This is a genomic window from Corynebacterium sp. Marseille-P4611 (assembly GCF_916618765.1).
GTDB classification, from domain to species: domain Bacteria; phylum Actinomycetota; class Actinomycetes; order Mycobacteriales; family Mycobacteriaceae; genus Corynebacterium; species Corynebacterium marquesiae.
In genome coordinates, this window is record NZ_CAKAKD010000001.1 from 906,954 (window position 1) to 964,624 (window position 57,671).

Genomic DNA, 57,671 nt, shown 5'->3' on the forward strand with positions numbered 1-57,671 from the left:
AGTTCGTGGAATACGGTGACCTTAACCTGCTCTGCTAATTCTTCCTCGCTGCCGGACCAGCGCTGCAGCGTGTTCCGGTAAATGAAGATCGCATCGGGCAGGAAACCGGTGTGATCGAAGGTGCGGTGCGGCAGTGCGACGCCTTCGTAGAGCCCTAGCAGCATAGGGTTATCGGGATTTTCATCTTCAACCAAGATGACGAGGTTGCGCATGCGGCGCACGAATTCCTCGGGGACTTGATCCAGCGCCTCGTTGACCATCTCATCGAAGCGCTCTTCTGATACCTCGACCATTAGGGTGCTGGGGCCGGTGCGGGGGCGGCAGACTCGGGTGCCGGACTATTGTCTTTGTCCTCACGCAGTGGATTGCGCTCAGGGCGTTCCTCTGGCGGTTGACCGTCGATAGTCAGCGCCTGGCGACCACCGGTAGCGGAACCGGTGATGGCAGAGAAACCGCCGCCTTCGCGGGCATGCACAAGGGAGCAATTGACGGATTTGGTGCCGCCATTCCACGAGGCCTCGGTGATAGAGCCCCAGAATGGTTGCAGCGTGGACTGGTAGAGCTGCTCCTCGCCGCCAAGGTAGTCCTCAGTAGCGGCGGTACACGTATCGGACAGGAACTTGTCCATATCCTTGCCGTCCGGGTAGCCGTCAGGGAACTGCTTGCCCACATCGATGACGGAAACGGTCTCCATTTGGTGGGGCTTCGCGCAGTCGACGACGTGCGGAACTTGCTTGTCATCGATGGCCAAGCACTCGCCCGGCTTGGCGAGGTTTGCCTGCTCGGAGGCCTCGACGTTGCCGGTAGTAAGCTGTGGTACGCCGTGATCATCGGTGGTTTGCAGGCCACACAGCAAGGTGCGGTCGCCGCGATCCCAGGCGGACTGCGGCGGCAGAATGGACGCCACATCGTACTTACCATTCGGATCCCACTTCCCGTGCAGATAGCCCACGGTGGCGGATTCGCACAGCTCATCGCGCAATTGGTGTTGGCGGGTAAGCGCTGGGCGGGTGGCATCAGGGCCGAATTCGCTGGTGGGGTAGACGCTCAGGTCTTCGGTCTTGGAAACCTCGAAGCGGTGCTGTTCGGAGCACGGTACTTCCTTGAACCCAGTGGCGGAGCCATCCTGGGCGATGTCCCACGTCAAGCAAGCGCCGGCGGCCGCAGCGGTGAAGGGCTCCGGTTTAGGAGCGGCGGTTTCTGAAGTATCCCCACTATTGTGCTGCTGGGCAGCGGTAGTATCTTCGCCACCCGATTTGTGGGAGCTGATAACGCCATAGATGCCCATGAAAACGGCCGCCGCGATTGCCGCAATCAAGACAATCTGGACGGCCACAGCGGAACGCCACGCAGGTGATTTCTTCATAAGGCCCTTAATCTTACCTGTTAAGCAGGGCGCTGGCTAGATACTGTTCTCCCTAGCCACCCGGGTAGTCAGGCGGTAGCGGTCGGTGCGGTAGACGGAGGAACACCACTCCACCGGCCTATCGCCCGAGCGAGAGTAGCGCACGATGTGCAGCAGTGGGGTGCCCACGGGGACGTCGAGAAGCGGGGCAGTGTCCGCATCGGCTGAAATCGCCGAGACCGTTTGATCCGCATCGGTGATGGGGACGTCAAAGACGGAGTCGAGGATGGCGTAGACCGAATTGTAGGTGTCATTTTCTAGCAGGCTGGGCGCATACGTGGAGTTATACCAGCCGTCATCAATGGAGTAGGGCTCGCCATCGCCCAAGCGCAGGCGGCGCAGATGAATATGTTCGGTTTGGGCAGGCGTATCAAAAAAGAGGGCGGCATCCTCCGGGGCGCTGCTGCGTCCGCTGGTAAGGATTTTGGAGGAGGCAGTGACGTCTTGTGCGCCCATCTCATCCGAGAATGAGGCTAGGTGGAGCCGGGAGACAAGGGGATTGGGCGCTACGAAGGTGCCCTTTCCGCGGACGCGCCGCAGTTTTCCGGCCGCGACAAGATCCCCGATGGCGCGGCGTACCGTGATCCGTGACACGCCATAGGTTTCTTCAAGAAGCCTCTCGCCGGGCAAGATATCGCCGGGTTTGAGGGTCGTGCGGCACAATTCTTCGAGGATATCGTGCAATTGGGTGTGTTTTGGAACGGGACCGTCCGTAATTGTGCGGGCGGGGAGCTGAACGGCGGACATAAAGCCATCATAATTCGCTGGTTATTACCACCGCAAGACGTTGCCAATACGCTAAACTTACATTCGTGATTGATCTCAAGCTACTCCGCGAAAACCCCGACGTTGTCCGTGCTTCCCAGGTGAACCGAGGTGAGGATCCCTCCCTCGTAGACCAGCTCTTGGAAGCTGATGAGCAGCGCCGCACTGCTATCCAAAAGGCCGACGAACTGCGCTCTGAGCAGAAGGCTTTTGGCAAGAAGATTGGCCAAGCCTCCCCAGAGGAGCGTCCGGCACTGCTGGAGGGCTCTAATGAGCTGAAGGCCAAGGTCAAGGAGGCGGAAGAGGCACAATCTGCCGCTGAAGCCAAGGTGGAAGAGCTGCAGTACAAGCTCGATAACGTGGTTGAAGGTGCCCCGGCCGGCGGCGAAGATGACTTCGTAGTGGTAGAAGAAGTAGGCCAGATTCCTGAGTTCGACTTCGAGCCAAAGGATCACCTTGAGTTGGGCGAGTCCCTCGGTCTCATTGACGTCAAGCGCGGCGCTAAGGTAGGCGGCGCTCGTTTCTACTACCTCACGGGCGATGGCGCCTTCCTACAGTTGGGAATGCTGATGCTCGCGGCGCAGAAAGCGCGCGAAGCCGGTTTCAAGCTGATGATCCCGCCAGTTCTGGTTCGCCCAGACATTATGTCCGGCACCGGTTTCTTGGGCCAGCACTCCGATGAGGTTTATTACCTACCGGCCGATGATATGTACCTGGTAGGCACCTCTGAGGTGGCCCTTGCCGGTTACCACAAGGATGAGATCATCGACCTCTCCAATGGCCCGCTGCAGTACGCCGGCTGGTCCTCCTGCTTCCGCCGTGAGGCTGGTTCCCACGGTAAGGACACTCGCGGTATCCTGCGCGTCCACCAATTCGACAAGCTGGAGATGTTTGTCTACTGCAAGCCGGAGGACGCGGAAGAAATGCACCAGCGCCTTTTGTCCATGGAAAAGGACATGCTTGCAGCCATGGAACTGCCCTACCGCACCATCGATATCGCCGGTGGCGACCTCGGTTCTTCGGCGGCCCGCAAGTTCGACAATGAGGCTTGGGTTCCTACCCAAGGCACCTACCGTGAGCTGACCTCCACCTCGAACTGCACCACCTTCCAGGCTCGCCGCCTGTCCACCCGCTACCGCGACGAGAACGGCAAGACCCAGATCGCAGCTACCCTGAACGGCACGCTGGCGACTACCCGCTGGCTCGTTGCCATTCTGGAAAACCACCAGCAGGCTGACGGCTCCGTCGTTGTTCCTGAGGCCCTGCGCCCGTTCGTGGGCAAGGATGTCCTGACCCCGCAGTAAGTCCGCCGTCGTCCTGGAGAGTTATGAACGCTGCGACGAATTTCCTGTACCGCCAGATCACCCACATTGGCAGGGGGGTGACTCTGGCGCAGGGGTTAAAAATGCGCCTTTCGGGGGAAGAAAATATCCCCGAAAAGGGCGGCGCGGTGTTGGTCTGCAACCACACCGGCTACATGGATTTCCTTTTTGGCGCCTTTTTGGCCTATCGCAAGAAGCGTCTCGTACGCTTCCTGGCTAAAGCTGGAATCTTTAAAGCCCCAGTGGCAGGGCCTTTGTTGAAGGCCATGCACCACGTGCCAGTTGACCGTATCGATGGCAGCGCCTCCTTCCGCCAAGCGGTACAGCTGGCCAAGGACGGCGAACTCGTGGGCGTGTTTTCTGAAGGCACAATTTCTCGCAGCTTTGAAATCCGCAGCATGAAAAGTGGCGCCTCCCGCATTGCCTATGAGGCGGGGGTGCCGGTAATCCCACAGGTCATTTTTGGTTCGCAACGCCTGTGGACCAAGGGACACAAAAAGAACCTGGGACGGACCAAGACGCCTGTCTTTATTACCGCCCTCGAACCGTACTATCCCACCGGCGATGCGGAGGCTGATACCGCGGAGATTCGACGCCGTATGCAAGAGGCGTTGGAAGGACTATGGGAGCAGTACGAAGCCGAATTTGGGCCCATGCCTGCCGGTGAATACTGGGTGCCCGCCCGTAAAGGTGGAGGGGCTCCTACCCTTGATGAGGCAGAAGCTCGCGATGCTGAAATGGAGACCGAACGTCACCGCGTACGCCGACTGCGCGACGATCTAGTGGGCCTCAAAGAACGCGTCTCCGTTACTACGGTTGACTTGGTGCGCAACCACATGGCGGCCGCCAAGGGGACGGACGAGGAGGAGCCAAAGAATAAGGCGCGTACCGCCCCGGAGACCTTGGAGTGGATCAAGAACAACCTCAATGCCGTGGTTGAAGAGGCAACCCGCGGCTTGGATGAAGGTCGCGATAAGGTCGCGGATGTCATGGCGCAGCTGAAGTCGGATGTGGCGCAAACCCAAGCGTCCATCGCGGCCAGCAGTAAGGAGATATGGGCCGGTTCCGTAGCAGAGCAGGGCCTGTTGGCGGCAGCTACCCAATCCCGGCTTATCGTCTCGCGCTTGCCGCACCGCATGAAGGCGCAATTCTCTTCCATCCCCCGCGTGGTAGTGGCGCACAGCAGCGCGCTGAATTGGGAAGATGGCGCGCTGACTCCGCGATTGCACAAGGCTTTGGCGGAGATCTACCCGGCGGCCGAAGTCCTGATCGTGATATCACCCGCCGGTGAGGTGGATGTTCCGCAGGCCGTGTGGAGCGTTGTCCTTGATGAGGATGCTGTGCAGCCGCGTCTCGATACCAATGCACTCTCCGCCACTGCCGCGACCGCGGTACAAGGCGTGGAGCGCATCCTCGAGGATCTGCAAGCTAAGCCGGAGGAGGCCCTGGTTTTTGCTAACGAGCCAGGAGATGAGGATTTCCTTGACTGGATGCCGGTGGTGGCTTTGGAAACTGCCCCTATTGAGGTGGTCAAGGGCGCCCAAGCGGTCACATATTCTGCGGAGAAAGCCGGAATGTCCGAAGTGCTTGAAGTGATGGCGCGGTTAGCGCAGAAATAGCGCGGGCTTTGCGTCTGCTTTGCACCCCCGCGAGGGGGTGCTTTTTCTTTTCGGGTGGCTAAGTATTTTAGGAAAAGTTACTGCTTACGGGCCTGAAACCTACGTGTGAGTAACCATCTGTGTAACTGACGCCCGTGACTCCTATCATAGGTTTAAGGAGATAAAATCTCTGCAGTCGCGGTGTGAATCTTTCCACCGAAACCACAATTTAACTGCTCTTAGCTGTGCTTTTGCCATCTCATTCATGGATTTATGGCGCAGGCACATGCAAGCACCAAGGAAGGAGATGCGGTCAGCAATGACCCAGCAAAGCAACCAATCCTTTAACCCCGAATACTTTGAAAATCTATGGAATGGATACGCGGATGAGGACTACGACGTAGTCATCATCGGTGGCGGTTCCGTAGGCGCCGGTGCGGCAGCGGACGCCGCTACCCGTGGCCTCAAGACCGCCGTCATTGAGGCGCGCGACTTCGCCGCAGGTACCTCTTCTCGCTCCTCCAAGATGTTCCACGGTGGCCTGCGCTACCTGGCCATGTTTGACTTCCGCCTAGTGGCGGAGTCCCTCAAGGAGCGCGAGCTGAACATGTCCACCCTGGCACCCCACCTAGTGAAGCCGCTGAAGTTCATCTTCCCGCTGACCCACCACGTATGGGAGCGCGTGATGATGTTCGGTGGCTTTACTCTTTATGACCTCATGGGTGGCGCCAAGAGTGTCCCCATGCAGAAGCACCTGACCCGAAAGGGCGTGCTTAAGGTAACCCCGGGACTGAAAGAAGATGCCATTGTGGGCGGCGTGCGTTACTATGACACCCTAGTTGATGACGCCCGCCACACCATGACCGTCCTGCGCACCGCCGCCGAGTATGGTGCCGATGTTCGCACCAATACCGAGGTCATTGGCTTTGACAAGGACCGCGGTGGCCGCATCGTAGGCGCGAAGGTTCGCGATACCGCTACCGGCCGCGAGACCACCGTGCGCGGCAAGGTCTTTATCAACGCCACCGGCGTGTGGAATGACAAGATTCAAGAGATGGCCGGCGTGGAGGGCAAGTTCACCGTTCACGCCTCGAAGGGCGTGCACATCGTTGTGCCCAAGGATGCGCTTGATGCAGAGGCAGCCCTGTGCTTCGTCACCGAAAAGTCCGTCCTCTTCGTTATCCCATGGGGCGAGTACTGGATCATCGGTACCACCGATACCGATTGGGAAAAGGGTCTCTCCTTGCCGGATCCGGCGCCGACCAAGTCCGATATTGACTACATTCTGGACCAGGTAAACCAGCGCGTACGCCGCCAGATCACCCGCGATGACATCGTGGGTGTCTACTCCGGCCTGCGCCCGCTGCTGTCCGGCAAGTCCGATTCCACCACCAACCTCTCCCGCAACCACGCCGTCGCACGCGTGGCCCCAGGCATGGTCTCTGTCGCCGGCGGTAAGTACACCACGTACCGCGTCATCGGTAAGGACGCCGTGGACCTAGCGGTGAAGGAACTGGGTACCAAGGTCCCGGAGTCCATCACCGAGCAAACTCCGATCCTAGGTGCCGCCGGCTATCACGCCTTGGCCAACCAGGTCCCGTCCTTGGCTCGTCGCTACAACCTGAGCGAGAAGTTCATTGAGCACCTGCTCGGCCGCTATGGCTCTTTGCTGGGCGAGGTCCTAGCGCCAGCTACTGAGGACGCCTCCCTGCTCGAGCCAGTGCCAGGTGCCGAGTCCTACCTGTGGGCCGAGGTCCGCTACGCCGTCACCCACGAGGGTGCATTGCACTTGGAAGACATCCTGTCCCGCCGCCTGCGCATCGCCATCGAGTTCGGCGACCGCGGTGTGAACGCCGCCCCGGCCGTTGCTGATTTTGTAGCACCGCTGCTGGGCTGGAGCGACGCCGACAAGGAGCGCGAGGTATCCCAATTCAAGGCCCACACACAGGCCGAACTTGAAGCAGAAGCTGCGGTAACTGACCGTGAGGCCAATGACATTTTGGTACGCGCAGGATCCGCCCGACCTACCCAAAACGAGGTATAAGTTATGACCGGATTTGATGCATTCCTGTGGGAGTTTATCGGCACTGCGTTGCTGCTCCTTCTAGGTAACGGCGTATGTGCGCTGGTGAACCTGCGCACCTCTGGCGCACGCGGCTCCGACTGGGTCGTTATCGCCCTGGGTTGGGGTATGGGTGTCTTCGTCGGTGCCAGCGTGGCCGATCCCACAGGCGGGCACCTTAACCCCGCCGTCACCGTAATGTTGGCCGTCAATGGCTCGCTCGAGTGGTCTCTGGTGCCGTATTACCTCCTGGGCCAGATCCTCGGCGCTATCCTCGGTGCCATCCTGGCATGGGCTGCCTTCAAGCAGCTTTTCGACGCCAATAATTACGACGACGCCGGAAACGTCACCGGCGCCAATAAGGACACCAACGGTATCTTCTTTACCAAGCCGGCACATCCTAAGAACGGCTGGAATGCGGTGACGGAGTTCATCGCCACCTGCGTGCTGTTGATGTTCATCGCCTTCGGCCCCACCGGCGGCGAGCTTGGCCCAATGAGCTACTTTGCCGTTGCTTTCGTTGTGGTGTCGGTCGGCCTGTCCCTGGGTACCCCTACGGGTTATGCCATCAATCCGGTCCGTGACCTGGGCCCGCGAATTGCTTATGCATTCATCTTGCCCATTCAGGACAAAGGTAGCGCGAACTGGGGCTATGCTTGGGTTCCTATCGTGGCCCCATTGGTCGCGGCCGTAGCCGTTGGCCTGTTGTCCGTTGCGCTCTAATTCCATCTTCGTATAGGAGACTAGACACATGACTAACAAGAAATACGTCGCCGCTATCGACCAGGGAACCACGTCGACGCGCTGCATCATCTTTGACCACAACGGCGAGCAGGCTGCCGTTGGCCAGCTCGAGCACGAGCAGATCTTCCCGGAAAAAGGTTGGGTAGAACACGATCCGGAAGAAATCTGGAGCAATACCCGTCGCGCCGTCGGTGAGGCTCTTGCCAATGGCGACATCACCGTGGAAGACATTGACTCGGTAGGTATCACCAACCAGCGTGAGACCACCGTGGTGTGGGATAAGCACACCGGTAAGCCGGTCTACAACGCCATTGTCTGGCAAGATACCCGTACCACCGCCATCTGTAAGGAACTCTCGGGTGAGGAAGGACCAGAAAAGTGGCGCCGCCGCACCGGTCTGATCATCAACTCCTACCCGGCGGGACCGAAGGTGAAGTGGATCCTCGATAACGTCGAAGGTGCCCGCGAGCGTGCTGAGGCAGGCGACCTGCTCTTCGGCACCATCGATAGCTGGCTGCTGTGGAACCTCACCGGCGGCGCCGAGGGCGATGCCGGCCGCGAAGCGCTGCACGCCACCGACGTCACCAACGCCTCCCGCACCCTGCTTATGGACATCGAAAAGCTGGAGTGGGATGAGGAATTGTGTAAGGAAATGGGCATCCCGATGTCCATGCTGCCGGAGATTCGCCCGTCCCTGGGTGATTTCCGTACCGTGCGTGAGCGCGGTTCGCTTTCCGGTGTGCCTATCCGCGCCATCCTGGGTGACCAGCAGTCTGCGATGTTTGGCCAAGGCTGCTTCCGCGCAGGTTCCGCAAAGAATACCTACGGAACCGGCCTGTTCCTCCTGCTGAACACGGGCACTACCCCAAAGTTCTCTGAGAACGGCCTGCTGACCACCGTCTGCTTCCAGCGCGAGGGCGAGCGCCCCGTGTATGCCCTCGAGGGTTCTGTATCCATGGGCGGTTCCCTGGTGCAGTGGCTGCGCGATAACCTGCAGATCATCCCCAACTCTGCGTCCATCGAAAACCTCGCGCGCGAAGTGAAGGACAACGGCGGCGTTTATATCGTGCCGGCCTTCTCCGGACTCTTCGCTCCGTACTGGCGCCCGGATGCTCGCGGCGTCATCGTGGGCCTGACCCGCTTTGCTAACCGCAAGCACTTGGCTCGCGCCGTGCTCGAATCCACCGCGTACCAGACGCGCGATGTTGCCGACGCTATGGTGGCGGACTCCGGCGTGGAGATTACCGAGCTGCGCGTGGATGGTGGCATGACCATGAATGAACTGCTGATGCAGTTCCAGTCCGATATCCTCGGCGTGGAAGTACACCGCCCGAAGAATATCGAGACCACCGCCACCGGCGCGGCCTTCGCGGCAGGCTTGGACAATGGCTTCTGGGATGACCTGAGCGTTTTGGGTAGCCAGGAAGGAGACATGAAGGTGTTTAAGCCGAAGCGCGAGAAGGAAGAGGTAGAGGCCCTCTACCGTGACTGGAAGCGCGCTATTAAACGTTCCTTGGACTGGGAGGATAATGAGGACGAGGACCTGAACATCTAAGTCCTGACGTAAACTCGCGGGTATGGAGAATTTCCCTGCCCGCGCTCCTCGCCTCATCGCGAGCGATATTGACGGCACCCTGCTGGACCGCAACCACCGTGTCCCGCGTCGCAACCGTGACGCAGTGGCGCGGGCGGTCCAACAGGGTGCCTATTTTGCGCTTTCTACCGGCCGTCCGTTCCGCTGGATTGCCCCGGTGCTGGAGCAGCTGCCCGCGCGGCCGGTATGCGTGACCTCGAACGGCGCTGTGTTGTATGACTCCGCGGAGGATCGGGTGATGTCCGCCCACGAGCTTTCGCCCGCCGCGTTGGCGGAAGTGGTGGATGTGGCCCAGACCGTACTGGGCACCGTGGGCTTTGGCGCGGAGCGGGCTGGGGGCTCGCTTGCCGACGCCGTCGAGGACCTCTTCGTAGTCGAGCGCCACTACTCCGAAAACGCCCTGTTTGAGGGCTTTGGCGTGGTCAGCATGGGTGAGCTAGTGGGGCAGCCGGCGGTGAAGTTCCTCATCCGCAACACGGACTACTCCGCCCCAGAGCTCTATGAGCTCATTGCGCCGCACATCGATCCGGAGCTCGCGCACCTGACCTATTCCATGCAGGAAGGAATCTTGGAGGTTGCCGCGCCCGATGTGACTAAGCGCCGCGGGGTGGAATGGCTGGCGCAGCACACCGGCGTCGCCCAGCAGGAGACGATCGCATTTGGGGATATGCCCAACGATATTGAGATGCTGCGCTGGGCTGGTTGCGGTGTGGCCATGGAAAACGCCCACCCGGAGGTTAAGGCGGCCGCGGATGCGGTCACCGTGGCTAACCACCAGGCGGGCGTCGCAAAGGTGCTAGAGCGCTGGTTCTAGTCGGTGAAGATGTCTACCTTTTCCGTTTCGGTGTTGTAGACAATCTCGCCACCCTGGAACTTCACGCGGATTTCCTTGCCATTCTTTTCCTCGTTGGAGAGAGGCAGGCCGAGCTTGGAGGCATTATCGCCCTCGGACCACTTCTTGGCGATCTCACCCGTCAACGCCTTGGTGCCGGACTCCTTGGAGGAAAGCACCACGCCATTCTGGAAGAGCTGGTAGAGGATTTTGCCGCCATCGGTGGTATCCGGGCCGCCGACTGCTAGACCCAAGACCGGGCCGAAGGCATTGAGCACGGAGGTCCAGGATTCCTTCAAGCCCTCGTTGTTGGAGACTTGGACAACCTTGTTGACAATCTCCGGGATATCCCCGGTGGTCAAATTGCCCGCCACCTTCTGATCGGTATCAGGCTTCTGCAGGCGGTCATTGGCGATGAGCACGCCGAAGACTGCGGCAGCGATTCCAGCGAGGGCGGAGATGGTCGAGACTGGGACCTCGACGTCGCCCAGCGAGGACATGATTTCTTCGCCCGTCTGCTGCGGGGTCTTGGGGGCATTGGGCTTGGGAGACTTTTGCCAGTTCAGATCCGTGCTGTTCTTGCCGGACTTGATGGCGTCCGCCTTGCGCTTGGTGTTCTTACGGATTTCATCCCAATGGCGCGTGGTGTACTGGCCCGGGCAGGCCGTGTAGTGAAAATCATTATGGCCCGCGAACGCCGGCACGGTGGCCATGGTTCCTGCAGGGAACTTGGAGCCGTTGAATCCGCCGGAGTACAAGCTGGCCTTGCCCATTGGATCGATGCCAGAAATAGCGGCCTTCCAGCCAGCAATCTCGGCCACGGAGTTGAGCATCTCGCGGGAAGGCTCAGCCTGCTCGTAGTTGCCAATCGTGGAAATGCCCCAGTTATTGGAGTTGAAGCCACCCACGTGGGCACCTTGTACGGCTTTGTCCAAGCCGCCGTAGCGGCCTTCATAGATGGTACCGAACTTATCTACCAGTACGTTGTAGCCGATATCGCACCAGCCCAGGGTCTGCGCATGGTAGTCGTAGGCACCGCGTACCTGTGCCGCCGCCTGCGCGCGGGTGTAGTTATTGGTACCCGCGGTGTGGTGCAGGGTCATGGCCTTGATGCCATCGTCGTAGGTTGGCTGCTGGCAGCGCTTAGATTCGTCTGCTCCCCAGCCGGCGCGGGTGACTACCTTGGGCATGCCCGCGGTTTCTGCGGTGGGCTCGATGGCTTCGCCTTCTTGGGCGTTGCCGTCGATAAACACGGCGTCGAGATCCGCAACCTGGGTGCGCTCATCGGCCACGGGGGAGATATCGCCGACGTTGTACGCAAGCGGCGCGGGGCGGTTGGCATCAGCGCCCTTGGCGGCCTTGTCCAGGAGGGAGTCTTCCTTCTTGTCGAGGTTGGAACCGGTCACGAGGTCAACGTTGGCCATAGAAACCTGCACATCGTTGGTATCGCCCACGAAGATGAGTTCGGTGCCGTTCTTGCCCTCGGTGTAATTCATTGCATCCATCTGCAGCCATTCGCTCCAGGAACCGTCCTGCTGCTTGGAGCGGACGAAGGAGTTGATATCTCGTTTGCCCTCCCAGGTGACGGCGAACATGTTGAAGGTTTCGTCGCGGTGGAACTGCTTGACCGCGCGGCGGCTTTCGCCGTCGCCCTGAGCGGCTACGGCTGGGTCATCGACGACGATGGATTCGCCGTCACTGAAGCTAGAGGAGGAATTTTTGACCTCAATAGGACCGCCGTTGCCGGAGTCTTGGGTCTTGAGAACTTGCTGTCCGCCGAATGCGGCCGTCACGGCGAGCGCGATGGAGGTGACCGCCGCGATGACGGGGGTGGACCATTTTGACCTGGTGGGTACTAGTCGACGTCGTTGTTGCACTGTTATCTCCCTAGGGTTGTGCAGCTGTAAAAACCGTTGCCAAAAGTTAAGAGTTGATAGTGATGGTACGTTTGTGACTTCTGTGAGATCTGTTGCGACACGCCGATGCGCCGTGTTAGCTGCCGTAGTGCAATAAAGTGGAGACCATGACTTCTTATGACCTCATCGTTGTTGGCTCTGGATTTTTTGGTCTAACGGTTGCCGAGCGCGCCGCTAGCCAGCTGGATAAGAAGGTGCTCATTGTGGAGCGCCGCAACCACCTCGGCGGCAATGCCTACTCCGAGGCCGAACCCACCACCGGAATCGAGGTGCACAAGTACGGCGCGCACCTCTTCCACACCTCTAATAAGCGCGTGTGGGATTACTGCAATAAGTTCACCGATTTCACCGACTACCAGCACCGCGTGTTTGCCATGCACGATGGCACCGCCTACCAATTCCCGATGGGCCTGGGTCTTATCAACCAGTTCTTCGGCCGCTACTACTCCCCGGATGAGGCCCGCCAGCTCATTAAGGATCAGGCCGGCGAATTCTCTCCGGAAGAGGCGCAAAACCTGGAGGAAAAGGCCATCTCACTCATCGGTCGCCCGCTGTATGAGGCCTTCATCCGCGATTACACTGCAAAGCAGTGGCAGACCGATCCGAAGGAGCTGCCGGCCGCGAATATCACCCGCCTGCCGGTGCGCTATACCTTCAATAACCGCTACTTCAACGACACCTATGAGGGCCTGCCGGTCGACGGCTACGCGGCATGGCTAGAAAACATGGCTGACCACGACAATATTGAGGTCCGCCTGGATACCGATTGGTTCGAGGTGCGCGAAGAGCTGCGTGCCGAGTCCCCAGATGCGCCCGTGGTCTACACGGGCCCACTTGACCGCTACTTTGATTTTGCCGAGGGCGAGCTGGGCTGGCGCACCCTCGACTTCGATCTGGAGGTGCTGGATACCGGCGATTTCCAGGGCACGCCGGTGATGAACTACAACGATGCGGACGTGGACTATACCCGCATCCACGAATTCCGCCACTTCCACCCGGAGCGCAAGGATAAGTACCCGAAGGATAAGACGGTCATCATGAAGGAGTATTCGCGCTTCGCCGACAAAGGCGATGAGCCGTACTATCCAATCAATACCCCAGAGGACCGTACCAAGCTGGAGGCCTACCGTAAGCTCGCCGCCCAGGAGTCGAAGGATAATAAGGTTCTCTTCGGCGGCCGCCTGGGCACCTACCAGTACCTCGACATGCACATGGCCATTGCCTCCGCGCTGAGCATGTTCGACAACAAGCTGGCTCCGTTCTGGAACGAGGGTAAGGCGCTTGAGCAGGAGCGCGGCCACTAAGCCGAACTCCGTCAACAGAACACTTAACACTCAACACACCACCCAACACACCACACTATGGGGTGTTGGGTGGTGTGTTGTATGTAGTGTTGTGTAGTGTCGCGCAGACCGGGAAAATATGATTGACCTGCGAAATCATCCCGTATTGTGAGAATTTCGGACAAGGAACGCGCATGAACACTACACAACACCCCACAGTGTGTGTAGTGTTGTGTGTAGTGTTTGAGGGTGTTCAGGAGCGTTGAGCGCTGATAGGGGGTGAGTGATTGTGGTCTGGGACGATGACCAGGCGGAAATCGCCGAGATCATTGGAAGCCTGCGATCTCAGGACACCGATACGCGCGCCGTTGAGGTCAAGGCAGCTGTGGGAGGTTTTCCCAAGAAGCTCGTTCGCTCTATCTCTGCATTTGCTAACGGGACCGGTGGAATCATCATCTTGGGGCTGGATGAAGACAACGGGTTCGTTACGGTACCAGGCTTTGATGCTACTGCCATGGCGGATGCCCTGGCTGGCGCATGCGCAGACCTCGTAACCCCGTCGGTTCGCGCCCAGATCGACATTGTTGAGTGGGAGGGCGCGAGCATTGTCGTTGGCACCATTCCCGAATGTGCTCCTTTTGAGAAGCCTTGCTGGGTCGTTTCCCAGTCGAAGTATCACGGCAGCTATATCCGGGTCCATGATGGGGACCGCGTACTAAAGCCATACGAGATTGACCGGCTGGAGGAAAACAAGACCCAGCCGGAATGGGATCTGGAGCCGGTTCCGGCTGCTGACATCGACGATCTGGATCCTGACATTGTGGCCGAGATCTTGGCCCGCGAGCGCTCCATCCATGAACGCATTTTTGGACGGTTGAGCGATGAAGAGGCGATGTTAGCGCTCCACCTGATTACCCGGAACGACAACGGAAAACTAGTGCCAACTCTGGGCGGGCTCATGGCAGCGGGCACTTACCCGCAACAGTTTTTCCCGCGGCTCAACGTGACCTTTGCAGCATATCCCGGCACCGATAAAGCGGCCGGGTTGGGCAAGCAGCGCTTCCTCGACAACGAAAGTCTGGTGGGGCCCATTCCGGTGCTGGTCGCGGATGCCGTGCGGGCAGTCCGACGCAATATGCGCGTCGGAGGCGTAATCGCGGGAGTCTTCCGTAAGGACTTGCCGGACTATCCTCCGGAGGCCGTGCGTGAGGCAGTCGCTAATGCGCTTATGCACCGTGACTATTCGCCGCAGGCGCGGGGCACGCAGGTACAAGTGAACCTGTATGTCGACCGGCTGGAGATCCTCAACCCCGGTGGTCTTTATGGAACGGTCACCGTTGATCGATTGGGCACTGCGGGTATGTCTAGCGCGCGCAATCAGCATTTGTCTGCGCTGCTGGAGGTGACTCCTGCCGGTGACGGAGATGGGTACGTTGCGGAAAATCGTGGTACCGGATATATCGAGATTCTCGACCAACTGGAACAGCAGCTGCTGCCGCCGCCGGTACCACGGGATTCATTGACCGAATTTGAACTCACCTTTGCGCGGCGAAATCCGACTACCCCGGAGCGCACCGCGGCGTCGGGCGGCGGAACCCGTGGGCGCGTGCTCGACTATCTTCGCGAACACAGGACAGCGTCCAGCCGCGAATTGGCAGGGGCTGCAGGGCTGTCCCTCAACGGAGTGCGCAGGATCATCAACGAACTTGTTGAGGAAGGCGTCATCGTGCGCACTGAGCCGCTGAAGAGCCCGAAGCAGCGCTATCGGCTGCAGGGCTAACCACGGTGTTCAACGTCACCTTGTTCGCGCGCCGCCGCTGAATACCTTGGCGCGAATTTCTCCATCTGTTCAAGCACGAGCTTGATGGCCTCCGGCGCCTTGTCCGGTGGATATTTGTAGTCGCGTAGCAACCTGCGGACCGAGCGGCGTAGTTTCGCGCGTACGTCATCGCGTACTGTCCAGTCGGTCTTTGCATCGCGACGCAGCATGGAAACGAGCTGGCGTGCGATTTCAGCAAGAACTTCGTCGTCCATGAGCTCGGTTGCGGATTCGTTTGTCGACACTGCGTCGAAGAAGGTGAGCTCGTCATTGCCTAGTGGCGGGGTGAATTGTTCACCGCGCTTGCTTTCCTTGACAATCTCCTTGGACAGGCGGATGAGTTCGGCGATGATTTCAGCGGCCGTGAGCTGCTGATTGGTGTACCGATTCATCAGCTCGGTGATCCGCTCGGAGAACTGCTTGGAGCGCAGCTCGTTGTTTCCTGTGGCGGTGCGGGCTTCCTGCTGGAGCTGGCGGCGCAACGCATCGATGAGCAACGAGACCTCAGAGGGGGATTGTTTGTCCTTGAACAGGTCGACGGTGAGATCCTGCAAGTTCGGAATCTCAATCCCGGCCTGGCGGTAGATGTCGATGACACCGGTGGCCTCAGCCGAATCAACGACCAGCTTGCCTAGGGCGTTGCGGATGGAGTCGCTAATCGGCTCGCCATTGGCCACGCGGTCGCCCGCATCGAGCTTGATGAGCCAGTTCTTGACCTCGGAGTAGAACCGCACGCTGTCGCGGTACTCCTCGGCGTCGGGGCTGCCCGAAGCTAGTGCCCAGGCACGCGCGAGCCTTCCAGCCTGACGTTTGAACTCATCAGCGACGGGACGCGCGTTTGGCTTCTCGGGGTCGTAGTTGCCTTCGGTCTTCGGATTGCGCAGGAAGCCCGTGACATCGAGCAAGGCACGGCGAAGGTTGGCGTCATCGATGAAAGCGGTGTTCTTCCATTCGATTCCCACAATGTCGTCGAGACGAGCCAGGAATCCCTTCGCCAGAGTTACTGCCTCCTCAACGTCCTGGCCTGTGACCTTGGTTCCGTCGTCGGAAGGGTTAAGGGTGAACTCCGCAAGAGCTTTTTCCAGGTTCTCCACCAATGGTGCGTAGGCCACGAGGAGACCGTCTTGCTTATCGCGGAACGTGCGGTTGACGCGGGCGAGGGTCTGCATGAGTAGCGCGCTCTTGAGCGAGCGGTCAATGTAGAGCGTGTGCAGGGGCGGCGCATCGAAACCGGTGAGCATCATGGACTGAACGATGGCGATTTCCAGCTCGTCGTCGACGTCCTTGATGCGGTTCTTCACGGCCTTGAGCGCGCTCGGGCGGCGCATATGGACCTTGAGCTCATCCGGATCGGACGGCGCGGCAGAGTAGATGACCTTGATTTTTCCCTTGTCATCGGCATCCGAGTGCCACTCAGGGCGCAGCGCCACGATCTTGGAGTAGAGGCGTGCCGCAATGGAACGTGTGGCGGTCACGATCATGGCTTTGCCCGGTGCACCGATGAATTCCTGCATGTTCTCGCGGCGGTCTTCCCAATGACGGACGAAGTCCGCAGCCAGTTCATCCAAGCGGTCGTCGGAACCATAGATGATCTCCAACGCGGCGACGGAGCGCTGAATCCGGTCGCGCTCCACCTCGTCGAGACCCGTGAGCACTTCCTCAGCGGTGTCATCAATCTCGTCATCGGTAATCCCAGCAATGCGCTTGAGTGGGATGAGGCGCGGTTCGAAATACACGGGAACGACGGCACCGTCCTCGACGGCGCGGTTCATGTCGTAGATGTCGACGTCATCACCGAAGACCTTGCGCGTATCGCGGTCCCATTCCTTGAGCGGGGTGCCGGTAAACGCCAACATGGTGGCATTCGGCAGCGCATTACGCAGGTGCTGTGCGTAACCATCGGCGGCGGTATCGCCAAAGCCATAGTGGGAGCGGTGTGCCTCATCAACGATGACCACAATGTTGCTGCGGTCAGAGAGCAAAGGGTGCTCCTTTTCGCGGAGCTCGCCCTTTCCATTCAAGCCAAACTTCTGGAGCGTGGAGAAGTAGATGCCGCCGGAGGTCTTCTGTGAGAGCAGCTCACGCAACTCAGCACGCGACTCGATATTGCGCGGTGCCTCCGGCAGGATGGTGGACCGGTTGAAGGTCTCGAAGAGCTGCTCATCGAGCTCCGTGCGGTCATTGAGCACAATGACGGTCGGGCTGTGCATCTCGGGCCGACGCATAACCTTGGCGGTGTAGAGCTCCATCTCCATGGACTTGCCCGCACCCGTCGTGTGCCAGATGACGCCAGCGCGCTTGTCGCCGCGCGCCGCCGTGATCGTGGAACCCACAGCCTTGGTCACCGCGAAGTACTGGTGCGGCTTCGCTATGCGCATGACTAGCCCCTCGGCCGTGTCATCGAACGCCGTGAAGTCGCTGTAGAGCTGTCCAAAACGCTCCACATTAAACAGACCATCAAGCAACAGGTCCAGCTGTGTGACCGGCTCGCCGGCCACAACCATGTTGTTGGGGTCTACCGGGCTGCCGTCCTCATTCACATTCCACGGCGCAAAGTGGTTCCACGGAGTAAACGGCGTACCGTACTTCGCGCTGAGGTCATCCGAAGGAATCACAATATTGGCAAAGCGGAAGGCCATGCCGAATTCCTTGACGTACGTCTGCAGCTGGTTGTATGCGCCCTCGACGGAGGTATTCGCGCCCGTCTTCTTCAGCTCAATGAACGCCAGCGGCATGCCGTTGACGTAACAGACCACATCGAATCGACGCTCTCCATCAAGGTTCGCAACGGTGACCTGGTTGAGTGACAAGTAGTCGTTCTTGTGCGGCTGGGAGGACAGGAAATAGATGGTCGGGTTCTGCACGTTGCCCTCGTGGTCGATGTACTCGATACCGCGGTAGCCCTCCACTAGAATCTGGTGAATGCGCCGGTTCTCCGCAATCGCGGACTGTGACTTCGGCGTGATGACCTCACCAATCGCCTGGTCGAGGTACTCCTCCGGTACGCCCGGGTTGAGGTTGCGCACGGCATTGCGCAGACGCCCGCGCAGCACGATGTCATTCCACGTGTCGCGCTCGCCGGAGCCCGGCGCAAAGTCTGGGCCATGCCCAGACACCCACTCCAGGTCAGCCAGGTTGTCCTGGACGATGAGTTCGAGGGATTCTTCGCTCAGCATGAGCTTCTCCTTAGGGGTTGTAGAGGTAGGGGTGCTTAGCTTTCCCACGCCGCCGTGCCCGCAACGTTCGCAACCTCCTCCGCCTCACCGACCGTAATGCGGCCGCTCATGAGGAGAGGAAGGAGCTCGTCGCGGGTGCGGGCGAGTTGTAAATTCTGGATCTCAAGGCTTGTGGCAAGTCTCCAAAGTGAATTTCCGAGTTGATTCGTTTCTTCCGACATCTGGGCGGGGACTTCGACTTCCTGGTCTAAATCGCCACGCTTAATATGCCCCATCGTTGTGGCCTTACCAGCGGCAATCATTTGGAAATATTCGAGCTGAGCATCGATTGCTTGACGGAGAGCCCATAAATCCAGTTGTCCATTGGGAACCACTTTGAAGATGTGTTGATTGACAATTGCCTGGTCAAAGGGCCAACGCTTGGTCATGAGGGTTCCCGACCAAGAAAATAGAAGTTCGCCGGGATCGACGACGTTGTCTGGTGCCGCATCGATGTCGTTGTAGACGGTTCGACTTCCAATTCCGGAATTCATTTCTGCAATGCGGACGACAACTCGGCCTGTTCCAGAGGCTCCCTTCGTAAAAGCGCGACCATTGATAAATGACGCTAATGAGCTTAAGGAAGCAGAGACGTTGCTAAGAGAAAGTTCTTTTTGCCAAAGGGCTCTTAGGATTTCATCGATTTTTGAAATTGACGTTTGGTTTGCGGCAAGCTTATCGTCAAGAGCTCCAAGCAAATGAGCGATTTTTAGCTGTTCTTGCCGGTTTGGCAAACGGACGGTCTCGCGGTCGAGAAACTGTTCGAATTGAAAGTTTGCAATGCCGGTGGATCGGTTTTGGTAATTCCACGTTTGTCCTTTGGCATACATATTCTGGAGCCAGTAATAAACAAAGTGGGGTACCGCTTTTTCTGTGTCAATTACGAGACGTCGGCAGAAGCTAGCAGGAATTAGGGGACTATCTGCATCGTTAACCATCTTTTGCGTAATAAAGATCGTTCTACCGGTTGGGCGAGCCTTTGTACCGCCTGAAACCTCAAGGACAATATCGCCTGGATTCAGAACTCGGTTTGGGATTCTAGAGGATTTTTCGAATCTGATTGGAGCCGAAGAAATATCTTGGAAAGCCGCAGCCGGGAAATCTGCGCCCCGAATGACCGTAACTTCGTTTGTGTCGTCCTGAAGTTCTTCTGCTCCCCAGCCACCGCCGATTGCGAACTTGGTCAGCTCGCGCATGGTCAAGATATTCATTACTTCAACCTCCCCAGCTGTTCGCGGACGACCTGGTCGAGGCGGGCGGCGTCGTCAAGCGCGGCGGTGAGCTCGCCGGTGAGGCGGGCAATCTTCTCGTCGATGGGTTCGTCGTCTTCTTCGGCCTCGGCGAAGCCGACGTAGCGGCCGGGGGTCATGGCGAAGTCGGCGTCGCGGATGTCATCGAGGGACGCGGACTTGCAGAAGCCAGCAATGTCTTCGTAAGCCTCGTCCTTCGGTGCGGAGGTGCGGCCGCGCCACAGGCGGTAGGTATTCGCAATCTTCTGGATGTCGTCGTCGCTGAAGGTGCGCTCAGTGCGGTCAATCATGTGGCCGAGCTCGCGGGCATCAATGAAGAGCACCTGGTTGGTGCGGTCGATGGTGCCCTTGGAGCCAGCCTTCTTGTCCTTGGCGAAGAACCAGACGCAGACCGGAATCTGCGTGCCGCGGAAGAGCTGCGCAGGAAGTGCGATGACGCAGGAAACGATGTCGTCTTCCACCATGGCCTTGCGGATATCGCCTTCACCGGAGGAGTTCGACGTCATCGTGCCATTGGCCATGACGACGCCGGCCTCGCCCTGAGAAGTGAGCTTGGAGATAATGTGCTGCATCCACGCGAAGTTTGCATTGCGCTTGGGCGGAACGCCGTATTTCCAGCGAGTGTCTTCCTCGTTGCGCGACCAATCCTTGATGTTGAACGGTGGGTTGGCCATGACGTAGTCCATCTGCTTGCCTGGATGGATGTCGCGGGCGAAGGTGTCGGCCCAGCGCTCACCGAGGCCAGCAGAGCTAATGGCGTGGATGGCCAGGTTCATCTTGGCCATGCGCCACGTGCGCTCATTGAGCTCCTGACCGTAGATGGCCAGAGCAGTGCGGTCCTTCTCTGTGGTCTCGAGGAACTTTTCGGCCTGCACGAACATGCCGCCTGAGCCACAGCACGGGTCATAGACGCGACCCTGAGTTGGCTCCAGGATTTCCACGAGAGTGCGGACGACGGGGCGGGGAGTGTAGAACTCGCCGCCACGCTTGCCCTCAGCGCGGGCGAACTTCTCCAGGAAGTATTCATAGACCTCACCCAGCAAATCGCGTGCGCGTTCTGGGCCCTCCGAAGTGAAGCGGGTGGTGCTGAACAAGTCAATGAGTTCGCCCAACCGACGCTGGTCAACGCTTTCCGAGGCGAAGTTCGTGGGCAGGGTACCTAATAGCGACTCATTGTCCAGCATGAGCTGCTTCATCGCGTTATCGATGAGCTTGCCAATGGACTGGTACTCCTGGCCGGCGTCGGCCGTCTTGCCCTTCGAGTTGTCGCGCAGGAAGGTCCAACGAGCGATGCGGTCCACCCAGAAAACGTTCTTCTCACGGTAAGCGTCGATATCCTCCAGGTCTTCCTGGATGTACTCTTCGCTATCGCCGCGCTCCTCGCCTTCAGCACGCAGCTCCGCGCGCCGGGCGTCGAAAGCATCAGTGACGTATTTGAGGAATACCAGTCCTAGGACGATGTCCTTGTACTGGGATGCGTCCATGGAACCGCGCAGCTTGTCTGCTGCCTTCCATAAAGTGTCCTTGAGCTCTTTGAGGGTGGTGGCGGAGGCAGACTCTACGTTCTGCACATCCTTGACTGAGTTAGTCATTTTTCTCCTTACATATAACGGTGTTTGTGCGTTTGAATGTTGAACTCTGTTATTAGCCTGGCGGGGATTGTGCACGAGATTCAGCGATGGTGACAGCACCGGTACCTATCGAAATAGTGAGGTTGTGCCGTAGAACATCGATGCTCCTTAGCTGCTCAACCAACTGGCGACGCCGTGCGCCGAGCTGTTGCTCGACTGTGCTGAGGTCTTCCGCATTCTTGCGAGGCAATACGGGGAAGTACACCGATGCCAACTCGGAGGAGACAGCTTCGTTAATAGCCTTCTCTACGAGGTAGGGAAGGCAGACCTGTTCCAAGGGAGTGTGGCTGCGTCCACGGAAGGTGCGGCATCGTAGTGCTTGAGCCGGTGCAGTGACTAGCTTGCCGCCTTCCTCATCGATGAGCGCGCGTGGTCTTGGGTTCTTGATGAAGACCACGTCCCCTGGTTCTGTGAGGGTGCCGCGCGGTGCAATGTCTTCCAGCCGGAGACGATCGATGCAACGTGCGCCCTGTGGAATGCTCCCCAGAATTTCGGGTTCACCGATGAGTTCCAGTTTTGCTACTGCTTCAGGGGCGAGATCATGTTCGGCAATGCGGGATCCGCTGAGTTTCTGCAGTACCCCAGTGCGAGCGTTGGTCGCGGCCTTCCACGGTAGGTACTCAAGGCGCGTTGCCCCCGATTCAGCGCGCATACCAATCTTTGGCTGCGCGTCCTCCAGCCCTGCTGAACTGATGTCTAATCCTGCTTGATGCGCGGTATGCATGAGATCGGCGGCGGAGGACGTCGACGTAGAAGAAAAGACCGAGTCATCGAGAGAATGAGTACGACTGCGCCAGGCATCAGCGGCGCGAAGAATACGACCGCGGACAAAGGCGTGCTTGCGTGCTTCATCCGGTGTGGTGAGCATGGTTGCCCAGTCTGAGACGAGACCGGGTCTCTTAAGGTCCGGCACGTCAGCGATAACCACAGCAGCATCGGCAGGGTTGCCTATGGCCTCGCGATTAGGGCGCTTGAGAATCCATAGTGCGCCCTGCTGCTGTCCGCGGTCCGGAAAAATACCTCGGGGCAGCCGTGCGCTGTAACGCAGCGGTGCAATTGCGCCGGTTTCGGTCGGTGCGAGGAACCGCCGTCGGACGACCTGCGCTAAAGAGTCCTCGATAAGCATGTCTGCGGTGGAAATGCAGAACATTGCGCCGCGCTCGTCTAAGTTGTCGAGCAAGTCCTGGAGGTGCTCGAAGTATTCGGGCGCAGTCTTTGGAGGGGAAGGAACAGCGTGGACGAGGAGAGAATTCGCTGGGATCTCCTCGCTAGCGTCGATGAATTCCACGTTTCGGCACGCTAGTTCGGCCCAATAGAGAGAGTCTGGTGCGCAGTCTTTTCGATATCCGATGCTGAGCACCAGTGTCTCTTCGAGTTCCCGGGTGAGTCCAGTGACGAAACCTAGGCTGTATTCATCAGTAGGGATGATAGGTGGAGTTGGGTTCTCTAGCGTGAGGGCTTCCGATACTGCTTGCATAGCGCGGGAAGTAAATCGGGAAGAGAGTGTGACCTGGCGCTGAGCACTGAGGTCATCTGCAAGACGGGCGAGCGCGGTCGCGGGCCCGAAAGCTGCCTCGGCTACCTGCTCTGCGGCTTGTGCGATGTCAGCTTCAGGGTCATCAGAAGGAATGTTGCCTGCTGCGCGCTGGTACGCCGCGGTAAGAGAGTCGATTACTGCAGCAGAGGGCGAAAAATCCTGAGGGGAGAGAGCCGTGTTGCAGTTTAAAAGGCCCAAGGCCGCGCGTGCCGGATTGTGGAGCAGCATTCGGTAGAGCGAAGAATAGAAGAGGGCATCTTCAACGGCTGTGTCACGGCGGCCGAGCTTAGTTGCTCGCAGCCAGTCTTGAACTTCGGTGATGGCGTAGTAGGGGTGGCCATCATGTTCTCCGTAAGGGGAGGGGAAGGGCGCGATGGATTCGGAGTTAAAGCGCTGAATCCACTCGTTGACCGCGGGGCGCGTAACGCCGGTCAGCCGGGCGACATCGGCGAGTGTCAGTGTTGCGGTCACTTGAGGCCTCCTTTCATAGGGGAGTGATGGGGAATAAGGGTGAGCGGTCATCGCTGATTGCTCTGCCCAATACGTTAAACGAACTCGAGTGAAGTGCCCAGACTTTAGTCTGTTAATCGTCCTGAAGGTGGCTTAAGGCTGGTTAATTCAAACTAAAAGAGTGTCGCCCAAGAGTGGTTTAGTTTTCGTGGGGCTCGGGCTTCAAAAGCGTATGACTTGCTGACGTGTTCGGTCAGGTCCGGTGCTAAAGCGGGGGATTGATGTGCACTTTGTGGCCGATTTCCTGCTGGTGCACGTGTTGGCTCGGGCTGTCTGTCGCTGTCGACATGTGCATGGTTATCGTCTCCGCGCTGAGTATGTTCGTCAACAAGCTGGCTCCGTTCTGGAACGAGGGCAAGGCCCTTGAGCGGGAGCGAGGCCACTAAGCGCTATGCTTGATCACCTCTGAGGAAAGGAGGTGACGGCATGGCTGACCGCCGCATGTGGAAAATGTCGCCGGAGCGGCTGCAGGAGCACCTGAAATTGCGTAGCCGCGCATCGCGCATTCCCGATAAAAAGAAGGAACAGTCCAAGAAGGCCTGCCGGAACACCCGGCGGGCCTTTCCGCTTTCTTGGTGCAGAAAACTATTGGGTTATTCCCAACCGTTTGACTTAACCCACCGTTAACCGGTAAAGTTAACGTCAGGTTAACACTTAGCAAACGGGACAATAATCCGAGAAAGGGGATAACAATGAACCAGTTTGAAACCCTGCGCCAGGATCTGCACGAAAATTACGGCCATGAGTACACGGCCGCAGAAATCGATGCCAAGCTCGATGAGGTTATTGCCAAGCACACCAACAAGGCGGAGCTCGATGAATTCGTGCCGCTTTTGGTGGAGCGTGAGGTGCGCGACTACTTCGGTGCTCACCGCCTGCACGTACGTTTTGCCGCCGGTACCAATAATGCGCTGGCCCAAGCCGCAGCGGAACTGACCCGCAAGCACGCCGGCGCAGCCCTCTTTGTAGATACCGCCGTTACTCACCCAGAAAACGAAGCGGAAGGTCACCTTGCCCACGTCATGAACGAGCGCGGCATGGGCGAGGCCCCGAATAAGTACCTCGATGAGGTGCGTACGGTAGCGATGCCGGATTACATCGTGTTCTTGGGCCGCGAGATCGAGCGCGATGAGGCAGGCAAGGACATCAAAATTTGGGATATTCCTGCCGCGGATACCGTGGAGGAGGCGCGCGAATTGGCTGATGACCTCGAAGCCCGCGTACTCTACATGCTCAATAAGCTGGGCATTGATCCGGTAGCCGAACCGGTCAACGCTTAGAAGCGATATGGGTTGGGCAGCTGGGAGGAGACGTTATTATTAGCTACCCAGAAGCCCGCAAACCTATAGGGCATGTAATGCGTGCCCATGCCGGGGCGCCATTCCGGCGTGCCCAGAAGCGGGGGAGTTTTACGGTCGCGCTGCGGATATAGCCTTTCGGGCAGCGCGCTCACCATGGGGTGGTAGTCTTCGAGGACGCGAGCGAAGGCGGAGTCGAAGTCTTTCCGCGACAGATCCTGGGACAGGTCTTTAATGCGCTGCGTTATCTGGCGCAAGCTGGCGTTGTCGGGCTGGCGGGAGAGGGCCGCTTGGGCGTCGCCAAGCAGCCATTGCACCTCGCCCGCGCGCACTGCAGTATCGCCGGCGCAGAAATTTTCCAAGGAATCTATCTGCGCTGCGGCCGTATTGATTTGCTTGAGCGCTTTGTATGCCTCCTTAATGGAAGCGGCGTGCAGGGAATAGTCTTGGATGTTCTCCAGCGCCTTGAGCGTCGGTCGCGCATCAGTGTACTGATTGAACAGAGAGCGCCACTGTACCTTCAGGTAGTCGCCCGCCAAGGGGGAATGCAGGGCGTCAATCCGGGCCTCCGTGCGCTTGATGAGTTCCTCAGCTCCGTCGCGAGCGCCCTCAATATAATCGAAGCGCTTGCGCACTCGGGCGCGGCGGATGAACAAGTAGGTAATGAGGCCGACCGCGCCCAGAACCACGAGCACCATAGTGGCTGCGATGAACACGGACCACGTGGGTGCATCCTGCGCATATTGTCGGCGCACGGTGGTATCCGCGGCGGCGCGCGTCGCCAAGATCATGCCGACGGTATAGTCATCGTCCGCCAGCGCCGGCCGCATCTGGTCCAAGATGCCGTCCATGCGGCCCTCGTCATAAATCTTGATGTCCTGGCACACCTCTGTGCCACAGTGCACGGCCATACTATTGGGCTCAAAACCTACCGCGATGACGAGCACATTTTTCTGTAACTCACTTCCGCTGATGAAATGTGGATGCTCGCGGGCCAAGTCATGGAACAAAGTCCGGGAAAATTCCTCGCCCGAATTCGGATACGTAGCGTAGAGGACTTCGTGCACAGAATCCGGCAAATGCATGGACTGTGCTTGCGATTTGATGGCGTCTTCGTCCGAATTGCTGAGGATTTGGGCGTGGTCCAGAAACTCCACCGCGGGCTTTTCCTCTGCGATAGCGGCGGGCGCGCTGGCTACAGCGAGAAGACCTACTGCTGCCGCGCAAGGAACCCATCTCACGATGTTCCATTTTACGGGCTCCGCGTGTAAACCGTAGTACTTATGCAAAAGCAACTACGCTAAATCGCTGACTACTGTTTATACCGTTTGGAGAATCGAAGCTATCGTGACTGCCAACAACACCCAGGCCCATGAGCCCCTGCAGCGCATCCTGCTGCCTAAGCGTGGCGAGCCCTTTGATGTGCGGATGCTCTACCTCATCGAGGCCGAGCAAAACCGCGAACGCCTTAGCTGGTTTAACCGCACCTCCGTCACCATTCCGGCCGGCGAGGAAGCCTCTTTTGAGACCTACTTCAATGCCTTCCCGGCTTCTTATTGGCGCCGCTGGTCGCAGCTGCGTTCCGTTATTCTCAGCCTAGACATTGAGGGCCAGGCAAATATTTCCCTGTACCGCTCCAAGCAGGATGGCCAGCGTATTTCCGTGGCCAACCACCTGGTGGGCACCGGCCACCACGAGTTTGAGCTGCCACTCAAAAACTTCGAGGACGGCGGTTGGCTGTGGTTCGATATCACCGCCGAGCAGGAAACCACGCTTGCCGACGCCGCCTGGTGCTCTCCCCACGCCCCCGGCCCGCAGGTGCTGCCGGATGGGACCGAGCAGCCGGCGCAAGACAAGCGCGTGGCGGTCGGTATTCCTACCTTTAACCGCCCGACCGATGCCGTGGCAGCACTCAAGGCATTGGCCGAGGACCCGGTGGTAGATGAAATTATCGACTTCGTCCTCATGCCGGACCAGGGCAACCAGCACCCCGCTGATGAGCCGGGCTACGACGAGGCAGTGGCCCACTTTGGCGATCGTTTCCGCGAGTTCCGCCAGGGCAATCTGGGCGGCTCTGGCGGCTACTCCCGTATCATGTACGAGGCGCTGGAACATACCGATTCGCCCTTCATCCTCTACATGGATGATGACATCGCTATCGAGCCGGACTCCGTACTGCGTGCGGTTCAGGCGGCCCGCTACGCCGCCAAGCCCATTGTCGTCGGCGGCCAGATGCTCAACCTGCAGGAACGCTCCCAGCTGCGCACTACCGGCGAGCAGGTTAACCGTGCCGATTTCATGTGGGGCGCGGCGCCGCACGCCGTCTACGACCACGACTTTGCTAAGTACCCGCTGCGCGCCATCGGTACCCACGAAACCCACCTGGATCCGAAAAAGTATGATTCCCGTGCGCTGCACCGCCGTGTTGACGTGGAATATAACGGCTGGTGGATGTGCCTCTTCCCGCGCATCGTGGCAGAAACCAACGGCCAGCCATTGCCGCTGTTTATCAAGTGGGACGATACCGAGTACTCCCTGCGAGCAGCGCGCAACGGATTCCCTACGGTGACTTGGCCGGGTGCCGCCATCTGGCACATGGCCTGGGCCGATAAGGACGATGCCATTGACTGGCAGGCCTATTTCCACCTACGCAACCGCCTCATCGTGGCCGCGATGTACCACGAGGGACCGGCCAAGGGCATTACCAAGTCCATCTTTAAGTCCACCCTCAAGCACACCATGTGCATGGAATACTCCACCATGGCCATCCAGATTGAGGCTATGCGAGACTTCCTGGCCGGGCCGGACCATCTCTTCGACATCTTGGAGTCTTCGCTGCCGCGCATCGCGCAGATCCGCAAGAACTACTCCGATGCCGTCATCCTGGAATCCGCCGATGAGCTGCCGGCTCCCACCGGCGCGCCGGGCGTGCCCACCCGCAATATCGGCGGCCGCCTGGCCAAGATTAAGAAGATCCCGTGGGCTATCAAGGGTCTCAAGCACCTCGTCAGCAAGGAAGACGCTGCGCACCACGAGGCGCCGCAGCTCAACCTCACCCCGGACGAGGCCCGCTGGTTCACCTTGTCCCGCGTAGATTCGGCCACTGTGTCCACCGCGGGTGGCACCGGCGTGGCCTTCCGCAAGCGTGATCGCGACCTAGCTAAGGACCTCGTGGCCCAGACCCGCGAATTGCTGAAGGAAATCGAAGAGAACTTCGACGACCTGCGCGCCGAATACCGCGCGGCCCAGCCGGAGCTGACCTCGCGCGAGTCGTGGAAGAAGGTCTTCGATGCCCAATAAGCTTTCCGTAGCAGAATCGCGCGTCCTCGAATGCATCCAGGGTGCGGCCTTCGACGTGCCCGGCGTGCTTCCCACCGCCCGCGGGCTTAGCCACTGGGGCGAGCATGCCTTGGGCTGGATGGGCAGCGCTGCGGTAGGGGCGGGCGTCGACAAGCGCCGCCGCGAAGGCTGGATCCGTGTTGGGGCCGCCGCCTTCCTCGCGCACGCCGCCAGCGTGGTGCTCAAGCGCATCGTGCGCCGCAAGCGCCCGGATTATCCGTACGTGCGCGTGGGGGTAAAGACGCCCTCCACATTGTCTTTCCCTAGCTCGCACGCGACTTCGACCACCGCATTCCTGGTGGCGGTAAGCCGCCTTACCGGCCGCAAGGCGCCCCTTCTCGGCGTGCCAGTAATGATGGCATCGCGTATGGTGCTCGGAGTGCACTATCCAACAGATACGGCCGTGGGTGCGGCCATCGGCGCTGCTACCGCGGAGGTCGTGATGAAAGGAATGAAGCATGAGTGATGATGGAAACCAGCACTTTTTCCATTCAGAACCGCACACCTCCGGCGTAGATACCGGCCGCAAGCGCAAGCCGCCGAAGAATCTTGCCGATGGCATGATTAAGGCCCTGCGCCCCAAGCAGTGGGTCAAAAACGTCCTGGTGCTGGCCGCCCCCGCCGCGGCCGGCGCCGATGCGTTATTCCACGGCCGCGTGCTTCTCGACGTCCTCTTGGCCTTCGTCGTCTTTTGCCTCGGCGCTTCCTCCATCTACCTGATTAACGATGCGAAGGACTGGCGCGAGGACCAAGAGCATCCGACCAAGCGCTTCCGCCCGATTGCCTCGGGCGTGCTGCCGATTAAGCTCGCCTATGTCATGGCCGTGGTGCTCATCGGCCTGTCCATCGGCCTGTCTTTCCTTGCCACCGCTGGGCCGCAGCTGGCTATCGTGATGGCGATTTATATCGCGTTGCAGTTGGGCTATTGCTTTGGCTGGAAGCATATGCCGGTGATCGATATTGCCCTGGTGTCCTCCGGCTTCATGCTGCGCACCATGGCCGGTGGCGTGGCTGCAGGCATCGAGCTTTCGCAGTGGTTCCTGCTGGTGGCGGCCTTTGGCTCGCTATTTATGGCCTCCGGCAAGCGGTACTCGGAGATTCTGTTGGTAGAACAGACCGGCGCGAAAATCCGCAAGTCCCTGGAGGGGTATACGCCCACTTACCTGCGCTTCGTGTGGACCCTAGCCGCCACCGCGGTGGTCATTTGCTACACCTTGTGGGGCTTCGAACTCGCTAACGACGCCCAGACCGGCGGCGTGTGGTACCAGATTTCCATGGTGCCGTTTACCATCGCCATCCTCCGCTATGCGGCCGACGTGGACCGCGGCCAGGGCGGCGCACCGGACGAGATTGCACTGGAGGACCGCACTTTGCAGGTTCTCGCCTTGGCTTGGCTCGCCTGCATTGCCATGGCGGTTTATATCATGCCGTTGCTCTAGACACAGCGGAATCGATATAGAAATTTTCCGTGGGGCTGATAAACTTTCTCCCCGTGTTTAACATCGACCACAAGAGCATCGCCCGCTGGAGCACCCCAGTGGTCGTTCTTGTGATCGGTGTTTTATCTTTCTGGGGCGGCTTCGCACGCCGTTGGATTTCCGATGACGGCCTCATCGTCCTGCGCACCGTGCGCAACCTCGAAGCCGGAAATGGGCCCGTGTTCAATATGGGCGAGCGTGTAGAGGCCAATACCTCCACGCTGTGGCAGTACCTCATCTTCCTCGTGCGCTGGGTTTCCCATGCAAATCTGGAAGGCATCGCCGTTTACTTGGGCCTCTTCTTAGCGGTAGCGGCAATGGTTGTCGGCACGGGGGCGTCGGCAAGCATGCGCTCTGGAGCCGTCCTTCCGGCCGGCGCGCTGGTGTATCTGGCCCTGCCACCGGCCCGGGACTTTTTCACTTCTGGGCTGGAATGGGGCCTGTGCATTTTCTATCTCGCAGTGCTGTGGTGGCTTTTGCTGCGGTGGTCGCGCCCGCGCCGCCACTCCGGGAGCAATAGCGAAGCCTATTGGCTCGCCTTCTGGGCCGGGCTGTCCTGGCTGGTGCGCCCAGAGCTCGCCCTGTACGGCGGGCTGGTGGGAATCGTGCTGCTCGTATCCCACCGCTGGTGGAAGATTCTTGCCGCCGCAGTGCCGTTGCCGTTGACCTATGAGATTTTCCGCATGGGTTACTACGGCCTGCTGACCCCGCACACGGCCGTGGCCAAGTCCGCAGCGGGTTCCGAATGGGGCAAAGGCTTTACCTACCTGGCGGACTTTGCCGGACCGTACTGGCTCTTCCTGCCGCTCATCGTGCTCGCCATTGCAGGTCTGTGGAAGGCGGACCTGCGCCCCACCGCTCTGCGCTCCACCGCCACTGCCACGTATCTTTTTGTGGGTGCGGCACTCATCCATACGCTTTACGTCTTGCGCGTGGGCGGAGACTTTATGCACGGCCGCATGCTGCTGCTGCCACTTTTTGCGTTTCTGCTTCCAATCTTTGTCGTTAGCGTACGCATGTGGATTGTCTCCGTCCTCTGCGCGGTGTGGGCGCTGGTTATCGTTCTGCGCGGCCATCCGGTGGATCGCAGCGTCTATGCGGATGAAATTTCCATCGTGGACGAGCGCGATTTCTGGACCTATGCCACCCAGCGCCAGGATCCTCCCATGCGCGCCGAAGAATTCCTTGGCGCCAAGTTTATGGAGGACTACCAGGAGGGCATCGACGAGCTAGAGGCCGGCGACGCCATGACCTTCCGCTATATCAAGGGCGAAGATAGGTTCTCGTGGACGGCCACGCCGGCAGACCCTTCGCGTACCGATCCGCCGACCGTTTACCTGCTTAATTTGGGCCTGTCGTCCATGAATGCGCCGCTGGATATTCGCGTGCTGGACAATATCGGCCTCAGCAACCCTTTGGCGGCGCGCCAGCCGCGCATCGTGGGCGGGCGCATTGGGCACGACAAGAGCTTGGATATGTCGTGGCAGGTGGCAGATTCCGCGGCCGATATCGACGAGATTCCGGCGTGGATTGATAAACACGAGGCGGCCAAGGCTCGCGCCGCGCTTAGCGACGCCGATTTTCAGAAACTCTTCGCCACATACAGGGAACCCCTAACTTGGGACCGTTTCTGGAAAAATATTAAATTCTCCCTGACTGACGGCCGGACCCTCACTTTTTCTTCTAATCCCTCTGACTACCTGCATTAATCCCTTCAAATGCAGACTTTAGGGGGAACCTAAGTTACACTATTCTGTGACATTGTTATCGATCCGTGACGTTAACGGTATACAGGTTCCGGACGATAGAACTTAGTGACAATCACCGAGTAGTTTGAAGGAGAAAGATGACTGCATCCATCAAGGGTCGCGTCCTTTCAGTCATCATGGCAGTTGCCGTAGCTTTGGGCCTAGCCGTCGTGGCGGGGTCCCAGCCGGCAGAGGCAGCCAACCGCGACTGGCTGCGCCGTGACGCCACTGGTACATGTGAGTGGGACAAGGTCGGCTGGTGGGTCCAGCGTTGCGACGTGTGGTCCCAGGCCATGGGCCGCACCATTCCGGTGCAGATTCAGCCGGCAAAGCGTGGTGGCAATGCTGCCCTCTACCTGCTGGATGGCCTGCGTGCCACCGAGCGCACTAATGCATGGGTAAATGACGTTAATGCTGCCAAGACCTACGAGCCGCATAACATTACCCTGGCCATGCCGGTTGGTGGTACTGCTTCCTTCTACGCTGACTGGCAAGGTCCTGCCACCTATGATCTGGAAAACCCGGTCAACTACAAGTGGGAGACCTTCCTGACCAGCGAGCTCCCTGGCTACTTGGAGCGTAACTTCGGCGTTGCTCGCAACAATAACTCCATTGCTGGCCTGTCCATGGGCGCCGGTGCCGCTCTGACCCTGGCTGCTAAGCACCCGAACCAGTTCCGTCAGGCGCTGTCTTACTCCGGCTTCCTGACCACCACGGTCCCAGGCGCTCAGACCATGATGCGCTTTGCCATGCTGGATGCGGGCGGATTCAACATCAACGCTATGTACGGTTCCCTGTTTAACCCGAAGCGTTTCCAGAACGATCCGCTGCTGCTTATTCCGAAGTTGCGCAATACCAACCTGTATATCTCCGCTGCCTCTGGCGTCCCAGGTGCTGGCGATGCTCACTACCTGCCGGAGCACCAAGCTGCCGGTGCTGCACTTGAGGTCGGCTCCAATATCACCACCCGCGTGTGGGAAGGCGCTGCTCGCCTGCAGGGTCTCAATCCAACCGTGAGCTACCCGGCCCAGGGGCTGCACAACTGGGAGCAGTTTGGCTACCAGCTCAACCGCTCTAAGCCACAGGTGCTTAACGTCATGAACGCTTGGTAATTCTTGCGGCCGAATCCCCTTTCTTAAGGAAAGGGGATTTTCTTTTGCGAAGCGTATCGAACAAATATGCGTCTAGCTATTGCTGGTGTCTCGGCTTTGCGTTAATCTATGGGCGTCAGTTCGATTGGGTGTGCGAGAACATTTAGAGGGGGAGCTTTTGTGACTACTGCTACCGCACCACCAAAACAAGCGTATTTTTCTACCAATGACATGGAAGACACCGTGTGTGTCATGGCCATGGTGCAAAGAATTCAATCATGGCAACTGTTCCAGGCAGTGTTGCCACAGTTGGAAGACGACGTTGATTGCACACTAGCTGTATTGGCTAAGAAGCTCGGTCTTTCGCGATGGCGGGTATCAAGTGCAATCCAAGCCCACTTTCGGATGCGCGAACTGCCGCTTACTACCGCAGTACAAACAGAACACTGGATTTTGGACCTTCCGCGACTCCAAGTTATTGACGTGGAATTGCGCCCCCTCGGCGGGGATGAAGCGCAGATCCAACTGGTTGATGCGGCCTTGGCAGATTTTCTCACGCCCAAAGACCCAGGACAGCACGTACCGACGGAACCGGAAATCCGAAATTTCCTGCGCGGATTCATTGATGGGCTGCTGAAGCCGGATTTGTCGGCGCAAATCGAGCGCGCGGTGTCGGTGTCCTATTCGGGCGGACAAGCCACGATCGTGTTGAAGACAGATAAGGCCACTGCGGCGGCGATTTCCCGGCATGTTGATAAAGCGGCAGCAGAAGACGGAGTTTCAAAGGCGGAGGCGCTGGAAAATCTGATCTTTAACCGCACTAGTACCAAGGTGGTGATTAACACCTATCGCACTGGCGAGGATCCTTCCCGCGTCTTTATTCCTAGCGCAGGATGGTGCGATCTGGGGGAGGGCTTAGCACATGACTCTGCGGTGCGAACTCTTACCGCCGAGGATGTCAAAAAGTATGTTCCCTCAGAAGAAATCCGTGCCTGGGTGCAGGGACGGGACGCGATCTGCCGGTGGCCGGGGTGTTCAATGCCAGCGCACTATTGCCAACTGGATCACCGAGTGGAGTACGGCGACAAAGGGCCTACCAGTGTGGGAAATCTGGTGAGCTTGTGTCAGCATCACCATAACGTGAAGACGGATGGTCGGGTGAGATACATCATGGACCCGTTTACCGGCGATATTGTCTGGATGTTCGAGGATGGCACCTTTGAAGTGGACCGCGCAGCCGGACCTCTAGCGCCACGAAATATTCACTGGAAACTTACTTGGGAGCAATTCCTTAAATTGCAGAGGAGAACATTGCAAGGTTCGTGAGTCGGGACTATACAGGGGCCTATGTTCGCTATTGAGAATCCAAGCACTGGTAAGAGTGAAGACACTTTCGAGCGTATCGATGATTCACAGCGTGATGACATTCTGGACCGTTCTACTGCGGCTTTTAATGCATGGCGTGAGACCCGCATTGAGGAACGCGCGGCAATCCTTTCGCGCGCAGCGGATCTTTATGAAGAGCGCATTGATGAGTTAGCCGATCACATTGGCCGTGAGATGGGCAAGCTAACCCGTTGGGCTAAGGCTGAGATTCAGATCGTGGCCGATATCTACCGCTACTATGCTGAGCACGCTCACGAGCTGCTTGCAGATGAATACCTGCCGGCCCAAAACGCGCATAAGACCGTAGTGCGTAAGGAGCCGCTCGGTCCGTTGCTGGGCATCATGCCGTGGAACTTCCCGTACTACCAGGTGGCCCGCTTCGCGGCGCCTAACCTGCTGCTGGGTAACACCATTGTGCTCAAGCACGCTTCCATCTGCCCGCTGTCTTCCCAAGCATGCCAGGACATCCTGGAAGAGGCTGGTCTGCCGAAGGACGCGTACATCAACATCTACGCTTCCGGTTCCCAGATGGATGCTTTTGTAGCGGATAAGCGTATCAAGGGCGTTTCCCTGACTGGCTCTGAAGCTGCGGGCTCTGCAGTAGCAAAGACCGCGGGCGAAAATTATAAGAAGTCGGTGCTGGAGCTGGGCGGCAACGACCCGTTCTTGGTCATTGATGATGAAAACCTCGAGTGGGTACTGGATCAGTTCAACTTGATTCGCATGTACAACACTGGCCAGGCCTGCAACGCGCCGAAGCGACTTATTGTGCTCGAGGACTTCTACGACCGCACCGTAGAGTACTTGGAAAAGAAGATCGGGGCCATGAAGGTTGGCCCGTACGACGATGAGAATGCAGATATTGGTCCACTGTCTTCCATCGGCGCTCGCGATGAGATCGTGGAGCGCTTGGAAAAGGCCGCGGCCAATGGCGACGCCAAGGTTCGCGTAGGCGGCCAGAAGATTGATCGCGAGGGTGCGTACATGGAGCCTACGCTGCTTACCGACGTCGACCCATCCACCGACGTAGGCTGCAATGAAATCTTCGGTCCGGTCGCCATTGTCTATAAGGCCAAGGACGTCGAAGAAGCCATCGAGATTGCTAATAACTCGGACTATGGCTTGTCTAGCTCCGTATGGGGCACCGATCTGGATGCCGCATTCGAGGTGGCAAACCAGCTCAACGATGGCATGACGTTTGTCAACGAGGCGTCGGTAACCGCAGCAGGCCTGCCTTTCGGTGGCGTGAACCGCTCCGGCTACGGCCGCGAGCTGGCACGCTGGGGCGTCGGCGAGTTTGTCAACGAGCACCTGTACCGCGTGAGCGGACAGGATAACCCGGGCAACTCCCCGGCAATGTAGCGGCGTGTCAGTCTAGCGTAAGTCTCAAGTTCAACTTAAACTTGAGCACACGATAGACAGCTCACGCCGCAGGCATCGGTCCGGGGGAGGGGAACCCTCGGAAAGGTACCGCGGCAAATCTTCAAGGACGTTTACCTATGCGCAAAAGCACTTCCCCGAGCAAAGCTCGCAAGGGCCTTGCAGTGGCCGCAGTACCTACCGCTATTGCCGTGGGTTTGGCTCTGCTGCCAAACGCCACCGCACAATCTTCCGTAGGCGATCTCTCTTCCGCAATCGGCGGCGATTCCAGCCTGTCCGATCACTTCGCCCCGAAGGAGCCGCCCGCTCGCACCCCGCTGAACACCGAATACCCAGATGTTAAGGGCCTGCCAGAGGGCGTGAAGATCAACCGCGTGGAGTACCTGACCAACCGCCACTTGATGGTCTACATCAAGTCCGCAGCTATGCCGGATAAAGAGCAGAAGGTGCAAATCCAGCTGGCTCGTGACTGGTACTCCCACCCGGAAAAGAAGTTCCCAGAGGTATGGGCGCTCGACGGACTGCGTGCGCGTGACGATGAGTCCGGCTGGACCATCGAGACCAATATTTTGAACCAGTACGCTGACCGTAACGTCAACCTAGTTATGCCGGTAGGCGGCGAATCTTCCTTCTACTCGGACTGGGAGCAGGCAGACCGCGGTAAGCGCTACATGTGGGAGACCTTCCTGACCAAGGAATTGATCCCCATTTTGGACCATGAGTACCGCTCGAACCACAAGCGTGCGGTCACCGGCCTGTCCATGGGCGGCACGGCCGCGATGAACTTGGCTGAGCGCAACCCGCACCTGTTCAACTTCGTGGGTTCCTTCTCCGGTTACCTGGACACCACTACGCGCGGCATGCCGGAAGCCATTATGGCTGCGCAGCGCGATGCCGGCGGTTATGATTCCCGCAAGATGTGGGGCGAGCCAGGTTCCCAAAACTGGATCGACCACGATCCGAAGCTGGGCATTGAAAACCTGAAGGACATGAAGGTCTATGTCTCTGCAGGCTCGGGCAAGGATGACTTTGGTAACGCCAACTCCGTAGCCAAGGGTCAGGCCAACCTTGCCGGTATGGGCTTGGAGGTCATTTCCCGCATGTCCACCCAGACCTATGTGGACTACGCAAAGCGCGCCAAGATTGACCCAGTGGTTAAGTTCCGCCCATCCGGCGTGCACAGCTGGGAATACTGGCAGTTTGAGATGCAGCAGGCATGGCCCTACATCGCAGATGCCCTCGAGATGGACAAGGCTGATCGCGGTGCGGACTGTGAGGCTATCGGTGCAATCGCCAAGGAAACCAAGAGCGGCGTCATTGGCTCTTGCTTGAATAACGAGTACGACGTCGCCAAGAAGGGCAAGGCCCAGGACTTCGAGTCTGGTACCGCTTACTGGTCCCCGGATACCGGTGCGCACGCCCTCTTCGGCCGCATTGGTGCCCGCTACGCCGAAATCGGCGGGCCTACCTCCTGGCTGGGTTTCCCTAAGACCGGCGAGTCTAAGACCCCGGACGGCAAGGGTCGCTTCGTGCACTTCGAGCACGGCTCCATCTACTGGTCCCCGGAGACCGGTGCGTGGGAGATTACCGGCGATATGTTCCAGGCCTGGGGCAAGAACGGCTATGAAAAGGGCGACCTGAAGTACCCGACCGGCCCGGTCAAGAAGGTCGGCGAGGGCTACATGCAGGAATTCCAGGATGGCATCCTGACCCGTAACCCGGATGGCTCCAACCAGGTAGTCCACGGTGCTATTGGCGCTAAGTACAAGGACATGGGCGGCGCTGAATCTGCGCTCGGCTTCCCGACGTCCGGTGAGAACGCCGTCAACGGCGGCTTCTTCCAGACCTTTGAGAAGGGCAGCATCTACTGGTCCCCGAAGTCCGGTGCGCACTACATTCTGAAGAGCAAGATCATGGACCGCTGGGGCCAGGCTGGCTGGGAGCAAGGCGAGTTCGGCTGGCCTACTTCTGACTATTCTGAGATTGCCGCTGGTGGCGTGAGCCAGGAATTCCAGCACGGCAAGATCAGCGAGGTCCTCGGCCAGGTTCGGGCCGAGAAGAAGTAGCTATGCGCAAGCTAGTAGTTGTGGGCGCGGCGCTGTGCTTGGGTCTTGCGGGCTGCGATTCCGCCACGGTGGATAGCGAACCGCCGCAAGAGACCGAGATCGCGCCCCTCGAGCGGGAGTCCGATGCCCCTTCCTCTTCGGAGAATTCCGCTTCTAAGTCGCAAGAAGATCGCGGTGCGCGTGAGATCTCTGAAATCCCGTCCGCTGAGGTGCCGGAACCGGACGCCAAGTACTTGGACAAGTTCAAGGACGCCGGCGTTAACGTCGATGGCGTAGAGGATCAGCTCCTTGGGGCCGGCAAAGCGGCCTGTGACGAGAATGAGGTCACCATTTCTGCGGTTGCCGGCCAGCTCATCGAGCAGCAGCGCACCACGATGGGCTTCGAAGAGCTTTCCCAGCTCATCAAGGATTCCGCACGTTCAGGGATTTGCTAGGTTTAGCTGGTACAACTAATCCATGCGAAAAACTATTACCGTTGTCGCGGCCCTCGTCGTTTTAGCTGTCATTGGCGTGGGCGCGTCGCGTTACCTCAACCAAGGCACAGACTCCCCGGCTCCGCACACCACGGAGCAGGCCGCGCCGCCGCAACCGCAGCAGCCTGAGTGGTGCCCCCGTGTGGAGTTCATTTCTGCCCCGGGTACCTGGGAGTCTGCGGCTGACGACGACCCCATTAATCCTTCTGCCAACCCGCGCTCGTTCATGCTGTCTATTACGAAGCCGCTGCAGGAGGCCTACGGGGAGAACGTGAAGGTCTGGACCCTTCCCTATACCGCGCAATTCAAAAATATTAATGCGCAGCACGAGATGAGCTACGACGATTCCCGCAATGAGGGAACCGCCAAGATGAATGACGAGCTACGTAGCGTTCACCAAAGCTGCCCAGCTACCAAATTTATTTTGAGCGGCTTTTCCCAGGGTGCGGTGATTGCCGGCGACGTTGCCGATGAGATTGGCGGCGGCCAGGGTGTGGTGCCGGCGGAATCCATCGCAGGCGTGGCCCTTATCGCGGACGGCCGCCGTCAAAATGGCGTCGGGCAAAACCCAGGCCGCAAGGTGGGTGGTGTTGGTGCTGAAATTGCCCTTCAGCCGGTATCCGGATTGGTTCAGCCCATCGTGCCGGGTGCCTCCATGCGTGGTGCGCGCCAGAATGGGTTCGGTAGCCTCGCGGATCGCACCTTCCAGATTTGCGCGCCCAATGATTCGGTTTGTGATGCCCCGCCAAACGTGACCAATGCACTAGAGCGCGCGCAGGGTTTGATTGCCGCGAATGGCGTGCATGCGCAATACGCCTCCAATAGTGGCGTTATCGATGGAACGACTGCCAACCAATGGGTAGTGGGTTGGGCCCGCCAGCTTATCGACGCCGCGTAACAACCATTCCCCCAACTCCGATAGTTTTATTACCGAAACCATTTACCTAAGGAGAATCGATGGATCTGAAAGCGCAGATGGGGCAGTTTCTAGCGCCCGAGTTCACCTTGGCCCAGTTGGCAGAGAATCTCTTCCAAGCGGAGACCGACCCAGACCGCGTGGTGATGCGCCAGTGGATCTACGGTGAGGAAGAAACCTGCCGAGAGCTTACCCGCGCACAGGTCAATAACCGCATCAAAGTGGTGGCGGCGCGCCTGCAGCAGGTGGCAGAGCCTGGTACCCGTGTGGCCATCTTGGCTGGTAATTCACCGGAATACGTCTTCGGCTTCTTGGGTGCTCTTTATGCGGGCATGGTGCCGATTCCGCTATATGACCCCAACGAACCGGGGCACTCGGACCACCTCAAGGCCGTATTTGGTGACTGCGAACCGTCCATCGTGGTGACTAACCGCGTATCGGCGGCGGCAGTGCGCACGTACTTTTCCGCTCAACGCGAGCGCCCGCGCATCATTTCCCTCGACGCCCTTCCTGATTCTTTGGCTTCCTCCTGGACTCCTGTGGAGGGAACCGCAGAAGACACTGCCTTCCTGCAGTACACTTCCGGTTCCACCCGCACCCCGGCCGGCGTGGAGCTCACCAATCGCGCGATTATTACCAACGTGGCGCAGATCTTCCAGGCACTGCAGCTGCAGATGCCTGCCCGCATCGTTTCTTGGCTGCCGATGCACCACGATATGGGTATCATCCTTGCCGTATTCGTCACCATTTTGGGCCTCGACTTCGAGATGATGACCCCGCGCGATTTCATCCAGCACCCGGATCGCTGGGTCCGGCGCCTCACCGCGGGCAAGCAAGCCACCTATGCCGCCATCCCGAACTTTGCCTTGGAACTCGCCGCTCGCCATGCCAAGGATGCAGATTTCTCGCACGTGGGCGGCATCATTATCGGTTCCGAGCCGGTGACCGAATCGGCCGTGGACTCCTTCCTCGAAGCCTTCAGCGTGGACCGTTCCGTACTGCGCCCGTCCTATGGTCTGGCAGAAGCGGCGCTTATTGTGTCTACCCCGCAAACTGACAAGCGCCCGGTTATCTCGCACTTTAACCGCGCGGAGCTAGCCGCAGGTCGTGCAGTCATCGAGGAGAAATCCGATGACACCGTCGCTTACGCCTCCAATGGACAGTGCGTTCCGCACCAGCACCTCGCCATTGTGGATCCGGAAACTCGCGCCGAGGTAAAGGACGGCGTTATCGGAGAAATCTGGGTCCACGGTCCCAACATGGCCACCGGCTACCTCAACCGCCCAGAGGAAACCGCTGCGACCTTCCGCAATACCCTGGGTGAGCGTCAACAGGATGGCCTGCCGGAAGACGATTACTGGATGGCCACCGGAGATTTGGCGGCCATCGTGGATGGGGAACTGTATATCACCGGCCGACTGAAGGACCTCATCGTCATTGCTGGACGCAACCATTATCCGCAGGATATTGAGGGCACGGTGCAAGCCGCTTCCACGCAGGTTCGCCCGGATTCCGTCGCAGCCTTCTCCGTGGAAGGCAATGACTCTGAGTCCCTCGTCCTGCTGGTGGAGCGAGCCGATGATGCGCAGCCGTCCGGCGATGCCGAGGCAACCGAGGCCATTCGCACCGCGGTCACTGCCCACCATGGCATCACTCCGGATGACATCGTGTGGAAGGCACCCGGCGAAATCAACCGCACGTCCTCCGGCAAGATTGCGCGCCGCGTAGCCAAGAAGAATTATGTGGGATTCTGATATACCGCTAACAAAGTGACGAAATATAGCGATATACCCCTACGCCATTTAGTATTTTTCCGTAACGAAAGACCTTTTTATGACCATCGAGCAACTGCGAGCATGGCTGCGTGACTGGGTCGCCCAGGCCACCGGTGTTTCCGCCGAAGAGATCCTAGATTCCAAGCCTTTGGAAAATTATGGCCTCTCCTCGCGGGATGCTGTAGTGCTATCCGGCGAGCTGGAAAACCTTCTGGGCACCCGCCTCGATGCCACCGTGGCATATGAGTATCCCACCATCGAGCTGCTGGCGGACCGCCTGCTGAACGCACCTGCGGCGCCCCAACCAGAAGAGCACGCCCCGCGGATCGCGCAGGGATCCGACGTTGCGGTCATTGGTCTTTCCGGCCGCTTCCCGGGCGCCAAGAATGCCCAAGAGTTCTGGTCTATGTTGGCGGAATCCCGCGCAGGCACCGGCCCGTTGCCAGTGGGCCGGTGGTCCGAGTACTCCGCCGATCCGGTCATGAGTGAGAAGATCGCTCAGCAGAATACCGATGGCGGTTACCTTGAAGACATCGCCTCCTTTGACGCGGAATTTTTTGGCCTGTCCCCACTTGAGGCGGCCAATATGGATCCGCAGCAACGCATCCTATTGGAGCTGGTGTGGGAAGCGCTAGAAAACGCTGGTGTTCCCGCCAATGAGCTGCGTGGCACGCAGACCGGCGTGTATATGGGATCGACCAATAATGACTACGGCATGCTCATCGGCGCGGATTCCGCCGAGATGCACCCGTATGCGCTAACTGGCATTTCTTCTGCTGTGGTGGCCAACCGTATTTCCTATGCCTTGGATTTCCGCGGCCCTTCCATCAACGTGGATACGGCCTGCTCCTCCTCCCTCGTGGCGGTGAACCAGGCGATGAAGGATCTGCGCACGGGAAGCGCGGACGTGGCGCTGGCCGGCGGCGTGAATATTCTGGCCGCCCCGCATGCGTCCACGGCGTTCTCGGAGTTGGGCGTTACCTCTCCAACGAGCGCCATTCACGCCTTTTCGGATGACGCCGATGGCATCGTGCGTGCCGACGCCGCCGGCGTCCTCGTGCTCAAGCGCTTGGAGGACGCGGAAGCGGACGGCGACGATATCCTCGCCGTCATCAAGGGCTCGGCCGTCAACTCCGATGGCCACTCCAATGGCCTGACCGCCCCGAACCCGGAGGCACAGGAGGATGTGCTGCGCCGCGCCTATGCTGATGCGGGCGTAAATCCACAGGACGTGGACTATATCGAGGCCCACGGCACCGGCACCATTCTGGGCGATCCGATCGAGGCCTCCGCCCTAGGCCGCGTGCTCGGCGCGGGGCGTGGGGTCGATACTCCTATTTTGCTCGGCTCGGCCAAGACCAATATCGGTCACTCCGAATCCGCCGCGGGTGTGGTAGGCCTCATTAAGGTCATCCAGGCCATGCGCAATGACGTGATTCCGGCCAATATCAATTACTCGGCGCCGAACCGCTATATCGATTTCGAGGCCGAGCATCTCGAGGTAGTCGAGGATCCACGCGAGTGGCCCGAGTACTCCGGCCACAAGGTCGCTGGCGTATCCGGCTTTGGTTTCGGCGGCACCAATGCACACGTCGTACTCACCGATTACCGCGGTGCCCCGGCCGAACGCGCGCCGCAGCTTTCCACCGAAACGGTCGCGTTGCCGGTATCCGGCCTTTTGCCTTCGCGCCGGGCACGCGCTGCGGCCCTGTTGGCAGACTTCATTGAGGCGGAAAAGCCCGCGCTTGTCGACGTCGCCCGAACTGTCGCCCGCCGCAACCACTCCCGCTCCCGCGCCGTCGTGACGGCTAGCTCCACCGAGGAAGCGGTCAAGCGCCTGCGCCAGGTAGCTGAAGGCAAGGTCTCCGTCGGCATTGCCGCGGCGGATTCCCCGCACGTTCCGGGGCCAGTATTTGTTTACTCCGGTTTCGGATCCCAGCACCGCAAGATGGCCAAGGACATGATTGCGCTCTCGCCGCAGTTCAAGGCCCGCTTGGAAGAGCTGGATGCCATCGTGGACTTTGAGTCCGGCTGGTCCATCCTGGATATCGTCAACGACGACGCCCAAACCTATGACACCGAGACCGCCCAGGTGGCCATCACCGCCATTCAGATTGCATTGACGGACCTGCTCGCTTCCTTTGGCGTGCGCCCAGCCGGCGTGATGGGCATGTCCATGGGCGAGATCGCAGCGGCCTATGCCGCAGGCGGCATCTCCGCAGAGGACGCCATGGTTATTGCCTGCCACCGCGCGCGGCTGATGGGTGAGGGTGAGGCGTCGCTAAGCGATGCCGAGCAAGGAGCCATGGCCGTCGTAGAGCTCTCGGCCGAGGACATTGCCGCGCTCGACGGCAATATCGAACCCGCCGTGTATACCGGACCCGGTATGACCACCGTGGGCGGCCCCCGCCAAGAGGTGCTGGACCTGGTGGAAAAGCTCGACGGCGAGGGCAAGTTCGCCCGTGCGCTCAATGTGAAGGCCGCCGGGCATACTTCGGCCGTGGACCCCATCCTGGGCGAGCTGCATGCAGCCATCGCCGGCATGGAGGCTAAGCCGCTGCACACCCCGCTGTTTTCCTCCGTGGATAAGGGTGAGGTCTATCGCCCTGGTACCACAGTGCACGATGAGGACTATTGGCTGCGCATGACTCGCCACTCGGTCTACCTGCAGGATGCCACCGAGGCGGCCTTCAACGCTGGCCACACCCAGCTGGTAGAAATCTCACCGAACCCGGTAGCGCTGATGGGCCTCATGTCCACCGCCTTCGCCGTGGGCAAGGCCGATGCACAGCTGCTGTATGCGTTGAAGCGCAAGGTAGATCCCACCGAGTCCTTGCTGGATCTGCTCAGCAAGCTTTATGTTGCCGGCATGCCGGTAGATTTTGGCGCGGTCTTTGGCTCTGGTGCGCGCGTGGAGGCGCCCTATACCCAGTTCAACCGCCAGCGCTTCTGGACCAACGCGCGTCCGTCGGCCGGCGTATCCGGCCTGCCGGGCGCACGCGTCAACCTGCCAGAGGGCAAGGTTGCCTTCTCTACCAATGCGGACCAGGCGCCATCCGCGCTGGCCATCGTGGAGGCCGCGGCCGAGGCTGTCAAGCCTGGGGCGCGCATCATCGCCACCGAGGAACACGCCGACCTGCCACCGCGCGGTGAAGTCACCACGGTGGTAAGCCAGTCCATCGGTGGCATGTCCGTGGCCGTCTACGCTGTCCGGGGTGCGCAGACCGAGCTTTTGGCGGAAGGCTTTGCCTCCGCCTTGGACTTGGGCGCGGCGCCCATCCCGGGCGTGGCCGATGTGCCTGAAAGCGAGCCTGCAGCAACCGCAGACGTTGATGCCGTGCGCTGGGATCCCGCGGAGGAAACCGTGGAAGACCGCCTCGCGCTCATCGTGTCGGAATCCATGGGCTACGACGTCTCTGACCTACCGCGCGAGCTGCCGCTCATTGACTTGGGCCTGGATTCCCTGATGGGCATGCGCATTAAGAACCGCGTGGAAAATGACTTCCAGATTCCGCCGCTGCAGGTGCAGGCGCTTCGCGACGCCTCTTTGGCCGACGTCATTGCTATGGTGGAAGAGGCCGTAGCCGGCGGCAGCGTGGATACCAGCGACATTGCTTCTGCGGATACTCCTGCACCAGAAGAAGACGAACCCGGCCAGGGCGTCGGCGTTGCCCCGCGCGATGCCTCGGAGCGCATGGTCTTTGGTACGTGGGCCACCTTTACCGGTAAGGCAGCGGCGGGCGTTACCTCGGCGCTGCCTGAGGTAAGCGATGAGGTAGCGACCCAGATCGCCGAGCGCCTCACCGAGCGTGCCGGCATCGAGGTCACCGCCCAGCAGGTCCACGAGGCTGAGGCGCTAGAGACTTTGGCCGACCTCGTCCGGGAAGGATTGGAGACCGAGGTAGAAGGCAATATCCGCGTCCTGCGCGAGGCTAATGGTCCTGCCGTATTCATGTTCCACCCAGCTGGCGGCACCACTGTGGTCTACCAGCCGCTGACCCGCCGCCTGCCCGAGGACGTGGCAGTCTACGGCGTGGAGCGCATTGAGGGCTCGCTGGAGGAGCGCGCTGAGGCTTATATCGAGGACATCCTGCACTACGCTCGCGGCCGCAAGGTCGTGCTCGGCGGATGGTCCTTCGGTGGCGCGCTGGCCTACGAGGTGGCCTATCAGCTGCATCAGCGCACCCAGCGCGGCCAAGACTCGGTGGATGTGGCGTTCATCGCGCTGCTGGATACCACCCAGCCGTCGAACCCAGCGCCGGATACCCCGGAAGAAACCCGTGCCCGGTGGGAGCGCTACGCGGCCTTTGCTAAGAAGACCTACGGCCTGGACTTCGAGCCGCCGTACGAGATGCTAGAGACCATGGGCGAGGATGCGCTCATGACCATGCTGGCGGAGTTCCTCGCTACTACCGACGCCTCTGAGCACGGCCTTGCCGCCGGCGTACTGGAGCACCAGCGTGCTTCCTTCGTGGATAACCAGATTCTGGCCAAGATCGACTTCCATCGCTGGGCCGATGTCACCGTGCCGGTTCTGCTTTTCCGTTCCGAGCGTATGCACGACGGTGCGATTGAGCTGGAGCCGCGCTACGCTGAGATTGACCCCGACGGCGGTTGGGGAGTTATCGTTAAGGATCTAGAAATTGTGCAGCTGCAAGGTGATCACCTTGCAGTGCCCGACGAGCCGGCCATCGGCATCGTGGGCAAGCATATGGACGAATGGATCGAGGAGAAGATACGTGGCGGCCAAGCAGACAACCGCTGAGAAACTCGCTGACCTGCGCGAGCGTCTGGACAAGGCGCAGGACCCAGGCAGTGAGCGCTCCCGCAAGCGCCGCGACGAGGCTGGGCGCACCACGCCTCGTCAACGCATCGATGAATTGCTAGATGAGGGTTCCTTCGTCGAAACCGGCTCCTTGGGTAAGACCCCGGGTGACCCTGACGCCATTTATTCCGATGGCGTGGTCACCGGTTATGGCCGCATTTCCGGCCGCCCAGTGTGTATCTACGCCCACGATAAAACCGTTTACGGCGGCTCAGTCGGCGTGACCTTTGGTAAGAAGGTCACCGAGGTCATGGACATGGCCATCAAAATCGGCTGCCCGGTCATCGGTATCCAGGACTCCGGCGGCGCCCGCATCCAAGATGCGGTGACCTCGCTGGCCATGTACTCCGAGATTGCCCGCCGCCAGTTGCCGCTGTCCGGCCGCAGCCCGCAGATTTCCATCATGATGGGCAAGTCGGCCGGTGGAGCCGTCTATGCTCCCGTGACCACGGACTTTGTCATTGCCGTGGACGAGGAAGCGGAAATGTATGTCACCGGCCCGAACGTCATCCGTGAGGTTACCGGTGAGGACATCACCTCCGCCGAGCTGGGCGGTGCTCGCCAGCAGGAGCTCAACGGTAATGTCTCGGCGGTCGTCCCTTCCGAGGACGACGCCTTTGATATGGTCCGCGATCTCCTCGATCACCTGCCGCTGACCTGTTTTGATGAGGCGCCGGAGTTTGCTGCGCCTGCCGACGCCGAAGTGGCCGAAGACGAAGAGCTCAATGCCTTCATGCCGGATGACACCAATGCTGGCTACGACATGATGGACTTGTTGACTCAGTTGGGCGATGACGAGGATCTCATTGAGATTCAGGAGAACTTCGCGCCCAATATGATCACCGCTTTCGGTCGCATCGATGGCAAGACCGTTGGCTTTGTGGCCAATAACCCCATGCACCTTGCGGGCTGCATTGATGCCGACGCCGCCGATAAGGGCGCGCGCTTCATCCGCATCTGCGATGCCTATAATATTCCGCTGGTCTTCGTAGTGGATACCCCGGGCTACCTGCCGGGCGTGGAACAGGAAAAGGTGGGACTTATCCACCGCGGCGCCAAGTTTGCCTTCGCCGTGGTGGAAGCCACCGTGCCGAAGGTCTCGCTCATCGTGCGCAAAGCCTACGGCGGTGCCTATGCGGTGATGGGCTCGAAGAACCTGACCGGTGATATCAACCTGGCGTGGCCGACCGCGCAGATCGCCGTGATGGGTGCGGCCGCTGCCGTGGTGATGATTGCAGGTAAGCAGCTAGAAGCAGCCGAGACCCCGGAACAGCGAGAGATGACCAAGAAGATGTTCATGGACTTCTACGATGAGACCATGACGGCTCCGTATGTTGCGGCCGAGCGCGGCTATCTAGACGCGATGATTCAGCCGAATCAGTCGCGCTTGGCGCTCCGTCAGGCACTGCGCCAACTGGCCACCAAGCAGGAAAGCGATCTGCCGAAGAAGCACACTATTGCGCCGATGTAATGCCTTGTGCTTGGATAGCATATAAAGAGCTAATCCTAGTGAAGGAGTTATTTATGATTTTGTCTAGCGCTGTGGATATCGTCAGCGAACTTATCGGTTTCATCGTTGATATTCTCAATCAGGCAGGCGTACCGGTAATCTCCAAGTAAGTGGAGCAAAAAATAAGGAGGGTTAAACCCTCCTTATTTTTATTTGCGGGCGAAAAGCCGCCAGCCAAAGAAAAATAGTGCGGACATCACCGTCGCTACGATAAGGAAGCTCCAGTGCGGCAGGCGGCCGTTGACGAGCATCCACAGCGCCATACCGCCCACGACGGTGCTCAGCCAGACGATTCCGCCTTCCTTCCACTTGCCTTGCGCTTTGGTAGCCAGGATGATGACCCAGCCGATAAGCGCGCCTACGGCCCAGGGCCAAAAGGCATCTACCCAGGTGGAAAAGCTCAATCCGCCGTGGGCGAGGCGGGCAGCCACGGCGAAGAGCATCAGGGCGATGATATCGATTACGGGGGCGATTCTCATGCGTTTTCCTTTCGGTTCAAGGCGGCGTAGGTAATGCCCTTGCGGGCATAGTGCCAGAAGTAGATTAGCCAGCCAATGATGGTGATCAAGGCAAAGGAGATAAGGCGGTAGATGATGGCCGCGCCGGTAGCGTCCACCGCGGTCATACCCGTGGCCACAAGAGTGGCGATGATCGCGGCTTCCACCGTACCGAGGCCGGCCGGCGTGACCTGAGCGGAACCGGCAAGCTTAGCGGTGAGATAGGCCAGCGCCACGCCGGCCATCGTCGTGGTGTCCTCGCCCGCGTGCAGCGCTGGCAGGTGGCCGGTAACGGCCCACACACAGCCCCATAGCGAGACCATATCGATCAGCCGGTTGGCCAAGGAATAAAAGGATACCCAGGCGAATTGGCGGCGGGTAAGGTGTACCTCTTCCAGATTCTTGACCTGGTCTACGAGGGCCTCGCGCTTGGAGCCTTTAATGAACTTCTGGCGGTTGAGCCAGCGAATGATTTTATCCGGGTGATTGGTCAGCCAGAAGAGGCCGCCAGAAAGCGCCAGCATGAGCACCAAGGTGCCGATGAGGGACCAGAGCGCCATATCCGCGTTCAGAAAGAGCACGCCGCCCAAGCCAATGAGCACGAGCCACATCGTGGAAATTGCAGAGGACAGCACGAAGAACCAGCCACACAGCATGACGGACGCGCCCCATGTGCGCTGCACGTAGAAGGTGAGGATGGCGGAAAAGGCCGGGCCGGCCGGAAGAGTGGTGGACCAGGCATTAGCGGCCAACGTCAGTGCTGCGGTTTCTGCGGCCGGCACCTTGATGCCGCCGGCTCGAATGAGCAAGCGCATGACCTCGCCCATGGCGAGCACCGCCACGATGGAGGCGAGGATCACCAGTGCTATCGCGGCCGGGTTGGAATGAGACAGCCGCGAGAAGCCTTCGCGCAGGAAGTCCAGCTCATCGCGGAAGACATAAACCAAGACCAGCAGGACGATGAACGAGGCGATGAGGCGCAGCCAATTCTTCACTTACTTACCCCCTTCGAGGCGTTTTTTGAGTTCAGTGAAGGGAACAGTCTTGCCGCGGTGCGTCGCACCGCCAGTCAAAGTGGTGGTGGCGTGGCGCAGCCAGCTAGGGGCCCACCAGTTATCCTCGCGCAGCAAGTGCATGACGGCCGGAACGAGGAGCATGCGGACAATGGTGGCGTCGATAAGCAGGGCAAAAATCATGCCGTAGGCAATGTATTTCATCATCACGATATCGGAGAAGCCGAACGCGCCGGAGACCACGATCATGATGAGCGCCGCCGCGGTAATAATGCCGCCGGTATGCGCGGTGCCGGCCGCAATAGACTCGTCGGTGGAAGCGCCGCGTCGGCGGGCCTCCACCATGCGGGAGACCAAAAAGACCTCGTAATCGGTGGACAGGCCGTAGACAATGGCGATGATGAGCACCAAAATCGGGCTCATGAGCGGGCCGGGCGTGAAGTTGAGGATGTCCGAGCCTAGGCCGGCAACGAACATTAACGTCAGGATGCCCAGCGTTGCGCCCAAGGTCAGCAACGTCATCACAATGGCCTTGAGCGGCAGTACAAAGGAGCCGAAGACAAGGGCCATGAGCAGGAATGTAGCCAGCACCACGTAGAGCGCCATCCACGGCAGCGTGTGGAAGAGTGCATCGAGGGACTCCACCTCCATGGCGGGAGTACCGCCCACGTAGAGGTTCACACCCTCAGGGGCCTTGACCTTTTCCAGTTCGTGCACAATCTTCGCGTAATCATCGCGGTCTTCAATGCCGGCGGAAAGGACGGTAGTGCCGTCCTTGGTGGCAGTCGTCGGCGCCATGGGCTCGGTGAGGCCGTCGAGGCCGCGGACCTGCATGACGACGTCGACAAGCTGCTGGTTCGAGGCATTTTCTACCACGAGCTTGACCGGCTCCGTGCGGAAGGCCGGGAATTCTTCGTTGAATTTATCCTGAGCCACGCGGGTGTTCTGGTCGGGCGGCAGGTAGGACTCGTTGATGCCGCCAAAGGTGATGCTCATGACGGGCAGGGTAAGCGCGATGAGCAGGCCGCACACGGCGATGGTCAGCCCGCGGGCATGCCGCATGGCCCAGCGCGGAAGCTTATACCACCAGGTGTCTTGAATAGTGCGAGCCGTCCGCGAGGTACGGCGCACGGACCAGGTATCGATCTTGGGGCCGAGCATGCCAAAAATGGACGGCAGCACGGTGACCGAAAGGAGCGCGGCCAAGCCGACCGCAGAAATGGAACCATAGGCCACGGACTTCAGGAAGGCCTGGGGGAAGAGGAAGAGGCCGGAGAGCGCAACGGCGACCATGGCCGCGGAGAAAACCACAGTTTGACCGGCTGTCGCGGTGGTGGTGGCCACCGCCTCCTCCGTGGAGCGGCCCTTGTCCAGCTCTTCGCGGAAGCGCGAGACCATAAAGAGTCCATAATCGATGGCTAGGCCAAGCCCCAGCAGTGTGACGACGGCCTGGGCAAAGACATTGACCTGTGAGAAGCCGGCCAGGATGGACAGGATGCCCAAAGAGCCCAAGATGGAGAGGCCGCCGACCACCAGCGGCATGCAGGCCGCGACGACGGAGCCAAAGACCACCAGCAGGAGAATACCTACCAGTGGAAGGGCGGCCTTTTCGGCGCGGGAAATATCGTGGGACATTCCCTCATCCAAGGCATCAGCAACCGCCGTGGCACCCGCAATCTCCACCGGTGCGGTGGTATCCGTGAGAGCGCCCTCGATGGCGCGGAAATCCTTCAGCGTCTGCTCATCATCGCCTTTCAGGCCGATAGCGGCGAAAGCCAGCGAGTGATCAGCATTGACCAGGTTCGGGTTCTTCGTGTCGAAGTAGCTGGTCACCGAGTCAATCTGGTCCGGATACTCCGATTTCAACTGCGCCAAGTGCTGCTTGGCAGCATCGAAGTTCTCATCGGGGGAATGGAAGAGCAAGATGACATCGCCGGAGTTATCGCGGCCGAATGCTTCCTGCTCGATCTGGGCCGCGCTTGTCGACGCCGCATTGGGATCCTCCCAGCCCTCCTGGCTCATGCGGTCTTCGAGCTGCAAACCAAAGCCGATAAAGAGCGCAAGGATAGCGGCGACGATGACGGCGGGGATGAGCCGGCGGTGTGCATAGGAAAAACGTCCCCATTTTTCAAACATTGGGGCAGCCTCCTAGCGGTTATTAAGCAGCGCAGCCAGGGGACGGAATGGCTGCAGCCATGCACCACCCTCGGGCAGGTTATCCAGGTTCACGCGCGGTAGCGGCTCGCGGAATACACCCTCGATATCTTCCAGGTCCACAAAATTGATATCTGCGTGGCCTACGGCCCACGCGGCATGCTCATGGAAACCGAGGACCGTCACCGGAAGGCCTTCCGCGATGAGCTCTTCCAAAGGCTCCTGGAAATTCTGGCCATCGGCGGAGGCAACAATCACGCCGGCTAGATCCTCACGGAGGCTTTCGATGTGGTCAAGCATATCCGGATCCACGTCATCATCTTCGTGGATCTTGGGCTTGGCAAAAACGCCGAAGCCCACGTTGCGGATGGCTTCTACCCATGGGCGGATGACATCGGCGCCGCCCGGGGTGACATTAGTAAAGACATCGGCGCGTGGCTCCGCATCAACGTCCTGGGCAAGGTGTACCAGCCAGCGGCCGATGGCGTCGAAGCGCGGGCGGTGTGCGGCGGTGGGGCGGCCACCGAGCAGGGAGCCTAAGCCCATGTCCATATTGGGCGCATCCCAGACAAGTAGGTAGGTGCTCATTTATTTCTTCTCCCAGAGATACTCCGTGATGACGTGTTCTTTATCTAGGCCCTTGCCCTCAAACTTGGTGATGACCTGACGGTCCACCAACTGCGGGCACTCTGGCCACGGCCAGCCCTTGTAATCCAGGCTCGGCTCTACGTCCACAAGCTCATCGATCCACTCGGCGTATCCGGCATGGTCGGTAGCAACGTGCAGCACGCCGCCCTTCTTCAGGCGGGAAGCAAAAAGATTGAGTGTGCCCGACTGGATGATTCGGCGCTTGTGGTGGCGGGCCTTTGGCCAGGGATCCGGGAAGAAGACGCGGATGCCATCAAGGGACTCCGGGGCAAACATGCGCACCATGACCTCGATGCCATCGCCGCGAATCATGCGGATATTGTCGATGCTCTCGCGCTCGATCTGGCCCAGTAGCTTGGCCAAGCCCGGCTTGTAGAGTTCGACGGCGATGATATTGGTATCGGCTTCTTTCGGCGCCATGGCGGCGGTAGAGGTACCCGTGCCGGATCCGATTTCCACGATGGTCTTGGCGCCGCTGCGGCCAAACCAGGCGTCGAGGTCAATGACCTCGTCTTCCAGTGTGCGGCCTAGTTCTGGCCAGCGCTTTTCAAAAAGCTCATGCTGATTTTCGGTCAGCGTGCCGCGGCGGAAGGTGACGTTGCCTAGGCGTGGGTAGTCGAGTTCGTTGTTGAATACGGCATTGAAGTCGGTCTGTGGTGGGCGACCTGGAGGCATTTCTCCAGCGCGGGTGTTTTGAGAGTTATCTGTGTTATTCATTGCGGCCTATTTTTCCCTGCTTAGCCCTGTCAAGCAATACGCCGCGCCGTGGGTCACGTGTGGCGAGGTCAATCCGGGTATAACCAGTGGTCCCGGTTGGGGGTGGAAGATGATCGTTTTGATTGCCGCTGGGGAGGGTAATAGACCCCCAGACAGGGGGATGGGAAAAGGCGATTTTTAACACAGTATCTGTGGTTGCGCTTGGTGAAGTTCTGGTAAACGCGGTGGATATAACCGGTGTGACAAAATCTGCGCAAATTATTCGGACAAGCACGTTAATCTTGAGGTGAAAGGCACAGTTGGGGATTTATTTCCCCAATTTTCATACCCACCCTCAGGAGAATTACTAATGACCGCCACTATCCCAGGGCTCGTCGGAGAGCTACCGACTAAAAACGAAAAGCTTATCGGCTGGATCAGCGAGAATGTTGAGCTCTTCCAGCCTGACCAGGTGGTCTTTGTAGACGGCTCCCAGGACGAGGCTGACCGTTTGGCCGCAGAGCTGGTGGAAAAGGGCACGCTTATCAAGCTGAATGAGGAAAAGCGCCCTAATTCCTACCTGGCTCGCTCCAATCCTTCCGACGTTGCCCGTGTGGAATCCCGCACCTTCATCTGTACAGAGAATGAAGATGGCGCTGGCCCGACCAATAACTGGGCCCCGCCAGCTGCGATGAAGGAAGAAATGACGGAGGCATTCCGTGGTTCCATGAAGGGCCGCACCATGTACGTGGTTCCCTTCTGCATGGGCCCTATTAGCGATCCGGAACCAAAGCTGGGCGTGCAGCTGACTGACTCCGCCTATGTGGTGCTCTCCATGCGCATCATGACCCGTATGGGTGCGGAAGCCTTGGACAAGATTGGTACCGACGGCGATTTCGTCCACGCCCTGCACTCCGTGGGTGCCCCACTAGAGCCGGGCCAGGAAGATGTTGCGTGGCCGTGCAATGACACCAAGTACATCACCCAGTTCCCTGAAACCAAGGAAATCTGGTCCTACGGCTCCGGATACGGCGGCAACGCCATCCTGGCGAAGAAGTGCTACGCGCTGCGCATCGCTTCTGTCATGGCCAAGGAAGAAGGCTGGATGGCTGAGCACATGCTCATCCTGAAGCTCACCAACCCAGAGGGTAAGAAGTACCACGTTGCGGCCGCCTTCCCTTCGGCATGCGGCAAGACCAACCTGGCCATGATTACCCCGACCATTCCGGGTTGGAAGGCTGAGGTCGTCGGTGACGATATTGCCTGGCTGCACCTGCGCGAGGACGGCCTTTATGCCGTAAACCCGGAAAATGGTTTCTTTGGCGTGGCCCCTGGCACCAACTACGACTCCAACCCGATTGCCATGCAGACCATGGAGCCGGGCAACACCATCTTCACCAACGTTGCGCTTACCGACGACGGCGATGTCTGGTGGGAGGAAATGTCCAAGGAGGCACCAGAGCACCTCATCGACTGGACCGGTCAGGATTGGACTCCGTCTTCCTCCACTAAGGCTGCGCACCCGAACTCTCGTTACTGCGTCCCGATTTCCCAGTGCCCGAGCGCCGCTCCGGAGTACGATGACTGGCAGGGCGTGAAGATCGACGCCATCCTCTTCGGCGGCCGCCGCAAGACCACCGTTCCGCTGGTAACCCAGGCCTTTGACTGGAACCACGGTACTATGATCGGTGCCCTGCTGGCCTCTGGCCAGACCGCTGCAGCAGAGGGCAGCGTCGGCACCCTGCGCCACGATCCGATGGCTATGCTTCCGTTCATGGGCTACAACGCCGGTGACTACCTGCAGCACTGGATCGATATGGGTGAAAAGGGCGGCGACCGCATGCCGTCTATCTTCCTGGTTAACTGGTTCCGCCGTGGCGACGACGGCCGCTTCCTGTGGCCGGGCTTCGGCGAGAACTCCCGCGTGCTCAAGTGGATCATTGACCGCATTGAGGGCAATGTTGAGGCCGAGGAAACCGTCGTGGGCCACACCGCTCGCGCCGAGGATATCGACCTCGAGGGAATCGACTTTGATATCGAGGACGTTCGTGCCGCTCTTGCCGTCAACCCAGAGGACTGGGAAGGCGATATGCAGGATAACGCCAGCTACCTCAACTTCCTGGGCTCCCGCGTGCCGTCCGAGGTGTGGGACCAGTTCCACGCCCTGAAGGAGCGCGTAGAGAACGCCTCTTAAAAACTAGGCTCAGCTAGCCCCCAGCGACGTCGGCGTTGCTGGGGGCTACTTTTGTAACACCAACGTCAGGTTAGACACCGCAAATTCCCGCACCCCTGGCACGCGGGTGAGCCACCATGCCCAGCTGGGATGGTAGCGGGGGAAAGCGAGTTTGAGCGCGCCGGTGCGCTGTGCCCAGGCAAGGCCGGCGGAACAGGGGACGTCGAAAAGCGAAGTGCCAAAGACATTCTTGGGCGGATGGCCGTGGCACCGGGTATAGCGATCGCGGGCAAACTCGCCGCCCACATAGTGCTCCCACAGGCCGGTCTCGTGGCCGCCAAAGGGGCCCAGCCACACCGTGTAACTCAGGATGGTGAGACCACCGGGGCGGGTCACACGCAGCATCTCCTCGCCCATATCCCAGGGATTGGGGATGTGCTCGGCCACGTTGGAGGAATAGACCACGTCAAAGGAATTATCGGCAAAGGGCAGGTTGGTGCCATCACCGCGCACGGAATTGCTCAGGTGGATGCCGGCCGCAGACATCTCGCCGGCATCCGGCTCCAATCCCACATAGCGGGCGCCGCGCCGAGAAAAGGCGTCCGCAAAATAGCCTGGACCGCCGCCGACATCGAGCACCCGTGCTCCGAAAAGCTCCACGCCCAAGTCGCGGCCGAGGTTATCAACCAGCGCGGCCGTATCCTCCGCGAGCCCGCCGTAGAAAATCTCCGGGCGCGTCTGCTCAAAGCGGAAGGAACGCAGTAGCTGAATGGAGCGGCGGAGCGTGGCCATCTCACGGGTATGTCTCATAACCCACTAGGCTAATACCTCACGATGAAGATTCTTTTACTATGCTGGCGCGATTCCACCCACCCACAAGGCGGTGGTTCGGAGCGCTACTTGGAGCGCGTGGGCGAGTACTTAGCATCCCAAGGCCACGAGGTGGTCTTTCGCACCTCCAAGCACATGAATGCCGCCCACCGCGAGGTGCGCGACGGCGTGCGCTATAGCCGCGGAGGCGCCAAATTCGGCGTATATCCGCGTGCCTGGGCGGCGATGCTGGCCGGCCGCCTGGGGGTGGGAGACCTGCGCGGGGTGGATGCGGTAATCGATACCCAAAACGGCATCCCCTTCTTCGCTCGCCTGGTGTCCGGGGCGCCGACGGTGCTGCTTACTCACCATTGCCACCGCGAGCAATGGCCGGTAGCGGGCCCTCTCCTCGGGCGGCTCGGTTGGTTCCTCGAGTCCCGAGTGGCCCCGCGCGTCTACCGCGGCGCACCTTATGTGACCGTGTCTGAGGCCTCTCGTGAGGATTTAGAGGCGCTGGGCATTAAGGGCGCGCACATCATCGCCAATGGCCTGGACCCCGTTCCGGACCACGTTCCTTCCCTGGAACGAGAGGCCGAGGTGCACCTAGTCACGCTCTCGCGCCTAGTGCCGCATAAGCAGATCGAGCATGCCATGGATACAGTGGCGCAGACCCCGGGCGCGGTCCTGGACGTCATCGGCTCCGGCTGGTGGGAGGCTAACCTGCGTTCCTATGCCGAGGAGCATGGGGTAAGCGATCGCGTGCGCTTCCGCGGCCAGGTGACCGAGGACTATAAGCACGCTTTGCTGGCCCGTGCCGATGCCTTGCTGATGCCCTCGCGTAAAGAGGGGTGGGGTCTGGCAGTAATGGAGGCGGCCCAACATGGAGTTCCCACTGTAGGTTATACGTTTGGCCTGCGTGACAGCGTTATCAACGGCAAGACCGGCATCCTGGTAGAGCGCGAAGAGGACTTCGTGGCGGCCACTAAGCAGCTGCTTGCCGACGCCCCCCTTCGCCGCACCCTTGGCTCCAACGCGCGGGATTTTGCCGCTAGCTTTTCGTGGGAGAAGACCGGCGAGCAGTTCGCGGAATTGCTGCAAGGGCTAGTAGCGGACACGCCATCCACAGCGCAGTAAGCGCCCACGGAACCTGCGGCCGCGGCGCGCCCGTTTCCACGGCTATGGCACCGTCCACCACGACTACACCGACGCCGAGCTCGGCCAGTCGGTCCACATCGTGCTCTTTCCACGCGCGCAGCGCCGCCCGGTATCGCGGCGAGGCTTGGTCCACCACGGTCCCGTCTACGCTTAATTCCCCCGATTCCACCATGGCCACCGCCTTGGAGTAGGGGTCGACAGCCACGCCGCCGGGAACTTCCACGAGGTTGGCGCGTTCTGGGAAGAAGGCCACGCGGCCGTCAATCGCGCGCACCAACTGCTCGTCTATCCCCGTATCCCGCGGCGCGAGCACCGCGAGTCGTCCCGGAACAGGCAGCAGCTGCACGATTGCAGCCACGGTTGCCAGTGCTGCCGGCAGATTCGGCAGCGCCCCTAGCGAGGCCACATAGAGCGGCAACGCCAGCATGGTCAGTTTTCCGCTATCGCGCAGCAGCGCCGCCCCCGGTACGTGATCGATGAACCACACCAGAGCACCGGGAACCAGCCAGAAGAATATCGCCCCGCCGAGACCAATCGCTGCGAGGATGCTCAACCGCGCGGGAACCCGCCACGCCCCGAGTACGGCGATGACCGCCACGATGACGCCGCACACGGCGAACCCGATGGCCGCCTCCGCATTCCAGATGCCGCCGAGCCGCAGCAGCGCGCCCGCAGTGCCGACGTAGTCTTCTGCCCGCGGGCCAAACGCGGCCACCGCCGCTGCGGTATCGCCGGGCGCGGCGGGATGGAACATGCCCGGAACGGCCCACGGCAAACACAAGACCACGCCGCCGAGCGCTACCCGCTTGCGGCAGGTCACCGCCGCGGTCACCACGGCAAAGAGACCACCCGTAGGGGTAAGCGAAGCTCCCCACATAGCCAGCCACCCCACCCAGCTGTGCCTTCTTCCTGCCCACGCGATGACCGGCAGCAGCCACGCAGCCACCGCAAGCGACCACTGGCCCTGCAGGAGACGCTCGATGACGAAGGGATTGGCCACCGCCACCGCCATCGCGCTCACCGCGGCGACTGTAGAGCGTGCCCAGCGCGCCGCGGTGAGCGCGGAGGACGCGGCGGCAGCAAAAATGAGCACCCGTGCCGCCCACGCGCCGCCCACGAGAGCAAGGAAACCATCTTGCGGTGCATTGCGGGCGGGCAGACTGCCGTCACCAAAGGCAGAAGGGGAAAGCGCCGGATGGTCAAGCAACGCCATATCGCGCCACAAGAACTCGCCGGGCAAGGCAAAGGGCCAGCACACCGCGGCCACAAGGAGGGCGCCCCAGCTAAGAAGTAAAAGACGCTTAGCCTTCACGGTGTCGGCGCATGTACATATAGGCGGCACAGAGCAATAGACCAACGCCGATGGCCTTGCCGGCCCAGCCGACCACCATCAAGGCGCGAATGGTGCGAATGACCGGGCGCACCTCATCAAGGCGCTCCGCGCGGGTCTCATCGGACCAGCGCAGATCGGCGGCAAAGATGGAGCGGTCCTCCGTATCGCCATTCGCCACCATGGTGCCGGCCTGCTTTTCGTCCGCCGCGAAGAAGATCTTGATGTTCTCCCGCAGGTCCACCATGGTGCCGGTGGTAGGTTCGACGGAGATATCGCGGCCGATGGTGTAGAAGGGCTCCACCGTGACCCGGTCAGTGGCATCCAGGCCGAGGAGCTCGCGCGATTCGGCGTCGTAGAACCGCTTCGCTGGCCCGGAGATACGGAAATCCTCGGCCGCTAGTTGCTTATCGCCGGTGCCGGTATC

The 57,671-nt window shown here is 59.7% G+C and carries 43 protein-coding genes (2 of these 43 cut by a window edge); 26 read left to right on the forward strand and 17 right to left on the reverse strand.

Annotation, left to right across the window (positions count from 1 at the left end; genetic code table 11):
• The 3 genes in view from LG376_RS04560 to LG376_RS04570 are tightly spaced (at most 36 nt apart) and all read right to left on the reverse strand, a layout consistent with a single transcriptional unit that may run on beyond the window.
• Positions 1-293, reverse strand: the 5' portion of a protein-coding gene (locus LG376_RS04560; RefSeq protein WP_049377520.1) for a metallopeptidase family protein. Its footprint begins 55 nt before the window's first position; only the first 293 of its 348 coding nucleotides appear in the window; the start codon lies at positions 291-293; its stop codon lies off the left edge, out of view.
• Positions 293-1,366 (reverse strand): septum formation family protein, encoded by a 1,074-nt coding sequence (locus LG376_RS04565; protein WP_225746287.1) that lies wholly within the window; start codon positions 1,364-1,366, stop codon positions 293-295. Before LG376_RS04565 ends, LG376_RS04560 begins: the two co-directional genes overlap by 1 nt.
• 36 nt (positions 1,367-1,402) lie before the next feature.
• Positions 1,403-2,152, reverse strand: coding sequence for a GntR family transcriptional regulator (locus LG376_RS04570; protein WP_225746288.1), 750 nt, complete (start codon positions 2,150-2,152; stop codon positions 1,403-1,405).
• 65 nt (positions 2,153-2,217) lie between these two features.
• Between LG376_RS04570 and serS the strand changes: the two genes are divergently transcribed.
• The 6 genes from serS to LG376_RS04600 all read left to right on the forward strand — a co-directional run bounded on the left by serS (position 2,218) and on the right by LG376_RS04600 (position 10,304).
• Positions 2,218-3,474 (forward strand): serine--tRNA ligase, encoded by a 1,257-nt coding sequence (gene serS / locus LG376_RS04575; RefSeq protein ID WP_225746289.1) that lies wholly within the window; start codon positions 2,218-2,220, stop codon positions 3,472-3,474.
• 23 nt (positions 3,475-3,497) lie between these two features.
• Positions 3,498-5,111, forward strand: a complete 1,614-nt coding sequence (locus LG376_RS04580) for a 1-acyl-sn-glycerol-3-phosphate acyltransferase (protein WP_225746290.1) — start codon at positions 3,498-3,500, stop codon at positions 5,109-5,111.
• A gap of 298 nt (positions 5,112-5,409) precedes the next feature.
• Positions 5,410-7,134 carry a glycerol-3-phosphate dehydrogenase/oxidase gene (locus LG376_RS04585; protein ID WP_049377525.1) on the forward strand — a complete coding sequence of 575 codons (1,725 nt, stop codon included), beginning with the start codon at positions 5,410-5,412 and terminating at the stop codon, positions 7,132-7,134.
• 3 nt (positions 7,135-7,137) lie between these two features.
• The gene (locus LG376_RS04590; RefSeq protein WP_225746291.1) at positions 7,138-7,875 is read left to right on the forward strand and encodes an MIP/aquaporin family protein; all 738 of its coding nucleotides are present in this window, start codon (positions 7,138-7,140) and stop codon (positions 7,873-7,875) included.
• Between the two features lie 28 nt (positions 7,876-7,903).
• Complete coding sequence (glpK, locus tag LG376_RS04595) at positions 7,904-9,451, forward strand: glycerol kinase GlpK (RefSeq protein ID WP_049377527.1); 1,548 nt, start codon at positions 7,904-7,906, stop codon at positions 9,449-9,451.
• A 22-nt stretch (positions 9,452-9,473) separates the two neighbouring features.
• Entirely contained in the window at positions 9,474-10,304 is an 831-nt protein-coding gene (locus LG376_RS04600; protein WP_198492199.1) for an HAD family hydrolase, read from the forward strand.
• Here LG376_RS04600 and LG376_RS04605 read toward each other — a convergent pair.
• A complete protein-coding gene (locus tag LG376_RS04605) occupies positions 10,301-12,199 on the reverse strand; it encodes an N-acetylmuramoyl-L-alanine amidase (protein WP_198492198.1) in 1,899 nt (632 codons plus the stop codon). The two genes, LG376_RS04600 and LG376_RS04605, sit on opposite strands and share 4 nt — an antisense overlap.
• 146 nt (positions 12,200-12,345) lie before the next feature.
• Here LG376_RS04605 and glf point away from each other — a divergent pair, with 146 nt between their 5' ends.
• Together glf and LG376_RS04615 are read left to right on the forward strand one after the other, a co-directional pair.
• On the forward strand, positions 12,346-13,542 hold the full coding sequence (gene glf, locus LG376_RS04610) for a UDP-galactopyranose mutase (RefSeq protein ID WP_225746292.1): 1,197 nt from the start codon (positions 12,346-12,348) through the stop codon (positions 13,540-13,542).
• Between the two features lie 262 nt (positions 13,543-13,804).
• Positions 13,805-15,301 (forward strand): ATP-binding protein, encoded by a 1,497-nt coding sequence (locus LG376_RS04615; protein WP_225746293.1) that lies wholly within the window; start codon positions 13,805-13,807, stop codon positions 15,299-15,301.
• Here the strand turns inward: LG376_RS04615 and LG376_RS04620 are convergent.
• Genes LG376_RS04620 through LG376_RS04635 form a run of 4 tightly spaced genes read right to left on the reverse strand, consistent with a single transcriptional unit; the run spans position 15,298 to position 23,444 of the window.
• Positions 15,298-18,516 carry a type I restriction endonuclease subunit R gene (locus LG376_RS04620; RefSeq protein ID WP_225746294.1) on the reverse strand — a complete coding sequence of 1,073 codons (3,219 nt, stop codon included), beginning with the start codon at positions 18,514-18,516 and terminating at the stop codon, positions 15,298-15,300. The two genes, LG376_RS04615 and LG376_RS04620, sit on opposite strands and share 4 nt — an antisense overlap.
• Before the next feature lie 35 nt (positions 18,517-18,551).
• A complete protein-coding gene (locus LG376_RS04625; RefSeq protein WP_225746295.1) occupies positions 18,552-19,766 on the reverse strand; it encodes a restriction endonuclease subunit S in 1,215 nt (404 codons plus the stop codon).
• Complete coding sequence (locus LG376_RS04630) at positions 19,766-21,397, reverse strand: class I SAM-dependent DNA methyltransferase (RefSeq protein WP_225746296.1); 1,632 nt, start codon at positions 21,395-21,397, stop codon at positions 19,766-19,768. The genes LG376_RS04625 and LG376_RS04630 overlap by 1 nt, the downstream gene beginning before the upstream one ends.
• Before the next feature lie 52 nt (positions 21,398-21,449).
• The gene (locus tag LG376_RS04635; RefSeq protein WP_225746297.1) at positions 21,450-23,444 is read right to left on the reverse strand and encodes an AlpA family transcriptional regulator; all 1,995 of its coding nucleotides are present in this window, start codon (positions 23,442-23,444) and stop codon (positions 21,450-21,452) included.
• Between the two features lie 260 nt (positions 23,445-23,704).
• On the opposite strand from LG376_RS04635, the gene LG376_RS04640 reads away from it, so the two are divergent.
• From LG376_RS04640 to LG376_RS04650, 3 genes are all read left to right on the forward strand, one after another.
• Positions 23,705-23,869, forward strand: a complete 165-nt coding sequence (locus LG376_RS04640) for a hypothetical protein (RefSeq protein ID WP_225747401.1) — start codon at positions 23,705-23,707, stop codon at positions 23,867-23,869.
• 40 nt (positions 23,870-23,909) lie between these two features.
• Positions 23,910-24,110, forward strand: a complete 201-nt coding sequence (locus tag LG376_RS04645) for a DEAD/DEAH box helicase (RefSeq protein ID WP_225746298.1) — start codon at positions 23,910-23,912, stop codon at positions 24,108-24,110.
• Positions 24,111-24,175: 65 nt separating this feature from the next.
• Positions 24,176-24,763 carry a three-helix bundle dimerization domain-containing protein gene (locus LG376_RS04650; RefSeq protein WP_225746299.1) on the forward strand — a complete coding sequence of 196 codons (588 nt, stop codon included), beginning with the start codon at positions 24,176-24,178 and terminating at the stop codon, positions 24,761-24,763.
• Here the strand turns inward: LG376_RS04650 and LG376_RS04655 are convergent.
• A complete protein-coding gene (locus LG376_RS04655; RefSeq protein WP_049377537.1) occupies positions 24,760-26,022 on the reverse strand; it encodes a hypothetical protein in 1,263 nt (420 codons plus the stop codon). The genes LG376_RS04650 and LG376_RS04655 overlap by 4 nt on opposite strands.
• A gap of 106 nt (positions 26,023-26,128) precedes the next feature.
• Here LG376_RS04655 and LG376_RS04660 point away from each other — a divergent pair, with 106 nt between their 5' ends.
• From LG376_RS04660 to LG376_RS04720, 13 genes are all read left to right on the forward strand, one after another.
• Positions 26,129-28,081, forward strand: coding sequence for a glycosyltransferase (locus tag LG376_RS04660; RefSeq protein ID WP_225746300.1), 1,953 nt, complete (start codon positions 26,129-26,131; stop codon positions 28,079-28,081).
• Positions 28,071-28,586 (forward strand): phosphatase PAP2 family protein, encoded by a 516-nt coding sequence (locus LG376_RS04665; protein ID WP_225746301.1) that lies wholly within the window; start codon positions 28,071-28,073, stop codon positions 28,584-28,586. Before LG376_RS04660 ends, LG376_RS04665 begins: the two co-directional genes overlap by 11 nt.
• Positions 28,579-29,559, forward strand: a complete 981-nt coding sequence (locus LG376_RS04670) for a decaprenyl-phosphate phosphoribosyltransferase (protein WP_225746302.1) — start codon at positions 28,579-28,581, stop codon at positions 29,557-29,559. The genes LG376_RS04665 and LG376_RS04670 overlap by 8 nt, the downstream gene beginning before the upstream one ends.
• Positions 29,560-29,612: 53 nt before the next feature.
• The gene (locus LG376_RS04675) at positions 29,613-31,307 is read left to right on the forward strand and encodes a hypothetical protein (protein WP_225746303.1); all 1,695 of its coding nucleotides are present in this window, start codon (positions 29,613-29,615) and stop codon (positions 31,305-31,307) included.
• Positions 31,308-31,444: 137 nt separating this feature from the next.
• Complete coding sequence (locus LG376_RS04680) at positions 31,445-32,458, forward strand: alpha/beta hydrolase family protein (RefSeq protein ID WP_225746304.1); 1,014 nt, start codon at positions 31,445-31,447, stop codon at positions 32,456-32,458.
• 159 nt (positions 32,459-32,617) lie between these two features.
• A complete protein-coding gene (locus LG376_RS04685) occupies positions 32,618-33,763 on the forward strand; it encodes an HNH endonuclease signature motif containing protein (protein WP_225746305.1) in 1,146 nt (381 codons plus the stop codon).
• A gap of 21 nt (positions 33,764-33,784) precedes the next feature.
• Complete coding sequence (locus LG376_RS04690; protein WP_198492182.1) at positions 33,785-35,185, forward strand: NAD-dependent succinate-semialdehyde dehydrogenase; 1,401 nt, start codon at positions 33,785-33,787, stop codon at positions 35,183-35,185.
• Positions 35,186-35,322: 137 nt separating this feature from the next.
• Positions 35,323-37,269 (forward strand): alpha/beta hydrolase-fold protein, encoded by a 1,947-nt coding sequence (locus tag LG376_RS04695; protein ID WP_225746306.1) that lies wholly within the window; start codon positions 35,323-35,325, stop codon positions 37,267-37,269.
• 2 nt (positions 37,270-37,271) lie between these two features.
• Complete coding sequence (locus tag LG376_RS04700) at positions 37,272-37,703, forward strand: hypothetical protein (protein WP_225746307.1); 432 nt, start codon at positions 37,272-37,274, stop codon at positions 37,701-37,703.
• Positions 37,704-37,725: 22 nt separating this feature from the next.
• Entirely contained in the window at positions 37,726-38,640 is a 915-nt protein-coding gene (locus tag LG376_RS04705) for a cutinase family protein (RefSeq protein ID WP_225746308.1), read from the forward strand.
• Positions 38,641-38,699: 59 nt separating this feature from the next.
• The gene (locus LG376_RS04710) at positions 38,700-40,412 is read left to right on the forward strand and encodes an AMP-binding protein (RefSeq protein ID WP_225746309.1); all 1,713 of its coding nucleotides are present in this window, start codon (positions 38,700-38,702) and stop codon (positions 40,410-40,412) included.
• A gap of 79 nt (positions 40,413-40,491) precedes the next feature.
• A complete protein-coding gene (locus LG376_RS04715; protein WP_225746310.1) occupies positions 40,492-45,198 on the forward strand; it encodes a type I polyketide synthase in 4,707 nt (1,568 codons plus the stop codon).
• On the forward strand, positions 45,173-46,729 hold the full coding sequence (locus tag LG376_RS04720) for an acyl-CoA carboxylase subunit beta (RefSeq protein ID WP_225746311.1): 1,557 nt from the start codon (positions 45,173-45,175) through the stop codon (positions 46,727-46,729). Before LG376_RS04715 ends, LG376_RS04720 begins: the two co-directional genes overlap by 26 nt.
• Positions 46,730-46,917: 188 nt before the next feature.
• On the opposite strand, the gene LG376_RS04725 is transcribed toward LG376_RS04720, so the two are convergent.
• Genes LG376_RS04725 through trmB form a run of 5 tightly spaced genes read right to left on the reverse strand, consistent with a single transcriptional unit; the run spans position 46,918 to position 51,797 of the window.
• Complete coding sequence (locus LG376_RS04725; protein WP_225746312.1) at positions 46,918-47,247, reverse strand: DUF3054 domain-containing protein; 330 nt, start codon at positions 47,245-47,247, stop codon at positions 46,918-46,920.
• The gene (locus LG376_RS04730) at positions 47,244-48,260 is read right to left on the reverse strand and encodes a YbhN family protein (RefSeq protein ID WP_225746313.1); all 1,017 of its coding nucleotides are present in this window, start codon (positions 48,258-48,260) and stop codon (positions 47,244-47,246) included. Before LG376_RS04730 ends, LG376_RS04725 begins: the two co-directional genes overlap by 4 nt.
• Positions 48,261-50,414, reverse strand: a complete 2,154-nt coding sequence (locus tag LG376_RS04735) for an MMPL family transporter (protein ID WP_225746314.1) — start codon at positions 50,412-50,414, stop codon at positions 48,261-48,263.
• Between the two features lie 12 nt (positions 50,415-50,426).
• Positions 50,427-51,020 (reverse strand): NYN domain-containing protein, encoded by a 594-nt coding sequence (locus tag LG376_RS04740; RefSeq protein WP_005325427.1) that lies wholly within the window; start codon positions 51,018-51,020, stop codon positions 50,427-50,429.
• Complete coding sequence (gene trmB / locus LG376_RS04745) at positions 51,021-51,797, reverse strand: tRNA (guanosine(46)-N7)-methyltransferase TrmB (RefSeq protein ID WP_225746315.1); 777 nt, start codon at positions 51,795-51,797, stop codon at positions 51,021-51,023.
• A gap of 349 nt (positions 51,798-52,146) precedes the next feature.
• On the opposite strand from trmB, the gene LG376_RS04750 reads away from it, so the two are divergent.
• Positions 52,147-53,970, forward strand: coding sequence for a phosphoenolpyruvate carboxykinase (GTP) (locus tag LG376_RS04750; protein ID WP_225746316.1), 1,824 nt, complete (start codon positions 52,147-52,149; stop codon positions 53,968-53,970).
• 45 nt (positions 53,971-54,015) lie between these two features.
• On the opposite strand, the gene LG376_RS04755 is transcribed toward LG376_RS04750, so the two are convergent.
• The gene (locus tag LG376_RS04755) at positions 54,016-54,759 is read right to left on the reverse strand and encodes a bifunctional 2-polyprenyl-6-hydroxyphenol methylase/3-demethylubiquinol 3-O-methyltransferase UbiG (protein WP_225746317.1); all 744 of its coding nucleotides are present in this window, start codon (positions 54,757-54,759) and stop codon (positions 54,016-54,018) included.
• Between the two features lie 24 nt (positions 54,760-54,783).
• On the opposite strand from LG376_RS04755, the gene LG376_RS04760 reads away from it, so the two are divergent.
• On the forward strand, positions 54,784-55,893 hold the full coding sequence (locus LG376_RS04760) for a glycosyltransferase family 4 protein (RefSeq protein ID WP_198492168.1): 1,110 nt from the start codon (positions 54,784-54,786) through the stop codon (positions 55,891-55,893).
• Here LG376_RS04760 and LG376_RS04765 read toward each other — a convergent pair.
• Together LG376_RS04765 and LG376_RS04770 are read right to left on the reverse strand one after the other, a co-directional pair.
• The gene (locus LG376_RS04765; protein ID WP_225746318.1) at positions 55,808-57,181 is read right to left on the reverse strand and encodes a hypothetical protein; all 1,374 of its coding nucleotides are present in this window, start codon (positions 57,179-57,181) and stop codon (positions 55,808-55,810) included. The two genes, LG376_RS04760 and LG376_RS04765, sit on opposite strands and share 86 nt — an antisense overlap.
• Positions 57,182-57,215: 34 nt before the next feature.
• On the reverse strand, positions 57,216-57,671 hold the 3' end of the coding sequence (locus LG376_RS04770; RefSeq protein WP_225746319.1) for a DUF3068 domain-containing protein. It continues 699 nt past the right edge of the window; 456 of the gene's 1,155 nt are visible here — the last part of the coding sequence; its start codon lies off the right edge, out of view — the gene reads right to left on this strand; its stop codon occupies positions 57,216-57,218.

Excerpts from the sequence above, each read along its gene's own strand:
- LG376_RS04755 (WP_225746317.1), bottom strand. The coding sequence starts at position 54,759 with ATGAGACATACCCGTGAGATGGCCACGCTCCGCCGCTCCATTCAGCTA.
- glpK (WP_049377527.1), top strand. The coding sequence starts at position 7,904 with ATGACTAACAAGAAATACGTCGCCGCTATCGACCAGGGAACCACGTCG.
- LG376_RS04665 (WP_225746301.1), top strand. The coding sequence starts at position 28,071 with ATGCCCAATAAGCTTTCCGTAGCAGAATCGCGCGTCCTCGAATGCATC.
- LG376_RS04590 (WP_225746291.1), top strand. The coding sequence starts at position 7,138 with ATGACCGGATTTGATGCATTCCTGTGGGAGTTTATCGGCACTGCGTTG.
- LG376_RS04705 (WP_225746308.1), top strand. The coding sequence starts at position 37,726 with ATGCGAAAAACTATTACCGTTGTCGCGGCCCTCGTCGTTTTAGCTGTC.
- LG376_RS04750 (WP_225746316.1), top strand. The coding sequence starts at position 52,147 with ATGACCGCCACTATCCCAGGGCTCGTCGGAGAGCTACCGACTAAAAAC.
- LG376_RS04695 (WP_225746306.1), top strand. The coding sequence starts at position 35,323 with ATGCGCAAAAGCACTTCCCCGAGCAAAGCTCGCAAGGGCCTTGCAGTG.
- LG376_RS04760 (WP_198492168.1), top strand. The coding sequence starts at position 54,784 with ATGAAGATTCTTTTACTATGCTGGCGCGATTCCACCCACCCACAAGGC.
- LG376_RS04640 (WP_225747401.1), top strand. The coding sequence starts at position 23,705 with ATGTGCACTTTGTGGCCGATTTCCTGCTGGTGCACGTGTTGGCTCGGG.
- LG376_RS04585 (WP_049377525.1), top strand. The coding sequence starts at position 5,410 with ATGACCCAGCAAAGCAACCAATCCTTTAACCCCGAATACTTTGAAAAT.
- LG376_RS04680 (WP_225746304.1), top strand. The coding sequence starts at position 31,445 with ATGACTGCATCCATCAAGGGTCGCGTCCTTTCAGTCATCATGGCAGTT.
- LG376_RS04700 (WP_225746307.1), top strand. The coding sequence starts at position 37,272 with ATGCGCAAGCTAGTAGTTGTGGGCGCGGCGCTGTGCTTGGGTCTTGCG.
- LG376_RS04650 (WP_225746299.1), top strand. The coding sequence starts at position 24,176 with ATGAACCAGTTTGAAACCCTGCGCCAGGATCTGCACGAAAATTACGGC.
- LG376_RS04630 (WP_225746296.1), bottom strand. The coding sequence starts at position 21,397 with ATGACTAACTCAGTCAAGGATGTGCAGAACGTAGAGTCTGCCTCCGCC.
- LG376_RS04565 (WP_225746287.1), bottom strand. The coding sequence starts at position 1,366 with ATGAAGAAATCACCTGCGTGGCGTTCCGCTGTGGCCGTCCAGATTGTC.
- LG376_RS04715 (WP_225746310.1), top strand. The coding sequence starts at position 40,492 with ATGACCATCGAGCAACTGCGAGCATGGCTGCGTGACTGGGTCGCCCAG.
- LG376_RS04570 (WP_225746288.1), bottom strand. The coding sequence starts at position 2,152 with ATGTCCGCCGTTCAGCTCCCCGCCCGCACAATTACGGACGGTCCCGTT.
- LG376_RS04740 (WP_005325427.1), bottom strand. The coding sequence starts at position 51,020 with ATGAGCACCTACCTACTTGTCTGGGATGCGCCCAATATGGACATGGGC.
- LG376_RS04620 (WP_225746294.1), bottom strand. The coding sequence starts at position 18,516 with ATGCTGAGCGAAGAATCCCTCGAACTCATCGTCCAGGACAACCTGGCT.
- LG376_RS04735 (WP_225746314.1), bottom strand. The coding sequence starts at position 50,414 with ATGTTTGAAAAATGGGGACGTTTTTCCTATGCACACCGCCGGCTCATC.
- LG376_RS04600 (WP_198492199.1), top strand. The coding sequence starts at position 9,474 with ATGGAGAATTTCCCTGCCCGCGCTCCTCGCCTCATCGCGAGCGATATT.
- LG376_RS04670 (WP_225746302.1), top strand. The coding sequence starts at position 28,579 with ATGAGTGATGATGGAAACCAGCACTTTTTCCATTCAGAACCGCACACC.
- LG376_RS04580 (WP_225746290.1), top strand. The coding sequence starts at position 3,498 with ATGAACGCTGCGACGAATTTCCTGTACCGCCAGATCACCCACATTGGC.
- LG376_RS04690 (WP_198492182.1), top strand. The coding sequence starts at position 33,785 with ATGTTCGCTATTGAGAATCCAAGCACTGGTAAGAGTGAAGACACTTTC.
- glf (WP_225746292.1), top strand. The coding sequence starts at position 12,346 with ATGACTTCTTATGACCTCATCGTTGTTGGCTCTGGATTTTTTGGTCTA.
- LG376_RS04725 (WP_225746312.1), bottom strand. The coding sequence starts at position 47,247 with ATGAGAATCGCCCCCGTAATCGATATCATCGCCCTGATGCTCTTCGCC.
- LG376_RS04710 (WP_225746309.1), top strand. The coding sequence starts at position 38,700 with ATGGATCTGAAAGCGCAGATGGGGCAGTTTCTAGCGCCCGAGTTCACC.
- LG376_RS04645 (WP_225746298.1), top strand. The coding sequence starts at position 23,910 with ATGGCTGACCGCCGCATGTGGAAAATGTCGCCGGAGCGGCTGCAGGAG.
- trmB (WP_225746315.1), bottom strand. The coding sequence starts at position 51,797 with ATGAATAACACAGATAACTCTCAAAACACCCGCGCTGGAGAAATGCCT.
- LG376_RS04625 (WP_225746295.1), bottom strand. The coding sequence starts at position 19,766 with ATGAATATCTTGACCATGCGCGAGCTGACCAAGTTCGCAATCGGCGGT.